Annotated in this window: 50 protein-coding genes and 1 pseudogene (2 of these 51 only partly in view); 20 read left to right on the top strand and 31 right to left on the bottom strand. The window is 71.0% G+C overall.

Annotated elements, in window-relative coordinates; genetic code table 11:
- From HJC40_RS27340 to HJC40_RS46265, 6 genes and pseudogenes are all read right to left on the bottom strand, one after another.
- Positions 1-212, bottom strand: the start of a protein-coding gene (locus HJC40_RS27340; protein WP_250005124.1) for an esterase-like activity of phytase family protein. It extends 856 nt beyond the left edge of the window; the window shows 212 of its 1,068 coding nt (coding positions 1-212); its start codon is at positions 210-212; the stop codon falls past the left edge of the window.
- Positions 213-399: 187 nt separating this feature from the next.
- Positions 400-1,065: a response regulator transcription factor gene (locus HJC40_RS27335; protein WP_374272846.1), complete on the bottom strand. Its 666-nt coding sequence runs from the start codon at positions 1,063-1,065 to the stop codon at positions 400-402.
- Between the two features lie 94 nt (positions 1,066-1,159).
- Positions 1,160-1,612 carry a hypothetical protein gene (locus HJC40_RS27330; RefSeq protein ID WP_250005123.1) on the bottom strand — a complete coding sequence of 151 codons (453 nt, stop codon included), beginning with the start codon at positions 1,610-1,612 and terminating at the stop codon, positions 1,160-1,162.
- A 99-nt stretch (positions 1,613-1,711) separates the two neighbouring features.
- Entirely contained in the window at positions 1,712-2,749 is a 1,038-nt protein-coding gene (locus tag HJC40_RS27325; RefSeq protein ID WP_250005121.1) for an NAD(P)/FAD-dependent oxidoreductase, read from the bottom strand.
- 121 nt (positions 2,750-2,870) lie between these two features.
- Positions 2,871-3,362, bottom strand: a complete 492-nt coding sequence (locus HJC40_RS27320; RefSeq protein ID WP_250005120.1) for an AraC family transcriptional regulator — start codon at positions 3,360-3,362, stop codon at positions 2,871-2,873.
- A gap of 161 nt (positions 3,363-3,523) precedes the next feature.
- A pseudogene (locus HJC40_RS46265) lies at positions 3,524-3,730 on the bottom strand (hypothetical protein); the annotation flags it as partial.
- Between the two features lie 28 nt (positions 3,731-3,758).
- Between HJC40_RS46265 and HJC40_RS27315 the strand changes: the two are divergent.
- Complete coding sequence (locus tag HJC40_RS27315) at positions 3,759-4,151, top strand: cupin domain-containing protein (protein ID WP_250005118.1); 393 nt, start codon at positions 3,759-3,761, stop codon at positions 4,149-4,151.
- A 109-nt stretch (positions 4,152-4,260) separates the two neighbouring features.
- Here HJC40_RS27315 and HJC40_RS46260 read toward each other — a convergent pair whose 3' ends face one another.
- The 4 genes from HJC40_RS46260 to HJC40_RS27295 form a co-directional block, all read right to left on the bottom strand.
- On the bottom strand, positions 4,261-5,526 hold the full coding sequence (locus HJC40_RS46260; RefSeq protein ID WP_250005116.1) for a GDSL-type esterase/lipase family protein: 1,266 nt from the start codon (positions 5,524-5,526) through the stop codon (positions 4,261-4,263).
- Positions 5,527-5,626: 100 nt separating this feature from the next.
- Complete coding sequence (locus HJC40_RS27305; protein ID WP_250005114.1) at positions 5,627-6,493, bottom strand: dioxygenase; 867 nt, start codon at positions 6,491-6,493, stop codon at positions 5,627-5,629.
- A 65-nt stretch (positions 6,494-6,558) separates the two neighbouring features.
- Positions 6,559-7,776: a M20 family metallopeptidase gene (locus tag HJC40_RS27300; protein WP_250005112.1), complete on the bottom strand. Its 1,218-nt coding sequence runs from the start codon at positions 7,774-7,776 to the stop codon at positions 6,559-6,561.
- Between the two features lie 123 nt (positions 7,777-7,899).
- Complete coding sequence (locus HJC40_RS27295) at positions 7,900-8,790, bottom strand: pirin family protein (protein ID WP_250005109.1); 891 nt, start codon at positions 8,788-8,790, stop codon at positions 7,900-7,902.
- 85 nt (positions 8,791-8,875) lie between these two features.
- On the opposite strand from HJC40_RS27295, the gene HJC40_RS27290 reads away from it, so the two are divergent.
- On the top strand, positions 8,876-9,220 hold the full coding sequence (locus tag HJC40_RS27290; RefSeq protein WP_250005106.1) for a helix-turn-helix domain-containing protein: 345 nt from the start codon (positions 8,876-8,878) through the stop codon (positions 9,218-9,220).
- Between the two features lie 80 nt (positions 9,221-9,300).
- On the opposite strand, the gene HJC40_RS27285 is transcribed toward HJC40_RS27290, so the two are convergent.
- Positions 9,301-9,660, bottom strand: coding sequence for an acetoacetate decarboxylase family protein (locus tag HJC40_RS27285; RefSeq protein WP_250005103.1), 360 nt, complete (start codon positions 9,658-9,660; stop codon positions 9,301-9,303).
- The gene (locus HJC40_RS27280) at positions 9,644-10,495 is read right to left on the bottom strand and encodes a carboxylesterase (RefSeq protein ID WP_250005100.1); all 852 of its coding nucleotides are present in this window, start codon (positions 10,493-10,495) and stop codon (positions 9,644-9,646) included. The genes HJC40_RS27285 and HJC40_RS27280 overlap by 17 nt, the downstream gene beginning before the upstream one ends.
- Before the next feature lie 125 nt (positions 10,496-10,620).
- Here HJC40_RS27280 and HJC40_RS27275 point away from each other — a divergent pair, with 125 nt between their 5' ends.
- The 3 genes from HJC40_RS27275 to HJC40_RS27265 all read left to right on the top strand — a co-directional run bounded on the left by HJC40_RS27275 (position 10,621) and on the right by HJC40_RS27265 (position 13,845).
- Positions 10,621-12,141, top strand: coding sequence for a M1 family metallopeptidase (locus tag HJC40_RS27275; protein WP_250005097.1), 1,521 nt, complete (start codon positions 10,621-10,623; stop codon positions 12,139-12,141).
- A gap of 229 nt (positions 12,142-12,370) precedes the next feature.
- Positions 12,371-13,309: a hypothetical protein gene (locus HJC40_RS27270; RefSeq protein ID WP_250005094.1), complete on the top strand. Its 939-nt coding sequence runs from the start codon at positions 12,371-12,373 to the stop codon at positions 13,307-13,309.
- A gap of 35 nt (positions 13,310-13,344) precedes the next feature.
- A complete protein-coding gene (locus tag HJC40_RS27265; RefSeq protein ID WP_250005091.1) occupies positions 13,345-13,845 on the top strand; it encodes a hypothetical protein in 501 nt (166 codons plus the stop codon).
- Here the strand turns inward: HJC40_RS27265 and HJC40_RS27260 are convergent, their stop codons facing one another.
- Positions 13,846-16,683: a BTAD domain-containing putative transcriptional regulator gene (locus HJC40_RS27260; protein ID WP_250005088.1), complete on the bottom strand. Its 2,838-nt coding sequence runs from the start codon at positions 16,681-16,683 to the stop codon at positions 13,846-13,848.
- A 142-nt stretch (positions 16,684-16,825) separates the two neighbouring features.
- Here HJC40_RS27260 and HJC40_RS27255 point away from each other — a divergent pair, with 142 nt between their 5' ends.
- Both HJC40_RS27255 and HJC40_RS27250 read left to right on the top strand, forming a co-directional pair.
- On the top strand, positions 16,826-17,998 hold the full coding sequence (locus tag HJC40_RS27255; protein ID WP_284043786.1) for an AAA family ATPase: 1,173 nt from the start codon (positions 16,826-16,828) through the stop codon (positions 17,996-17,998).
- 74 nt (positions 17,999-18,072) lie between these two features.
- The gene (locus tag HJC40_RS27250) at positions 18,073-18,585 is read left to right on the top strand and encodes a sigma-70 family RNA polymerase sigma factor (protein WP_250005082.1); all 513 of its coding nucleotides are present in this window, start codon (positions 18,073-18,075) and stop codon (positions 18,583-18,585) included.
- A 24-nt stretch (positions 18,586-18,609) separates the two neighbouring features.
- Here the strand turns inward: HJC40_RS27250 and HJC40_RS27245 are convergent, their stop codons facing one another.
- The gene (locus HJC40_RS27245) at positions 18,610-19,482 is read right to left on the bottom strand and encodes an NAD(P)H-binding protein (RefSeq protein ID WP_250005079.1); all 873 of its coding nucleotides are present in this window, start codon (positions 19,480-19,482) and stop codon (positions 18,610-18,612) included.
- Between the two features lie 56 nt (positions 19,483-19,538).
- Between HJC40_RS27245 and HJC40_RS27240 the strand changes: the two genes are divergently transcribed.
- Entirely contained in the window at positions 19,539-19,997 is a 459-nt protein-coding gene (locus HJC40_RS27240) for a MarR family winged helix-turn-helix transcriptional regulator (RefSeq protein ID WP_250005076.1), read from the top strand.
- Between the two features lie 378 nt (positions 19,998-20,375).
- Positions 20,376-20,885, top strand: a complete 510-nt coding sequence (locus tag HJC40_RS27235) for a cupin domain-containing protein (protein ID WP_250005073.1) — start codon at positions 20,376-20,378, stop codon at positions 20,883-20,885.
- A 56-nt stretch (positions 20,886-20,941) separates the two neighbouring features.
- Here HJC40_RS27235 and HJC40_RS27230 read toward each other — a convergent pair whose 3' ends face one another.
- The 3 genes from HJC40_RS27230 to HJC40_RS27220 form a co-directional block, all read right to left on the bottom strand.
- Positions 20,942-21,589 (bottom strand): trimeric intracellular cation channel family protein, encoded by a 648-nt coding sequence (locus tag HJC40_RS27230; protein ID WP_250005070.1) that lies wholly within the window; start codon positions 21,587-21,589, stop codon positions 20,942-20,944.
- 74 nt (positions 21,590-21,663) lie between these two features.
- Positions 21,664-22,371, bottom strand: a complete 708-nt coding sequence (locus tag HJC40_RS27225; RefSeq protein ID WP_250005067.1) for an alpha/beta fold hydrolase — start codon at positions 22,369-22,371, stop codon at positions 21,664-21,666.
- Positions 22,372-22,745: 374 nt separating this feature from the next.
- Positions 22,746-22,943, bottom strand: a complete 198-nt coding sequence (locus HJC40_RS27220; protein WP_250005064.1) for a hypothetical protein — start codon at positions 22,941-22,943, stop codon at positions 22,746-22,748.
- Between the two features lie 642 nt (positions 22,944-23,585).
- On the opposite strand from HJC40_RS27220, the gene HJC40_RS27215 reads away from it, so the two are divergent.
- Entirely contained in the window at positions 23,586-24,119 is a 534-nt protein-coding gene (locus HJC40_RS27215; RefSeq protein WP_250005061.1) for a cytochrome P450, read from the top strand.
- Positions 24,120-24,211: 92 nt separating this feature from the next.
- On the opposite strand, the gene HJC40_RS27210 is transcribed toward HJC40_RS27215, so the two are convergent.
- From HJC40_RS27210 to HJC40_RS27200, 3 genes are all read right to left on the bottom strand, one after another.
- Positions 24,212-26,479, bottom strand: a complete 2,268-nt coding sequence (locus HJC40_RS27210) for a discoidin domain-containing protein (protein ID WP_250005059.1) — start codon at positions 26,477-26,479, stop codon at positions 24,212-24,214.
- A gap of 632 nt (positions 26,480-27,111) precedes the next feature.
- Positions 27,112-27,735 (bottom strand): GNAT family N-acetyltransferase, encoded by a 624-nt coding sequence (locus HJC40_RS27205; RefSeq protein ID WP_250005057.1) that lies wholly within the window; start codon positions 27,733-27,735, stop codon positions 27,112-27,114.
- A gap of 79 nt (positions 27,736-27,814) precedes the next feature.
- Complete coding sequence (locus HJC40_RS27200) at positions 27,815-29,665, bottom strand: acyl-CoA synthetase (RefSeq protein ID WP_250005055.1); 1,851 nt, start codon at positions 29,663-29,665, stop codon at positions 27,815-27,817.
- A gap of 173 nt (positions 29,666-29,838) precedes the next feature.
- Between HJC40_RS27200 and HJC40_RS27195 the strand changes: the two genes are divergently transcribed.
- From HJC40_RS27195 to HJC40_RS27175, 5 genes are all read left to right on the top strand, one after another.
- Positions 29,839-32,664, top strand: a complete 2,826-nt coding sequence (locus HJC40_RS27195) for a BTAD domain-containing putative transcriptional regulator (protein WP_250005053.1) — start codon at positions 29,839-29,841, stop codon at positions 32,662-32,664.
- Between the two features lie 217 nt (positions 32,665-32,881).
- Positions 32,882-33,256 (top strand): nuclear transport factor 2 family protein, encoded by a 375-nt coding sequence (locus HJC40_RS27190; protein ID WP_250005051.1) that lies wholly within the window; start codon positions 32,882-32,884, stop codon positions 33,254-33,256.
- Complete coding sequence (locus HJC40_RS27185; RefSeq protein WP_250005049.1) at positions 33,253-33,708, top strand: nuclear transport factor 2 family protein; 456 nt, start codon at positions 33,253-33,255, stop codon at positions 33,706-33,708. Before HJC40_RS27190 ends, HJC40_RS27185 begins: the two co-directional genes overlap by 4 nt.
- A gap of 149 nt (positions 33,709-33,857) precedes the next feature.
- On the top strand, positions 33,858-36,575 hold the full coding sequence (locus HJC40_RS27180; protein WP_250005047.1) for an AAA family ATPase: 2,718 nt from the start codon (positions 33,858-33,860) through the stop codon (positions 36,573-36,575).
- The gene (locus HJC40_RS27175) at positions 36,572-39,397 is read left to right on the top strand and encodes a LuxR family transcriptional regulator (RefSeq protein WP_250005045.1); all 2,826 of its coding nucleotides are present in this window, start codon (positions 36,572-36,574) and stop codon (positions 39,395-39,397) included. The genes HJC40_RS27180 and HJC40_RS27175 overlap by 4 nt, the downstream gene beginning before the upstream one ends.
- 114 nt (positions 39,398-39,511) lie before the next feature.
- Here the strand turns inward: HJC40_RS27175 and HJC40_RS27170 are convergent, their stop codons facing one another.
- Positions 39,512-40,222 carry an alpha/beta fold hydrolase gene (locus HJC40_RS27170; RefSeq protein WP_250005042.1) on the bottom strand — a complete coding sequence of 237 codons (711 nt, stop codon included), beginning with the start codon at positions 40,220-40,222 and terminating at the stop codon, positions 39,512-39,514.
- Positions 40,223-40,704: 482 nt separating this feature from the next.
- Positions 40,705-41,646 carry an NADP-dependent oxidoreductase gene (locus tag HJC40_RS27165; protein ID WP_250005039.1) on the bottom strand — a complete coding sequence of 314 codons (942 nt, stop codon included), beginning with the start codon at positions 41,644-41,646 and terminating at the stop codon, positions 40,705-40,707.
- A 97-nt stretch (positions 41,647-41,743) separates the two neighbouring features.
- On the opposite strand from HJC40_RS27165, the gene HJC40_RS27160 reads away from it, so the two are divergent.
- Positions 41,744-42,109, top strand: a complete 366-nt coding sequence (locus tag HJC40_RS27160) for a helix-turn-helix domain-containing protein (RefSeq protein WP_250005036.1) — start codon at positions 41,744-41,746, stop codon at positions 42,107-42,109.
- A 516-nt stretch (positions 42,110-42,625) separates the two neighbouring features.
- Here HJC40_RS27160 and HJC40_RS27155 read toward each other — a convergent pair.
- Positions 42,626-43,624 (bottom strand): hypothetical protein, encoded by a 999-nt coding sequence (locus tag HJC40_RS27155; protein ID WP_250005033.1) that lies wholly within the window; start codon positions 43,622-43,624, stop codon positions 42,626-42,628.
- A 90-nt stretch (positions 43,625-43,714) separates the two neighbouring features.
- Positions 43,715-46,549 (bottom strand): BTAD domain-containing putative transcriptional regulator, encoded by a 2,835-nt coding sequence (locus HJC40_RS27150; protein ID WP_250005030.1) that lies wholly within the window; start codon positions 46,547-46,549, stop codon positions 43,715-43,717.
- Positions 46,550-46,752: 203 nt separating this feature from the next.
- Here HJC40_RS27150 and HJC40_RS27145 point away from each other — a divergent pair, with 203 nt between their 5' ends.
- Positions 46,753-47,634, top strand: coding sequence for an NmrA family NAD(P)-binding protein (locus HJC40_RS27145; protein ID WP_250005027.1), 882 nt, complete (start codon positions 46,753-46,755; stop codon positions 47,632-47,634).
- Positions 47,635-47,642: 8 nt separating this feature from the next.
- Positions 47,643-48,824, top strand: coding sequence for a low temperature requirement protein A (locus tag HJC40_RS27140; RefSeq protein ID WP_250005024.1), 1,182 nt, complete (start codon positions 47,643-47,645; stop codon positions 48,822-48,824).
- A gap of 103 nt (positions 48,825-48,927) precedes the next feature.
- Here the strand turns inward: HJC40_RS27140 and HJC40_RS27135 are convergent, their stop codons facing one another.
- The 3 genes from HJC40_RS27135 to HJC40_RS27125 form a co-directional block, all read right to left on the bottom strand.
- Positions 48,928-49,401, bottom strand: a complete 474-nt coding sequence (locus tag HJC40_RS27135) for a GFA family protein (RefSeq protein ID WP_250005021.1) — start codon at positions 49,399-49,401, stop codon at positions 48,928-48,930.
- A 31-nt stretch (positions 49,402-49,432) separates the two neighbouring features.
- A complete protein-coding gene (locus tag HJC40_RS27130; RefSeq protein WP_250005019.1) occupies positions 49,433-50,455 on the bottom strand; it encodes a DUF4331 family protein in 1,023 nt (340 codons plus the stop codon).
- A gap of 149 nt (positions 50,456-50,604) precedes the next feature.
- Complete coding sequence (locus HJC40_RS27125) at positions 50,605-51,975, bottom strand: aromatic acid exporter family protein (RefSeq protein ID WP_250005016.1); 1,371 nt, start codon at positions 51,973-51,975, stop codon at positions 50,605-50,607.
- A 159-nt stretch (positions 51,976-52,134) separates the two neighbouring features.
- Between HJC40_RS27125 and HJC40_RS27120 the strand changes: the two genes are divergently transcribed.
- Complete coding sequence (locus tag HJC40_RS27120; RefSeq protein ID WP_250005013.1) at positions 52,135-53,037, top strand: pentapeptide repeat-containing protein; 903 nt, start codon at positions 52,135-52,137, stop codon at positions 53,035-53,037.
- 198 nt (positions 53,038-53,235) lie between these two features.
- Here HJC40_RS27120 and HJC40_RS27115 read toward each other — a convergent pair whose 3' ends face one another.
- From HJC40_RS27115 to HJC40_RS27100, 4 genes are all read right to left on the bottom strand, one after another.
- Positions 53,236-53,823, bottom strand: coding sequence for a hypothetical protein (locus HJC40_RS27115; RefSeq protein WP_250005010.1), 588 nt, complete (start codon positions 53,821-53,823; stop codon positions 53,236-53,238).
- A 313-nt stretch (positions 53,824-54,136) separates the two neighbouring features.
- Positions 54,137-54,955: an SAM-dependent methyltransferase gene (locus HJC40_RS27110; protein ID WP_250005007.1), complete on the bottom strand. Its 819-nt coding sequence runs from the start codon at positions 54,953-54,955 to the stop codon at positions 54,137-54,139.
- A 202-nt stretch (positions 54,956-55,157) separates the two neighbouring features.
- Positions 55,158-56,240 carry an LCP family protein gene (locus HJC40_RS27105; RefSeq protein WP_250005005.1) on the bottom strand — a complete coding sequence of 361 codons (1,083 nt, stop codon included), beginning with the start codon at positions 56,238-56,240 and terminating at the stop codon, positions 55,158-55,160.
- Between the two features lie 3 nt (positions 56,241-56,243).
- The gene (locus tag HJC40_RS27100; RefSeq protein WP_250005003.1) at positions 56,244-57,032 is read right to left on the bottom strand and encodes a polysaccharide deacetylase family protein; all 789 of its coding nucleotides are present in this window, start codon (positions 57,030-57,032) and stop codon (positions 56,244-56,246) included.
- 332 nt (positions 57,033-57,364) lie between these two features.
- Here HJC40_RS27100 and HJC40_RS27095 point away from each other — a divergent pair, with 332 nt between their 5' ends.
- A protein-coding gene (locus tag HJC40_RS27095; RefSeq protein ID WP_250005002.1) for a ricin-type beta-trefoil lectin domain protein crosses the window boundary here: on the top strand, positions 57,365-57,671 show its 5' portion. It continues 953 nt past the right edge of the window; the window shows 307 of its 1,260 coding nt (coding positions 1-307); it begins with the start codon at positions 57,365-57,367; its stop codon lies beyond the right edge, outside the window.

Here is a 57,671-nt window from a genome sequence, read left to right as displayed (position 1 = left end):
GTCACGGACGACCGGCTGACCTTGTCGTACGTGATGGCGGACAGCCCGCCGACGGCGACGCCGTCCTTGCTCGTCGACTTGTCCAGACTGTCGCTGTACGAGACCGCTTCGGCCCGCGGGGCGCAGTTGCCCCCGTTCGGCACCGAGGAGGCCCCGGCCGCGGGAACGACGAGCAGCGGCGCCAGAACACCGGCCGCTACCGCGGGCGCCATCAGGCGACCGCGGAGAGGGAAGGCCATTTTCATGAACCGCTCCTGTGGTGATGGTCCTGTCGGACTCGTGAATGGGCGGACGGCAGCCGAGCGAAGATGGTCACCGTCCGACTGTCCCGACGGGACTGCGATCGCGTCGTTCACCGCGAGCCGCACAACGGACGTGACCAATGTCATCCGACCGGGCTCAGATGACACCGGCACGCACCACGTAGGCCACCAGGTGCGACCGGTTGCGCAGCTTGTACCGGGCCATCACGCCGTAGATGATCGTCTTGACGGTCCGCACGGAGTACCGCATCTCCTCGGCGATCTCGGTGGTGTCCAGCCCCTCCGCCATCAAGCGCAGCACGGCGACCTCGCGGGAGCTCAGGCCGGAAGGCGTCAGCCCGTTCGGCTGCAACACGTCCCGCTGGATTCGGCGGACCTGTTCGAGCAGCTCCCCCAGCAGGCGGGCGGGCATCACGCCGCCCCCGCCGGCCGCGGTCAGGACACTGTGCACGACCCGCTCCCGGTTCACCGTCGCCCGCGGCAGAATGGCGACCACCCGGTTCTCCACCAGCATGAGCAACTGCGACTCGTCGATCTCCGAGATGACCAGGACGATCGGGCGGCCGACGGTCGCTTCGAGGCGGCGCAGCGTGGACACCACCTCGACGCTCAGCCGATCGGCCTCGACGACCAGCACGTCCGGCCGGTCGGGGCGGTCCGCACCGAGCACCGTGATCTCCGGGTGCCCGGTGAGGTAGCTCGCCAGCCCCTCGGCCGCGAGCGGGTCGCCCGCCAGTACCCGGACACACACCATCGCCACGAACAGCACTTCCTCGGGCTCGTCCACATTGGTCTTTCGCATTGACGACGTAGCCGCGGGCCCAGGGTTCAGATGCTTCGTGCCCGAGGCCCGAGCCGGTGGGCGCGGGTCCGGCGGCAACGCGGCACGACCCGGCTCACCCGGCGAAGCCGCGGAAGGCGCCCTCGGAGTCCTGGGCGGCCGCCTCGGCGAACTCCGCGAAGCCGAGAGCCCCGAGCGCCAGGCTCTCGTCCAGCACCGGAACCCAGGCCGGCACGATGCGGAACGCCCGCTCCCGGCTCCCCCGGGCCCGGGCGCCGGCTCCTCGCTCACCGGCGACCGTGACAGCGAGCAGCTTGTGCTCGGGATCGGTCAACGCCGCGCGGTCGGCGAGGAACACCACGTCCAGGCCGTCGCCGGCGGCCAGTACCTCGTCGACCGCCGCGCCGGCCCACAGGGTGTTCTCGACGAGCAGTGGGGGCCGGTCCGAGTCGTTCCCGGCGTGGAGCACCTCGCGGAGGGCCCGCCAGGCCGCCTCGTCGGAGTAGTCGGTACGCAGGACGACGGCTCCGAAGTTCTTTCGCTCGTCCGGTCCGGGCAGAATTCTCACACCGTCAAGGACGATCGCCGGCGCGAGTTGTTCAGGCGGCGAGACCCCTTCATCAGCGCCGAGGCGATCCGGACGCCTCGCTCAGCCTGGGGACGAGCGCTACCGGCCGAGACGGGCGACCACGGACGCGGCATCGTTCGACATCGCCCCCAGGAAGCCGGAACCGAGGGTGTTCTGCTGAGGCAGGCCGACATAGCCGAGTCCCGGCAGGGTGGCCGAGACACCCCGGAAGTGTTCCGGCCATCCGTGCGGGCCGAGCGCCCGGGCGTCCATCCACCCGTAGCCGGGCCGGAATCCGGTGCACCAGACGACGGCAGCTACCGCGAGGACCCGGCCGTCGACCAGTTGCGGCAGCCCGTCGCGGACACCGGCCACCCGGGGCACGCGACGGACCCCCACCCGGCGCAGCAACGCCTCGGTCTGCCAGATCAGGGGGCCTCCTCGCCGCGCGAGCCGGGCACGGACCAACCGGCCCAGCCGGCCGGCCGGCATCCTGCGGTCGTAGACCGTCCGGCGCACCACCGCGCTGCGCACCAGGCTGACGGGGATGTGCCCGGTGCTCTCGCCGGCCAGCCAGACCTCGTGCGTCGCGGACAGCTCGAGGGCGATGTCGGCGCCGGCCGGGCCGGCTCCGACCACCAGGACTCGCCCGGCCGGCAGATCGGAGGGTCTCCGGTAATCCCCTGAGTGCAGGTGCCGGACGGCGGGGGCGAGTGCGGCGGCGAAGGCCGGTGTGGCGGGCGTCCGGCACGCCCCGGTGGCGACGATCAGACGGTCCGTCTCGATGGCGAAGCCGTCGCCGGACAGCCGGTGCCGGCCCTGGTCGACCCGGTGGGTGCGGACGACCGAGCCGGGGCGGACCGGCAGATCGAAACGTTCCGCATAGCGGGCGAGGTAATCGGCCATCTCGTCCTTGCCGGGATGGGCGCCGGGTGGCACGTGCATCGGCAGGCCGGGAAGTTCGCAGAAGCGCGCCGGGGTGAACAGCCGCAGGCTGTCGTAGCGGCTGCGCCACACGTCACCGGGCCGGGCGCCGGCGTCGAGGACCACGAACCGCCGGCCGTTCCGGCGCAGATGCCACGACGCGGCGAGCCCGGCGGCCCCCGCACCCACCACGACCGCGGGAAAGTCAGACATGCCCCATACGACGGGACACCCGGCGCCGAATTCAGTCCTGTGACACGCACCGCCACCCGCCGCCTTCTTTGTCTTGCCGGCGGACCGTGCGGACCACGGACAGGGATCTGACCGGGGGACGTCAGGACCGGTCCGGGTCCTCGGCCACCGTGAATCGGGTGAAGCTCGCGGCGTAGCGGGCCGGTGGCACTGACACGTGCCGGGTGAAATGGCGGGTCAGGTGCGCTTGGTCGTGAAAGCCGGTGTCGACGGCGACGCGGGCCGGGGGCATTCCTTGCAACAGCAGTTTGCGCGCCAGATCGACGCGAGCGCCTATCACGTACGCGTGCGGGGAGATGCGGTAGCGGCGGGTGAAGCTGCGAACGAGGTGGGCGATACTGCGGTCGAGAAGCTGGGCGGCGTCCTTGAGGGTGACATCGCCGGTGAGGTGGCCGTCGAGGTATTCGCGCAGCTGGTCGGCGATGGTGGGTTCCGGATCGGGCACAGCCGGCGGGCGTCGTCGCAGGCGGTGCTGGAACCGCTCGGCGATCGCTGCCAGCCGTGCTTCCACGTCGAGCGGATCCGGTGCGACGAGCCGGGCATGTAGTGCGCTGATCGCCGCTCGCAGGGCCACGTCCTCGAAGGTCGATTCGTCGACCGCGCGGCCCACAAGGTTCTGGGGCAGGAACCGGCTGTCGAGATAGAGGTTGCGCTTGCGAAGCGACCGGAGCGCCAGGACGGGTAGCCGTTGTGTGCCACCCCGGGCGGCAGGATGCTGACGCTCTGCCCGACGGCGCCGTGGTGGCGGGTGTCCAGGTCGTACTGGATGGCGCCGTCGTCGACGATCAGCACTGTCCAGGTGTCATGGCAGTGTGTCGGATACCGGTAATCGACGATGCGCGCGTGGAAGACCTCGCAGATGCCGGGGACGGCCGGTTGCCAGGCCACGACCCGGCAGCGCTCCGGGATGGGCTCGTCCACATCAACAACGTACAAGACCATGACACCCAGCCGGGGCAGCCTGGATCGCATGGACCAGCCCGTGAACCTCAGCCAGGCGCTCGCCTCCTTCGACGCGATCTACAGCCCCCGGATCGTGACCAGGGTCAACGACTACGACGTGCGCGTCGCGCACACCCGGGGCGAGCATGTCTGGCACGTCCACCACGACACCGACGAGTTCTTCCTCGCCCTCGACGGCCGGTTCGACATCGCGCTACGCGGGGCCGACGGCACCGAGCGAACGGTCACGCTGCATACCGGCGACGTGTTCGTCGTTCCCCAAGGCACTGAGCACAAGCCGTCCTCGCCCGGTGGCGCCATCCTGATGTTCGAACCCACCGGAACGTCCACCACCGGCGATCAGCACGACGACGCGGTACCGGATCACGTAGACAGCACCACCGGTCACCCCCTGCGGTGAGGCCGGGCTGAACAGTCGTGGGTGACGACCGTCTTTCCGGGAGGGCCCGTCCTCCGCGGGCCGGCCACCGGCACACCGGAGACGACGTGACGCACCGACCTTGCACTGCTTAGGCGAACGGCTTGAGGTCGATCGCGGTGGCCAGCGCCTCCATGCCGGCGTTGTTGGGGTGCAGGTGGTCGCCCTGGTCGAAGCGGCTGTTCCAGCGGGACGGATCGGCGGGGTCGCGGGTGGCGGCGTCGAAGTCCACGACGGCGTCGCAGCCGCTGCCCTTGGACCGCACGAAGGTGTTGAACACCTTCCGGCCGGACTCGCCCACCTTGCTCCAGCTTTCCGAGCCCGCGTACGGGGCCAGGGTCGTGCACAGGACCTTGACATCCGCGTCGTGGCTGCGCTGGATCAGCTGCCGCAGGCCGGTGACCAGCCGGCCGCCGGTGGACGCGTCGGCGCCACCGAGGTCGTTGATCCCGAGATCGGCGACGATCACCCACTTGACGCCGGCCTGGCCGAGAACGTCACGCTGGAGCCGGTTGAGGCCGCTTTGCCCGACGCCGTTCTGCAGCAGCGAGTTGCCGCTGATGCCGGCATTGAGCACGCCGACCGCCCGGCCCCCGTCGTTCAGCCGCCGCGCGAGCAGGTCGGACCAGCTTCGATAGTCGTTCCACGTCGAGTCGTAGCCATCGGTGATCGAGGCCCCGAGGGCGACGACCGCACCCTCGGACGCCGGGTTCTGGACGTCCACGCCGGCCAGGAAGGAGTAGTTGTAGAACGAGCGCCCACCGGACATCGAGTCCTTTGTGGTCTGGTCGCCCGGCGCCGCGTAGTTGTCGCGGTTGGCCGATTCGTGCTGGGTGACCGATCCGACCCGCTGCGGGACGTAGGCGCTGATGGCCAGGTCGCCACCGGCCGGCAGCCGGAACGCCACCGGGTCGCTCACGGCCGTGCCCCCGGCCTTGATGGTCACCGAGTCCTTGCCGCCGAAGGTCACCCGCCCGTTGGTGCTCGGGTCGACCTTGCCCTCGCCCACGTGCTTGGCCAGGTGAACGGCACTGACGGTCAGCGGTTCCTTACCGAATTGGTTGGAGAGCTTGACACGTACGGCGTCTCCGCCGATGCTCGCGCGGATCACCTGCCGGACCGTCTCACGCTGGAAGCCCTTTCCGCGGCCGTCCTGCATGGCCGTGGCCCAGGTGCCCGTCCAGGCGTCCTTCGAAGGGTCCGGCGAGGCGCCGGCGCCGATCGGACCGAACGAGACCGCTTTGGCGGTCTCGTTCCCTTCGCTCCCCGAGTCCCGCCGTACCCACACGATCGCCGCCACGACAAGGACCACGACGGCGGCCGAGACAACGGTTGCGGACTTAACCCACTTATTCACGGCAACCACTGTACGGTCGTGATCCACCGCCGCGGCATCCCGTCGACCGCCCGATCTCCGCCGCCGTCGGACCTCCGGAAAAGTTCGTCCGGGACACCGGTCAGGACTGCGCCGGCTGGAGGACGAAGTCGTAGTGCGCGACCAGGAACGGCCGATCCATCGTTCCGCCGTCGGGGCTCGGGCCCGGCTGGTGCTCGACGAACGGGGTGATCAGCGCGTCCTTGACCCCGAAGACCACGTCCGAGTCCAGGTACTCCGTACCGGCCGGGAACAGGTGCGTGATCAGCTTCTCGTAGCCGGGCTCGTCCAGCAGGAAGTGGATGTGGGCCGGCCGATAGGCGCTGATGGCGGTCCGGCCGATCAAGTCCCCGACCGGACCGTCCATCGGAATCGTGTACCCGAGCGGCACGATCGTGCGGACGCAGTAGCTGCCGTCCGGCCGGACGCGGTACTTCGCCCGCAGCCGGGCCTCGTCGACCTCGGGCAGCTGAGCCTCGTACACCCCGTCGACGTCGGCCTGCCACACGTCCAGGACCGCGTCCGGCACCGCCTTGCCGTCCAGGCCGGTGACCCGGCCGACGAGGAACAGCGGCACACCCGGCAGCCCCTCGGACATGTCGGCGCCGAACCCGGCCGGCGGTGACCCGTCGATGTGGAAGGGGCCCAGCACCGTCGCCGGGGTGGCCCGCTCGTCGAAGCGGTGGTTCAGCTGCACCACGAGCGAGCTGAGGCCCAGCACGTCGGAGGCCAGGATGAACTCCTGCCGCTTGTCGTCGCTGAGCCGGCCGGTACGGGTCAGCCACTGCACGCCCGCCATCCACTCGTCCGGGGTCAGGCCGGTCTCGCGGGCGAACGCGTGCAGATGCCGCACCAACGCGGTCATCAACGCGGCCGTACGGGGTGACTGCGCCGTTCCCCACCGGCGCACCGCCTCCTCGGTGATGCTCACGTCAGGTTCGATCGTCACGATGCTCTCTCCTTCGTTGCGCCCGGCGGAGCGGCCGTGCTGCCGGGCGGGGTTGTCGCCGGTCATCAGGACGCGGCGAACCGGTCGACGGCACGCCGGGCGAGTTCGGCGAGGACGAACGAGGCGTCGGCCAGCACCGAGTCGTCGAACACTGCGTGCGGGCTGTGGTTGCTCGGCGCGGTCGCGGGGTCACCGGCCGCGCTCGCGCCCAGGAAGAGAAAGCAGCCCGGCACCTCGTTGAGCACGCGGGAGAAGTCCTCGGCCGCGGCGACCGGCGCGGACAACGGGTCGAACCGATCCGTTCCGAGCGTGTCCTGGACGACGGCGGCGGCGAACGCGTACTCGTTCGCATCATTGACCGTCACCGGGTATCCGTCGGCGAACACGGCCTCGGCGGTCATCCCGTGGGCCTGCGCGAGGCCCTTGGCCAACCGGGCGATCTCGGTCCTGATCCGCGTCCGGCTGGTCTCCGAGAACGTGCGGATGGTGCCGGCCAGCTCGACCTGCTCCGGGATGATGTTGGCGACGTGGCCCGCCTGGACCGACGTGACCGTGACAACGACCGGGTCGAACGGGTCGAAGGTGCGCGTGATCATCGACTGGAGGGCCGTGATGAGGTGCGCCGCGACCGGGACCGGGTCGTTGGCCACGTGCGGTCGCGACGCGTGGCCGCCGCGGCCGGTCACCGTCACGGTCACCGAATCGGTGGCGCCCATGATGGTGCCCGGGCGGCTGCGGAACACCCCGCGCGGGGTCTCGTAGGACCGCACGTGCAGGCCGTACGCCGCCCTCACCCGCTCGCCGGCCGCCTCGAGCACGCCCTCCTTGATCATGAGGTCGGCGCCGTCCCAGCCTTCCTCGCCGGGCTGGAACATGAAGACGACGTCGCCGGCCAGCCGGTCACGGTGCTCGGTCAGCGTGCGGGCGGCGCCGACGAGAGCCGCGGTGTGCAGGTCGTGCCCGCAGGCGTGCATGACGCCGGGCGTCCGGCTCGCGTAGTCCAGGCCGGTCGCCTCGGTCAGCAGCAGCGCGTCCATGTCGGCCCGGAGCAGAACCGCCGGACCCGGCCGTCCGCCCCGCAGCACGGCGGTCACCGACGTCAGCGCCTCCCCGCGGGACACTTCCAGGTCCAGGCCCCCGAGCGCGTCGAGGACCGCCGCCTGCGTCCGCGGCAGCTGGAGACCGGTCTCGGGATGCGCGTGCAGGTCCCGTCGCAGCCGCACGAGATCCGCCTGCAGCCCCTCGGCGGTGCGCAGGACGCCGGCGTCGTCGGCATCGGACATGTGGATCACCCCATTCGCTCACGCCGCCCGGACAGGCGGTCACACCAGGCAGGACGTGTTTCGCGGGGGCAAGTTCAGGAGGCCGATGTCACCCGGCCGGCCGGGGCGGGCGTCGCCCGGCGGTCAGGCGCCGGCGGGCAGGCGCGTGTGCCGCGGGATGCTGCCGAACTTGCCCGAGTGGAAGTCGCGGTACGCCTGCTCGATCTCCTCGCGCGTGTTCATCACGAAGGGGCCGCTGGCGTACACGGACTCGCCGATCGGCCGCCCGGCAAACACCAGCACCCTGGTCTGCTCGTCACCGTCGCCGGTGGCCAGCGACAGCGTGGTCGGCTCCTCCGGCCGCGACACGGGGTCGGACCAGGCGACCTGGCCGGCCCGCACCTGTCGTCCGCCGATCGTCAGCCGGCCCGAGATCACGTACGCGAAGGCGCGCTCGTCCCCGGCGAGCAGCTGCCGATAGCCGGTCCTCGGGTCCAGCGTGATCATCACTCCGAGGATCGGCCAATGGTTGAGCGCCGGGCCCCGTACCGTGCCGGTCTCCCCCGAGATCACCTGGACCAGCACGCCCGGCTCGGTGTGCACGGCGTGCAGGCCGGCCCGCAGATCCTGGTATCGGGTGGGCGCCAGCTTCCTGTCGGCCGGCATGTTGACCCACAGCTGCAGGATGTGGGCGTGTTCCGAGCGGGCGGCGACCTCGCGGTGGATGATGCCCCGTCCCGCGGTCATCCACTGCACGTCGCCCGGCCCGATGACCCCGGCGTGACCCAGGCTGTCACCGTGCTCCAGCGCCCCGTCCAGGATGACGGTCACGGTCTCCAGCCCGCGGTGCGGATGCCAGTCGAAACCCGGCTCGGTGACGAACTCCTCGCCCATCACCAGGAACGGGTCGGTCCAGGCGTTGGCGCCCGGTGCGATGATCATTGAGCTGTCGGCCGACATGGGAGTCGGACCGAGATGAACCTTGTCGGCGACCCGGTCCACCTTGCGGGTCACCGGTGCGGCTGGTGTGGTCATGATGCCTTCCTTTCCTCGGTGAGGAGAAGCGTCCGTCCGCCGATCAGAGTTGGCAAACGCCGGGCAAGGTACTTACTTTGGAGAAGTGAACAAGCCGCCGACCGCTCCGGTGAACGAGGAAGCCTGCCTGCGCATCCTGCGAGCCATCGACATCATCGGGGTCCGCTGGACCGGCCCGATCCTGCTCGCCGCCGCCCGCGGCGCCCGCCGCTTCAAGGAGTACCGGGCCATGGTCGACGGCATCTCCGACCCGCAACTCACGCTGCGGCTCAAGCAGTTGCAGGCGCGCGGGCTCATCGACCGCACCGTTGTCCCGAGCACACCGGTGCAGATCACCTACAGCCTCACCGCCGACGCCGAGGAGCTGATCGCCGCGCTCCAGCCGCTGTCACGCTGGAGCGAGCGCCATCTCCCACCCGGCGACGCCTGATCCGGGCGGGAGCGAGGGCGGGGCGCCTGGCTGCGCCGAGCGGGGCGGGCCGCGAACCGCGGCCCGCCCCGGCGCGCCGGTCAGGCGAGGATGGTCAAGTCTTGCACCGTGTACGACAGCGATCCCCGGAAGCCGACACCGATGCGCTGGATGGCCAGGTCGGCGATCTCCTCACGGGGCGAGGGCAGGAACCGCAGATCACCCGATCCGATCCAGGCGTTGTCGACCTTGAGGCTGGTGAGCACCGACTGGGTCAGCTCGTGCACGGGGTCCGGGTCGAGACCGGTCGGCAGGCTGGCGGCCGCGGCGGCCGGGGTGGTCCAGAACTCGACACCGAGGTCGTGCCCACTGGTGGAGACGGACGCCCCCGGCCGGGGTTCATCGGGCCGGAACCGGGCTTGACCGCGGCCTGGCAGTGCCGGGTCAGAGCCACGCCTCACCCTCGTAGAGCCGGATGTACTGCTCCCGGATCTCCCCGGCGTCCGGACGGCCGGCCAGGGCCATCGTGTTGTGGCCGAAACCCAGTGACCCGGGCAGCACGTGGGTGAGCAGCGGAATGCCGGCGGCTTCGGCAATGCGCCCCGGCACGACCGTCGCCGCCGTCAGGTCGACGACATCGTCGAGCGAACTGATCGCCACGGCGATCGAGCGCAGGCCGGATCGCCGGGCCGGATCGGGCCGGCCCGGCCCGATCGCCAGGTACCGGCTGACCGTGGCCAGCGAGTACCCGCGCGAGGTGACGCGGTCGGGAAGCAGGCCGCGCCCGTACAGGAACAGAAGAGGACGGACCGCGAAGGCCGGCACCCGACCCGGGGCCGGGCCGAAGAACGGCGAGAGCAGCAGCAGACGGCGCACGGCGTCGCCCCGCTGCTGCGCCAGCCAGGTGGCCAGGATCGCGCCCGCCGAGACGCCGACGACACCGGCCTCGCTGCCCAGCCCGTACGCGATACCCAGCGCCTCGGACGCGTAGGCGGTGAGCTGGTCCGTCGTGATCCGGCGGGTGGCGGACGGATCGGTCGTGCCGTGACCGGGCGCCCGCGGTATCCAGACGTTGTAGCCGCGTCGGTGGAAGTCACGGCCCAGGTCGCTCAGTTGTTCCGGTCCGTGCGTGTATCCGTGCAGCAGCAGCACCGAACGAGCGGTGGAAGAGCCGTGGGTAAGCAGGCGGCTGCGCGATCGCGGCCGTATCCCCGGGTCGGCGGTCTCGGCGTCGATGACGGCCCGCGCCGCCCGCACGGCCGTCGTGAAAACCCTGGTGTCGTCGAGAGATCTCATCGAACGTGACGACGGTCCCGGTCGGCGCCCGTTCAGGTCGGCTACCTCACAGGCCGGGGCCGGCGTCGGCGACCGGGTGCCCGGCACGGCCTGAACCCGGGAGGATCCGGCGCGTTTGCAGGGACATGAGAGACACTTCCGCCCCGCGCCGCCTGCTGGCCGTCGGGCTGGTCCTGACCGCCGGGGTCGCCACCGGGCCGGCCGCCGCACTGGCCCGCCCGTCCACCCCCACGCCCGGTTCCGCCGGCTTGGGCGACCGGCTCTTCCCCACCCTCGGCAACGGCGGGTACGACGTCCAGCACTACGACCTCAAGCTGGCCTACCCCGAGAAGGACCCGTCGCAGACCGTCAGCGGTGACGTCAGCATCACCGCCGTCGCCACCCAGGCGCTGTCCCGCTTCAACCTGGACTTCGCCGGTCACGGCCCGGCCCGTGTCGAGGTCGACGGCAAGCCCGCCCGGTTCTCCCGCGACGGCGAGGAGCTTGTCGTCACGCCCCGGGCCGCTCTCCAGGCCGGTCGCGGTTTCACCGTCACGGTCAAGGGTTTCAGCGCCACCCCGGAGCAGCCGGATCCGGAGGCGCTGTACGGGTTCACCGTCACGCCGGACGGCACCGCGCTCATCTCGCAGCCGGCCGCCGCGCACCGGCTCTTCCCGAGCAACGACCACCCCAGCGACAAGGCCGGCTTCGCGGTCACCACGGATGTCCCGTCCGGGTGGGCCGGCGTCGCGAGCGGCGTCCGGACGGCCACCCGCAGCGGTCACGGGCGAGTCGTCTCGACCTACCGGCAGCGCCAGCCGATGGCCACCGAACTGCTTCAGGTCGTGGCCGGGGACTTCGTCGTCCAGGACCGTGCCCCGGTCGGCCGGGTCCGGGTCCGCGACGTCGTGCCACGCCGCCTGGCCGCTCAGCAGCTGCCGAAGTTCGAGGCCGAGCGGGAGCAGATCCGCTGGATGGAACAGCTGGCCGGGCCCTACCCCTTCGACGTGTACGGCTCGCTCATGATCGACGTGGCCGGGAACACCGCGCTGGAGACCCAGACACTGTCCATCTACGACTCGGCCGTCACCTCGCTTCCCCCGGCCGTCCTCGAGCCGACCATGGCGCACGAGTTGTCCCACCAGTGGTTCGGTAACAGCGTCGCGCCGATGGAGTGGAGCGACATCTGGCTCAACGAGGGTCACGCGACCTGGTACGAGCTGCTGTGGGCCGAGCGGGAGGGCACGCTGGAGGAGAACACCGGCTTCCCCACCCGGGAGGCTTTCTTCCAGCGGATCTACGCGCTCAGCGACTCCTGGCGAGCCGAGTCCGGTCCGGTGGCCCGGCCCCGCTCGGCCGAGGAACTGGCCGACCTGTTCAACATCAACGTCTACTACGGTGGCGCGCTGGCCCTCTACGCCCTTCAGCAGAAGGTCGGCCCGGCCGCCTTCCAGCGGCTGCAGCGCGAGTGGGCCACCGTTCATCGCGGCAAGTCGGCGTCCACCGACGACTTCATCGCTCTGGCGTCGCGTTCGACCGGGCGCGATCTGCGGCCGTTCCTGACGGCCTGGCTGTACGGGACGGTGACGCCGCCCATGCCGGGACATCCCGGCTGGACCCCGGCCGGGGATCCGGCTGCGCTCAAGGGTCTGCGCCTGAACAAGTGACCCGGTGACCCGGTGACAGGGTGGCGGTCCCCAGGGTGACGATCGATCTCCGGCGCGCCGCGGACCGAGCAGTTGCTCCCGGGGCCGCCGACGCGCTCCGGACGAATGTGATCTGCATCCGGCGCCCTCGGATGAACAGTTGCCCACAAGGTCCTGACCTGCAGCGATGGGCGTCGCGGAGCCGTCGCCAGGGTACGGCCGGCCGGGCTGCCCCGGATACGCTGCCGCGATGCCCGATCGACCACACACTGCCCTGTCCGGGCCGAAAGGTATGTCGGCGAGTGTTCGGACGATGCTGTGCCGGCCCGCGCTCTGGGTCCCCGAGCACACGGTCACCGTCGAGGAGACGCTGGAACAGATGCGCCGCCGGTACGACGGTCACGACAAGCTGGGTGCTGTCCTGCGGGCGATCGAAAACAGCGGTGTCCGCCGGCGGCACCTCGTGCACCCGATCGGGGATCCGCTGCCCCCTCCGGGAACGGCGGCTCGTACCCGGCTCCACCTGCGAGAGATCCGGCGGGCGCTGCCCGGAGTCGTGGACGAGGCTCTCCGGTCCGCCGAGCTGCCGGTCGCCGGGGTCGATGCCATCGTGTTCGTCTCCGGTGCCGGCTTCTCCATGCCCCCGATCACCAGCTGGATGATCGACAAGTGCGGGTTCCGGGGCGATGTACGCCAGGTTCCGGTCACCGGGTCCGGCTACGCCGCCGGCGCCGCGGCGATCAGGCGGGCGCACGACATCCGCATCGCCCGGCCCGGCTCCACCGTGCTGGTGGTCGCGTGCGAGGTCGGTCGGCCGCCGGAGGTCGCCACCCTGCTGTCCGGTGCCTTGCCGGGCGACGCGATCGCGGCCGTCGTCGTGCGGGGGCCGGGCGCAAGGGGCGTGGTGCTGCGCCGCGACGCCTTGCCCGTCCGGCTCGGCCCGGAGGAACAGATCCCGTACGGTCGCGGCCGGGACGATCTGTCGCGCTTGCTCGGCGTACCGCCGGGCGTTCTGCGACACAGCCGGGAAGTCCGGGCCGACTACGGCGACATCGCGTCGGCGGCGGTACCGGCTGTGCTGCAACGCTTTTTCGACGACGACCGCCCGGCCGGGACCGACGCAAGCATCGGCAGCCACACGCCCGCTGGTGCCGCGCTGCGGAGAACGGCATCTTTCCCCCGGCTCTGATTGATCCCGGAGGGCTACCGTCCGTCAGTGGTTACGTGACTGACAAATTCGAGACACGTCCCTGGCGAGCCGACGACCTCCCGATTCTGCGGATGTCCGAGTCGCTCTTCGCGCCGCAGACGTACCCGCAGCGCTTCCTGACCCGCGGCCGCCGCCTGCGTCCTCTCCATCAGAGGGTCGCGGACCAGCCGGCCGTGCCGGGGCACCGGTGGACGGGGCAGGTCGGGCTGGCCGGAGACCGGATCATCGCGCTGGCCGAGTGCTCCTGGGACCCGGCCGACCCGGCCTCGCCCATCTTGACGGTCAATGTCGCCGACGCCTGGCAGGCCAGCGGATTCGGTCGCCGGACGCTTCGCGATCTGGTCAGCCGGTGCCTGTGCATGGGACTGACCACGTTCACCGTGGACTACGCGGCGTCGAACGTCGCCCTGCACGCGATGCTCAACTCGATAAGCACCGAGATGGGCCCGCGGTACACGGTCAGCGGAGTCACGCGCGCCGGCCTCGGCCACCTGACCGTTCGGGCGTCGGGCTGACTACGCGGCCGCGCCGCCGGCTCGCTGACCCAGCTTGGCCAGGCGACGCCGGATCTGAGCCTCCTGCTGCGGGTCCGACTCGTTGGTGAGAGCCAGAGCCTCCAGCCAGACCGCCCGGGCCGTGAGCCGGTCGTTCATCGCGTAGGCGGTGTCGCCCAGGCCCAGCCGCGCGCGGACCAGGTGCACACGATGGCCGGCAGCCTGAGCGAGCTCCCGGGACGCGGCCCAGTCGGCCAGGGACTCGGGGTAGAGCCGCTCGCGCAGGTACAGGGCGGCACGGCGCAAGTGGCATTCGCTGCGCCGGACGTCGTCGGCGAGCTGCTCGCTCATGGTCAGGGCCCGGCCGATGGTCTCGAAGCTCAGCACGTGGTCGCCGAGTTCGTACTGCGCGTCGGCGAGACGGCACAGCACGTCCGCCTGAGCGACCCGGTCCCCGAGCGACTCCGCCATGCGCAGCGCCTGGTGGTGGTGGTCGACGGAGCGGACGTAATCGCCGGTCGCGAAACTCACCTCGCCGAGGTTGCGCAGCGTCAGCGCCTCCCGCGACGCGTTGCCCAGCTCCGTAAAGATTCCGAGCGCACGTTCGAGCAGACCCAGCGCGAGAGGACTGTTGCCCAGGTAGAACTGGGCGCCGGCCAGACTGCGCAGCATCTCCGCGGCGCCGGCCCGGTCGCCGCCGTCCTCGGCCGCGGTCAGGCACTCGCCCACCACGGTCGCCCACTCGTGCCACCAGCCCTCCCGCTGGTAGAAACCCTGCACTGTCAGTTCCAGCTGCCAGGCGTCGTACACCCGGCCCCGGTCGATCGCCTGACGGATGACCGCTTTGAGCTCGGCCCGTTCGGCGGTGAACCAGGCGGCGGCCTCTTTGTCGTCCCGCGGCTCGGCGACGACTCCTTCGTACGCGACGGGTTCGGCATCGATCGGGGCGTTGATGAAGAGGTTGGCGGCATAGGCAACCCGCCGGTAGTAGCGGAGCAGCCGGTCGGCGGCCGCCTCGCGCTCCGCGACGGACTCGCCGTCGAGCATCAGCTCTCGTGCGTACGCGGCGATCAGGTCATGGGCGCCGTACCGGCCGGGCCGGCGTTCCGTGATCAGCCTGCTCCGCGCCAGCTCACCGAAGACCGTCCGGGCGTCGCCGGCGGACAGGCCGCCGAGGCTCGCCGCCGCCGGCAGGGTGACGTCCGGGCCCGGGTGCAGCGCCAGCAGACGGAAGAGCCGCGCGGCCGCCGGGCTGAGGGCCCGATACGACCAGGAGAAGATGGCGCGCAGGTCGCTGTCCGGATCGTCGGAACCGAATCCGTCGAGGCTTCCCTGAGCGTCGTGCAGCTCACGCGCGACATCCGAGAGCCGGAACCCGGGACGGGCCAGGGCCCGGGCGGCCACCACGGCCAGGGCCAGCGGAAGGCCCGCGCACAGGTCGACGATCTCGTCCAGGGCCGCCCGGTCGGCCAGGGCACGGGCCGCCCCGACCCGCGAGACCAGGAGCTCCCGCGCCTCGTCGGCCGGCAGAACGTCGAGGGCGAGCACGTGGGCGCCGTGGGTCGCGGCCAGACCGGCGAGGCTGTAGCGGCTCGTCACCAGGACGAGGCTCCCCGGGGCCCCGGGGAGCAACGGCCGGGCCTGGTCGGCGTCGCGGACGTTGTCCAGGACGATCAGCACCCGGCGCTCGGCCAGGACGCTGCGGTAGAGCCCCGAGCGGGCCAGGTCGTTCTTCGGGATGTCCGGGCCGCGGACCCCGAGCGCGTGCAGGAAGGCCTGCAGCACCTCGGCCGGGTCCAGAGCGGCGTCCGGGTCCAGTCCCCGCAGGTCGGCGTAGAGCTGCCCGTCGGGATACTCGTCGGCCACCCGGTATGCCAGGTGGGTCGCCAGGCTGGTCTTCCCGACGCCGGGAATCCCCTCGATGGCCACGATCCGCAAGGCGCTGCCCGCGGCCCGGCCGTGAAGGAGCCCGAGGGCCCGGCGCAGACTGTCGCCCCGGCCGGTGAAGTGCGGCAGATCAGGAAGCAACTGGGCCGGCCGGACGAAGAACGACGGCGGATCGTCCGCCGGTGCGGCCTCGTCGGAAGCGCCGTGCCGCAGGACGGTCTGGTATGCCGCCTGCAGCTCCCGGCCCGGATCGATCCCGAGGTCGTCGGCCAGCCGGTCGCGCAGCTCCTGGTACAGGGCGATCGCCTCGGCCTGTTGCCCGGCCGCGGACAACGCCAGCAGGAACTTGGCCTGAACGGCCTCGTCCAGCCGCCGCTGCCGGGCGACCCGCCGCAGCATCGGCAGCACAGCACGGGCGTCGCCGGCACGCAGGGCCAGGTCGGTGGCCTCGCGGACCAGATCGGCGTACTCGTTGTCCACGGCCTCGAAGTCGACGACCGGGCGGCTGAGCAGCTCCGGCGCGCCGGCACAGGGTCCGCTCGACAGCTCCAGCGCCTCGACGCACGCGGCCAGCCCCTCCGAGGGGTCCTCGGCCGCCCGCGCCCGCCGCGCCAAGCTCCGGAAGTTCAGCAGATCCAGGTTGTCCGCGTCGACCGCCACGCGGTAGCCGGACGCGTCGCCGGTCAGCCACCGGCCGGACGCGCGCGGGCGCAGCCCGGGCTCGAGCAGGCGCCGGAGGCCGCCCAGGTGAAGGTGCACGATGTTCACGGCGCTGCGCGGCGGCCGCTCGTCCCACAACAGCGCGACGAACTCCGCGAGGCCGACCGGCTGACCGGCCCGCGCCAGGAGCAACGCCAGAATCAGGCGCTGCTGACGCGAGCCGAGGTCGACTTCCCGCTCACCCCGCCAGGCCCGCACCGGCCCGAGGACGGCGAAGCGGACCAGCGGAGCGTCGCTCGACGACCCGGTCACGGTAGCGCTCCCATCGGCGTCGCGATCGGTCAGTGATCAAAGCTTCCCCAGCTTAGGGGAGCCGCGGTCCGGCGGGTGACTTCCCCGCGGGCGTCGGCCGGCGGCCACTGAACCCGCACAGCGCGGGCACGTAGTGCACGGTATGACGTCACCCCCGGAACAGCTGTTCGGACGTGAGGTGGAGCTGGCCCGCATCGGTCGTTTCATGGAATCTGTACGAGACGGCGGGGATGTCCGGATGGTCCGAGGTGAACCCGGGGTCGGCAAGTCGGCGCTGCTGGCCGCCGCGGCCGACCTGGCCGGGGCGGCCGGCCTGCGGGTGTTACGCGGGTCCGGGTCGGAGTTCGAGGCCGATGTGAGTTACTCACTGCTCAACCAGACGCTGCTTCCCCTGTACACCGAGATACAGCGGCTGCCCCCGGCCCTGCGCGACGCGCTCACCGTCGCGCTCGGCTTCGGCCCGGGCCCGGCGCCCGCGGCGTTGCTGGTCTGCAACGCCGCCCTGGCCCTGCTCACCACCGTGGCCCGGAAGACCCCGGTGGTGGTGATCGTGGACGACCTGCAGTGGGTCGACCGGCCGAGCGCCGTCGTGCTGGGCTTCATCGCGCGACGGGTCGCCGGGTCACCCGTCGGCGTCATCGCCGCCTCCCGGACCGGCACCGAAGGCCTTCTCGACCGGCGCGGTCTGGCCGAGGTCACCGTGGAACCCCTGGACACCGAGGCCGCCGCCCAGCTGGTGGACGTCCGCTTCCCGACCCTGCCGGCGCGGGCCCGGCAGCGCCTGCTCGACCTGGCCCAGGGCAACCCGCTGGCCTTGTCCGAGCTGCCGGCCGCCCTCGACGGCGAAGCCGGGCACCGCTTCGAGGAGTCCGACGTCGACCCCCTCAGCAACCGGCTGCAGACCATCTTCGCCGCCCGCATGGCCGACCTGCCCGACCCCACTCGCCTGCTGTTGCTGCTGGCCACGTTCGAGGGCAGCGGCGACCTGCGCATCCTGCGCGGCATGACCGACCTCGTCCACCTGGCGCCGGCCGAACGAGCCCAGCTGGTCCGGGTCGACGACTCGACCGGTCGTCTGAGGTTCCGCCATCCCCTCATCCAGTCGGCCATCGTCGCGACGTCCGCCTACGAGGAGCGCCGGCAGGCTCATCTGGCCATCGCCGCGGCCCTGCCGGGCGACCCGGAACGTCGCACCTGGCACCTGGTCGCCGCCACCGCGGGGCCGGACGAGTCGGTCGCGGCGGAGCTCGAGCACGCCTCGCACCGCCTTTCAATCCGTTCCCCGGAGCAGAAAGGGCCGCCAGAAAGCCGTTAACAGCGAATAGAGTAGGAATTAACTGGCGATCTTCTACGCTTCCCCGACGTGCTGGACAACGAATGGGGAAAACGATGTCGACGGCCACTGCGACCGAGGCCCATATGCGGGATCTCCATCGCCACAACGGCGACGCGCTGCTCTCCTTTCTGCGCCGGCTCATCCCGCCGGGCTCGCCCTGCACCGCCGAGGACCTGGTGCAGGAGACGATGCTGAAGGCCTGGCGCCACCTCGACCAGCTGCCCGCCGGCGCGGAACCGCAGCGGCGCTGGCTGTTCACGGTCGCCCGGCGCCTCGCGATCGACGCGTACCGCAAACGGCGGACACGACCCGTGGAGGTCGGGCTGGCCGAGACGGACCTGGCCCCCTCGGCGAACGCCGCGGCGGAAACCGCGATCGCTTCGCTCACCCTGAAGAAAGCCGTCGGTGAACTCGGACCGGCCCACCGATCCGTTCTGCTGGAATTGTACGTGAAAGGCCATTCGGTCGGCGAGGTCGCCGCTCGGCTGGGCCTCCCCGTCGGCACGGTCAAATCGCGGGCGCATTACGGCGTACGTCATTTGCGCGATGCCCTTCTGGACAATTGACCGGTCAACGCGCCTCGGGCGGGGCTATCGGCGGGTGAAGCGGTCGCGGTGGGCGTGGATCCAGGAGGCCAGGGTGGTGGCCGGGCGCCCGGTGATGCGCTGCACGTCGTCCGTACGGACGTCGACGTTGTCGCGGCTGTGCCGGACGACCCGGGCGAACTGCTGCCGCAGGCCCTCCGCGGTCCACGCGTCGGCGCCGCCCAGGCGGGCGGCGCCGGCGAACGCGCGACTCGGCACGGGCAGGTGGCGGACCCGCCGGCCGAGCACCGCGGAGAACGTCGCCGCCACCTGCTGGGAGGTCAGCAGTTCGGGGCCGGTGATGAACGGGTGGTTCCCGGCGTGCGCGCCGGCTTGCAGAACTGTCGCGGCGACCCGGGCGATGTCCTCGGTGTCCGTCCAAGCGATGGCGCCGCGGCCGGTCGTTTGCGGATACCAGCCCCGGGCGACGGGCCTGGCGAACTGCAGCAGGTTCGACATGAACGCGGACGGACGCAGGATCGTCCAGTCCAGGCCGGAGATCTTGACGAGCTGGTCGGTGTGCCAGTTCGCCCGGGCCCAGGGAACGGGCGAGTCCGGGCCGCCGTCGGCCGTCGACAGGTGCGTGATCGCGCGGACGCCGGCGTTCCTGGCCGCCTGAACAGCGTTGCGGCCGTGCACGGCCTGGCGGGGGCCCGGTGCGGTGATCAGCAGGAGCTGTTCGGTGCCCGCGAACGCCGCCGTCAGCGCGTCCACGTCGTCGAGGCCGGCCAGGACCGCCTCGGTGCCCTGCCGCTCGAACCGGGCGACCTGCTCGGGCCGTCGAGCCACCGCCCGGACGTCGGCCCCGGCCTCCCCCAGCAGCCGCAGGGTCCGGCCGCCGACATCCCCGGTCGCTCCCGTGATGGTGATGGTCGCCATTGTTCCCCCTAGAATCAGTTAACTGATTCTAGAGGTTACCCACCTACGATGTCCTCATGCCGAATCGACCCGTGCTCACCGCCGCCGACATCGACGCCGTCGTCGGCTGGACAGTCATCCGCGCGGCGCGCCGGGCGGCTCGGCTGCTGGCGCTGACGTTGAAGGACCACGAGTTGACGCCGGTGGAGTTCGGGGTGCTGGCTCAGCTCGCGGCCGCCCGCGGCGAGCTGACCCAGGCCGAGGTCGCCCGGGCCGTCGAGGTCAGGCCGCAGAGCGTGGCGCCGGTCATCGACGGTCTCAGCAGCCGCGGACTCCTGCGCCGGGAGGGCGCCCGGGGCCGGGGCCGGTCCGGGCGGCTGGTGTTGTCCGACGCCGGCGCCGCACTGCTGCGGGCGGCCTTCCCGGACGTACTGGCGACCAATCCCGCCTTCGCCCGGCCGGGAACGGAACAGGCCGGCCCGGTGAACGAGGCACTGCTGCACTTCCTCACGGAGAGCCCGTTCGAGCCCGTCTGAGACTGCCTGTCGTCGCTGATTCTTTCCGCTGCCCGACGAGGGCGACGGTCACCCCTTCAGGCCCTCACACCGGCGAACTCCAGGCCGAACTACTCGTACACCTAGGCATGCGAACGCTCTTCGTTCTGCTGGCGGTCCGGATCCTGCGGTTCGCCGGCCTGGTCCACTGGCACCTCTTCGTCAAGCAGCGCCACCGGCAGCGACTCGTTCAGTGCGAGCATCCGGGAACGGGAAGCGCGCCACCTCGTGGTGGGGCACCGGATCTGAACTCCCGCGCCGGCGACACGTCGTCGGCCTGAGCCCCTCCCGTCCACCGCCGATCGTCCGGATGTCCGCTGCCGCCCACCGGGGCGAAGCAGCCATAACTCAGGGAGCCCAGTGAGCATTTCTCTTTCCGGTGCCGGCCTCGAAGCGCGGGACGCCTCCGGCGGTGGTCTTCATGTCGCCGCGGGCCAGGGAGTGACCAGATGGTTCTCCGGTGACGTCTACACCGTTCGCCTCCAGGCGGCCCAGACCGGCGGGTCCGTCAGCATCGTGGAGGCCAGCGTTCCTCCCGGCGGCGGCCCCGTGCCGCACACCCACGCCGAGCAGGAAGAGACCTTCTATCTGCTCTCCGGCGAGCTCGAATTCCTGGACGGCGAGCGGACCTTCACCGCGGTGACCGGCGATGTCGTCCACATTCCTCGCCTGGCCCGGCACCGGTTCACCAACGTCGGCGTCCACACCACCCGGTTGCTCTTCATCTACACGCCGGCCGGCGCCGAAGGGCTGTTCGTGGAGGGCGGGGCCGAGCCCCGGCCGGGCGTGCAGGTCGACAACTGGGGCCCGGAACGCTTCGACGAGCGCATGCTCGGGCTGTTCCACAAGTACGGCGTGGAAGCTGTGTAGTCGTTCTCCGACAGTTCGAGCCCCGCAGCCTGCACGGCGGCGGGGCTCGAATGGTCTCACCGACGCCGCGAGGCCATCGCCCGCTGCTCAGGGAACGTCCACCCGAAGCGGACGGCGGCCAGACGCAGGACCGTCGTCACGACCACACAGACCAGGCCCGCGATCGGGATGGGTGTGCCGACGGCGGCGAGCAGGATCAGGGCGCCGGCGCCGGCTCCGGCAGCGACGGCATAGAGGGTGCCGACCTGCAGAAAGGAGATCGGCAGGTTCATGATGATGTCGCGCAGCATCCCGCCGCCGATGGCTCCGATGACGCCGACGACCAGCGCCCCGGTCTCGCCGACGCCCAGCGACAGCGCCTTGGAGGCGGCGATCGCGCCGAACAGCCCCATGACGACGGCGTCCAGCACGGTGATCAGCCAGTCCACCCGGGCGAGCACGGGCTGCACCAGCATGCCGAGGACCGCGCAGGCGCCGGCCACCAGCAGGTACCAGTTCACCCAGATCACGACCGGTCGCTGGTCGAGCACGATGTCGCGCAGCAGGCTGCCGCCGAGCGAGACGGCGAGTCCGATCACGATGACGCCGAGCACGTCGATCCGGCGATGCCTCTCCCCGGCCGCGAACAACGCGCCCTGGAGCCCACCGAGCCCGGCGGCGAGAAGCTCGATCCACAGGGCCACCTGAAACGGCGTGACGGACATGCGGTCACCCTCCGGAGAGCTCGGGGCCGGCTCACGCGGTGCGTGCGAGCCGGCCCGATGAGGTGGTCGAGGTGTCAGCGAGCGCTGCCGGCGTCGCGGGCGGCGGTCACGATGACGTCGGAGACGACGCCGGGCTGGGTCGCGAACAGCGCGTGGCTGGCCGAGACGTCGGTGACCTCGGCGCCGATGCGCTTGGCCATGTGCTGCAGCATGGCCTGGTCGAACGCCTTGTCCTCGGTCGCGATGACGGCCCAGCTGGGCTTGTCATGCCAGGCGGCGTTGGTCACCGGTGTCGCGAACACCGCCATGTTGATGGGCACCTGCGAGTCGCGCAGGAACGCGGCGTCGGCGTCGGTGGTGTCCGCCGCGAAGCCGGCCTTGAACTTGTCGTGGTTGATGAAGCCGTACCCGTCCTCGGCGACATCGATGACGAAGTCGGGTGTGGCGGCGAATCCCTCGTACTGCTGGGCGGTGGTCTCGCCGGCGTCGGGGGCCAGCGCCGACACGTAGACGAGACCGGCGACCTTGGGGTGGACGCCCGCCTCGGTGATGACCGTGCCACCCCAGGAGTGGCCGACCAGGATCGCCGGACCGTCCTGCAGGTCGAGGACCCGGGTGGTGGCCGCGACGTCATCCGCCAGCGAGGTGAGCGGGTTCTGCACGATCGAGACTCGGTAACCCCGGGCCGTCAGATTGTCGTACACCCCGCGCCAGCCCGAACCATCGGCGAACGCGCCGTGCACGAGTACGACGTTCTTGAGCTCTTGACCGGTAGTGCTCACGAGGCACGTCCTTTCATAGCCGTCCGGCGAGGCCGGTGGTCTTTTCGCGGCGTCCGCCGCTGTGTGCAATATATTGCGTATTGCATGTTGCGGCAAGATTGATGTGGGCGCTTTCACGCCTTGTCAGGCTCCGAGCCGAGTAAGGAAGTGGCGGACGATCGGTAAGGCCGGCACGGCGTCGGCGCCGCTCTCTCCGGCCGATGCACCGATCGTGGGCGAAGCCAGTGAAGAAACAGTGAAACCGAAGTTGAATCGGCCGCCCGCACGCGGACGTGACCAGGCAACGCGGTGATCGGGGCCCGGTCGACAGGACGAACGGCCAGGCCGACCCGAAGGCCGGCCCGGCCGGTTCCGCCGTGGCGAGCCGACCGTGATCAGCCGCGCTTGTCCTGGCGACGCAGGAAGGAGCGCAGAGTCGCGACGTACGCCCGCTCCTCCTCCTCCAGCATGGCGAAGTGGGCGCTGTGGGTATTCGATGGACAGCCAGGTCCCCACGAATGCCCGTAGAGATGGATCTCTCGCAGGCCGAGGGGGTGCCGGACGGCGCCGACCTCGGCGACGAAGCGCTCCACCGTCCACGGAGCCTTGTCGTCGGGCTTGTACGACGGGGGAAGGCCGTGGTCCGTTCATTCGCATACCAGCTGATTCCCGACAGAGCTGACGGGCGCGGCGGATCGGGGTTCAACCCCGCGGGGCCGGATCGCGACCTTGCCGTGTGATCCCCACTTCCCGGCTGAACTCCGCCGGTGCCGACTCGTCATACCGGCTGCCCCGCCCGCACCACATCCATCATCGAGAGGCAGCAGTCGCATGGCCGACGACACGGTAGCCGCCACCATCACCCCCGAGTTCAAGGCGGACGCGCCCCGGAGACTGGCCGCGCTGCGTGCCGGCGGACCGGTCCGGCGCGTCCGGCTGGGCAGCGGACTCGAGGTGTGGGCGGTGCTGTCCTACGACGAGGCCCGGGCCGCCGCTGCCCATGACTGTCATCTCCGAGCTGCTCGGGGTGCCGGTCGACGAGCGTTCCCAATTCCGCACCTGGTCGCAATCCCTGATCGGCATGCCCTCGGCCGAGCAGCGCAGCAACGCCGCTCTCTTCCTCGGTTATCTGGCCGAACTGGTCGAGCGCAAGAGAGCCGAGCCGGCCGGTGACCTTTTGTCCGACCTGATCGCGCAGCACAACGTGGAGGACGGTCAGGCTGTCGCAGACCGAGGTGATCGCGACGGCCGCGCTGCTCGTGGTGGCCGGTCACGACACCACCGTCAACCTGCTCGGCAACGCCGTGGTGGCGCTGCTGCGGCAGCCGGAGCAGGACGAGCTGCTGCGGGCCGGGCCGGAGCTGATCGCCGGGGCGGTCGAGGAGGTCCTGCGTCTCGACTCCTCCGTCGAGCAGGCCACCTTCCGGTTCGCCGCCGAGGATCTCGACCTGGGCGGGGTGCGGATCCGCCGCGGGGACGTGGTCGCGGTCTATCTGGGCGAGGCCAACCGCGACGCGCCCCAGGAGGACGACGGCGACCCCACGCTGCTCGACGTGACCCGGCCGAACCCCCGGCACCTCGCCTTCGGTCACGGCATTCACCACTGCGTCGGCGCCCCCTTGGCCCGGATGGAGGCGAGCATCGCCATCAGCTCCCTGCTGCGGCGGTTCCCCGAACTGCGCCCGGCGGTCCCGCTCACCGACGTGGCCTGGCTTCCGAACGGCATGATGCGGGGCCCGGTCACCCTGCCCGTGCGTCTCCGCCCCTGAGCGCGTTCGCCCGGAGCCGGGACGCGAGGCGGCGGCCACCGGTGCGAGTCGCACCGATGACCGCCGCTTTTCACGCCGGAGTTACGGGTGGATCAGGGGTAGGCCACGACCTGGCGCGGCGTGGTGTTGCCGGCCGGGTTGGGGACGGAGCCGCCGGTGTCGTTGACGACGTTGGCGATGGTGCCGACGTCCCCGAGGGAGACGGTCAGCACGCTGCGGAGCCGGACGCCGGCCCGGTTGGGCACCTCGAAGGCGCGGTCCACCCGGACGCTCGGGTTGACGTTGAAGTAGGCGTAGGAGCCGCCGCCCCACAGCTCGTGGTCGGTGACGTTGTCGGCGACCTTGTAGGCGGCGTAACCGTTGCCGCGAGGACCGATCCAGGCGGCCTGGTTGGGCACGTCGTACGGCTTCTCGTTCTGGAAGAAGATCGTCTTGCCGCGGTTGCCGTTCCAGATCACCTCGTACTTCTGGTAGTGCTCGACGAACAGGCCGGTCGCGAGGACGTCGTCGCCGTTCACGACGAGGCCGGTGTCGCCGGTGTTGACCGTCCAGCCGGTGGGCGCGCCGCCGTGGTCGGCCCGCCAGGCCCAGATGTGGTCGATGATCGTGTCGTCGCTGTGCACGGCCAGGGTGGTGGTGGCCTTGCCCTGGACGCTGCTGCCGATGCGGAAGAAGACGTCCTGCAGGCTGATCGGGTTGGCCGAGTGGTCGGTGTGGACACCGGCCCGTCCCACGCTCATCAGCGTCGGGCTGTTCGTCGTGCCCGCGTCGAAGGTCAGACCGCTGACCTTGACACCGTCGACGTCGGCCACGTTCAGGGCCTCGACCCCGTTGTTCGGGATCAGGGTCGGGAAGCCGATGCCGGTCACCACGGTGTTGGGGCGGGTGACCCGGAGGGTCTCGTTGAGCGAGTAGGTGCCCGGGGTGAAGAACAGGTTCAGGCCCTGGGCGAGCGCGGAGTTGATCCGGGCGGCGCTGTCACTGGGCTTGGCGACGTAGAACTCGCGCATCGGGATCGACGTGCCGGCGGTGTTCGGCCAGTTGGCGCCGGCCGAGTTACGCCGCAGAGCGGGCACGAAGACGCGGTAGAGACCGGCGCTGTCGACGTAGAGGTAGGGCTTCTCCCGGGTGACCGGGGTGGTCGCCAGAGTGGTGTGCGGCGGGTTCGGGAACGCGTTCGGCGGAGCGCCCTGAACACCGGAGAAGGTCATGTTCCAGACGCCGCCGTCCCAGCGGCCGATCCGGCTGTCCCGGGTGTACCACTGCTGCTGGGAGCCGGAGGACACGGTGCCGTCGACCACGGAGTCGGCCAGGTAGCCGCCGCTGGAGTAGCCCTGCCCGTTGTCCTGGTTCGACGGGGCCAGGGTCAGGTTGCCCTTGATGTGCACGCGGCGCATCGGCGCGGCCTGCGAGACGGCCCACCGGTTGGTGCCGCCCTCGGGCACGATCGACAGGTTCTCCATGCTGCGCCAGAAGTTCTGGGTCGCGTTGGTCTCGTCGCCGAAGTTCCATCCGGAGTCGACGTTGACCGCGCCGTTGATCGTCACGTCGTCGGGGTTGAGACCGAGACCGGCGACCGTGGTGTAGAAACCGACGTTCGCCCACACCCGGCCGTAGGTGCCGGGCTTGAACAGGAACACGTGGCGCTGGGTGCCGAACTGCGCGGTGGGGCTGCGCAGCTGCGCGTTGAAGGCCTGGTCCACAGCCGTCTGGATGGTCGCCGCCGGCGTGGACGGGTCGAAGATCCGCACGTTCGCACCCAGGTCAGGGGTGTCCGACGTCGGCAGGGTCGGGGTGCCGGGGGTCGTCGGAGGGGTGGTCGGAGGGGTCGTCGGGCCGGAGCCGTTCGCGAAGACCTGGAACTCCCAGAGCGAGTAGCCGTACGGCGTGGCCCGCGTGGTGCCGTTCATCCGCACGTACCGGCCGCTGCCGGACATGTTCAAGGTCTGGACGCCGGCCTTGCCGGTCGTGACCGGAGTGATGTTCGTCCAGGTGCTGCCGTCCGGAGAGGTCTGGATGGTGAACGCCGAGGCGAACGCCGCCTCCCAGTTCAGCACGACCTGGCTGATCGACTGGGTGCTGCCGAGGTCGACCCGCAGCCACTGCGGGTCGGCGAAGGTGCTGGACCAGCGGGTGCCCGCGTCACCGTCGACCGCGGCGGACGCGGCGAAGGCCGCGCTCTCGACGGACGAGGCGGTGGCCGGCTTGCCCTGCGAGACCGGGAGGTCCGCGGCGTTGGCGTTGGTGGCGACCGAGGCGACAGTGATGCCGAGGGCCGTGGCCAGGACGGCGCTGAGCACGACCGTCCCACGGCGTCTGCGCTTCTGCGGTGGTGGGGAGACCGATGTCGGGGGTGTCATGTTCCTACCTGTCGGAAGGGTGGCCGCGCGTCCGTGGGGACAGACGTGCGGCGGGGCGGGGATGACCGTGCGGCACAGAGCGGAGAGCGCTCTCTAGCAATCTTCACTTCACTGTTGCAGCGCGTCAATATCCCGGCAACAAACACTTGGCCTACGGGGCGGAATTTGCCCCATCGACCGTTCCCGACCGCACCTATCGACCGATCCGAATAAAAATTCTTCTAAAAAAATTGTTATCCTGCGTCTTAGGTCCGGTTGGTCCGACGCCGCAGTGACCTAGATCACTGCGGGTCGCCGCTCACCACAACGGACATCTCGATGCAGTGCGACCACACCGCCGGTCACGTGGGAGCGATGCCGGGCAATCGACTCCACAGCGGGGCATGCGGCGGCTCGCCGAGCACACACTGCCCGCGGCGGCGCACGCGGGCCTCTCACGCCGGACCACGGCACCCTACCGGCGTCAATCGAGATCAGTCGATTATTTTGATCATTTGATAGCGCGGCCGATCGCCACCCGGCGCATTGCGGAGCGCGGGGACGCGCCAATTGCGCACGCTTCCCGACCGGCCACCCTCAGGAATTCGCCCGACCGCCGCACTCGATCCCCGTCATCGATACGCTCGAATTGCCTAAGCCGCCCGAATGTGCAGTCCTGCCGGTGTGGCGGCAACGTCACCGGCCCGCACCCAGCCCCCGGGCGACGCCTCCAGCCGTCGCCGCGATGTCGGCAGCGGGCCGCCTGTCTGCCCGGCTTGCCGGGTCAGCTCGAGGTACCGATGGCCGCCGGTCACCCACGAACGGATCGACCACCCGCCCGCCCCGGACCGTTCCCGGTCGATCGCGCGGGCCAGCGCGTGACAACCCGCGTTGGTGGCGTCGGCCACCGCCTCGATGTGTGTCATCCCCACCGCTTCGATCTCGTCCAGCAGGCCGCTCACGACGAGACGGCCGACCCCGCGACGCTGCCATCGGTCCGCCACGAGAACAGCCAGCTCGGCCGGCCGCGGTGAATCGGGCCGCCACGCGCATTCGGCCATCCCGACCAGCTCGCCGCCGGCCAGCGCGACCTGACCGAACCACGCCCGGCCCCGGGACTGCGGACGCCGCAGCGCGGCGACGTAAGGCAACGGCAGCCGGCTGGTTCCCGTGAGGAACCGGCTGGTCATCGAGCGTGCGGAGAAGGACGGCTCGGCCTTCTGCAGCCTCGGCAGATCACCCGGCGCCCAGGGCCTCGTGTACACCTCTGTCTCCATGCCTTTGACGACGTCGTCGCCGCCCGGCGGTTCACGGGAGTCCTGGAGCCAGGGTGTGTTCTCGGCGACGATGGATCGGTCAGGCTCGCGCGGTCGCGTCCCGCTCCGGCGGGACGGCGTCCGCGAACCGCCACCGGAACGTGTACCGGTCGAGCAGGGCGTGCGCCGCGGCGCGCTCGCCGGTCAGGCTGATCTCGGCCACCGGCGTCCCGTCCTCGACCGCGACGGTCACCGCAACCCCCGGCAACTCGTCCGCGACGACCCGGCGGATCGCGTCGGCCCGCAGCGCCGGCTTGTAGTCCTTGCCGATCGCGGTGAGCGGCAGCGCGTCCATGATGTGCACGGCCTTGGGCGCGGCGGCCGGCTCGACCACGTTCTTGGCCGCCCACTCCACCAGGTCCTCGCCCGTGAGGTCGGCGCCGGGGCGCACCGTCACGTACGCGACCGGCACCTCACCGGCGTGCCGGTCGGGCCGGCCCACCGCCGACGCGCCGACGACCTCCGGGTGGCTCAGGACGGCGTCTTCGACGGTCGCGGGGTCGATGTTGTGCCCGCCGCGAATGATCACGTCCTTCAACCGGCCGGTCAGATACACGTAGCCGTCGGCGTCGACCGATCCGAGGTCACCCGTGTCCAGCCAGCCGTCGGTCACCTTGCCAAGCGTGTCGAGCGTGCGGATCCCCTCCGGCCGCACAGTGACATAACCCGGAAAGACGCTGGGACCGCTGATCGTGAGGACGCCGGTCCGGCCCGGGGGCAACGGCGTGCCGTCGGCCGGGTCGACCGCGCGGATGTGCTGATAGGGCATGCGCAACCCGACCGAACCGGGCCGGGGATGCCCGGGCACGATGCGGGCCGACGCGCAAGTGGCCTCGGTCAGCCCGTACCCCTCGCAGATCGGCACCGAGGTGTTCTTCTCGAAGGCGTCGCGTACGGCGGGCGGCAGGATGGCGGCGCCGCTGACGGCGAACCGCAGCGACGACAGGTCGGCGTCGACCGGCACCTGAGCCAACTGCGCGTAGACGGTCGGCACGGCGGAGATCATGGTGATCCCGTACCGCTCCACCAGTTTCCAGAAGGCCGGATAGAGCTCCGGGTCACGCCAGCCGAGCGGCCCGCCCCAGATGACCCGGCCACCCACGAAGGCCGGCGCCAGGATGGACAGCAGCACCGCGTTGACATGGAACATGGGCAGGCCACCGAACAAGACGATGTCGGTGTCGCCGGCGGTCGCCGCGAGGGACCAGGCGGTGAAGACCTCGTTCCGGTGACTGTGGGCGGCCAGTTTGGGCGTGCCGGTCGTACCGCCGGTGTGGAAGTAGGCGGCCACGTCGTCGGGACCGGGGCGGGGCGGCACGAGGCGGTCGGCCGGCTCGGGCGCGGCGATGTCCTCGAGATAGGCGACCCGGACGCCGCCCTCCAGCTCGGCCGGCGCCCCGCGGGGACCGTCGGGACGCAGGGCCAGCACGGCAACGAGCCCGAGCTGCTCGCCGAGACGCACGGCGAGCCCCCACAGCTGAGGGTGCATCTCGGGCCCGGCGGCGATCAGCACCCGGGCTCCGGACAGCCGCAGCATGGCGACGAGGGCCTCGGGCGCCAGTGACGGGTTGAGCGGCTGGGCTGTGCCCACCGCCTGGGCCGCCAGGAGGCCGGCGATCATCTCGCCGTTGTTGGGGCTGAGCAGCGCCACCGTGTCGTGCCGGGTGACGCCCAGCCGGTGCAGCGCGTTGGCCGACCGGTTGACCCTGTGCAGGAGCGCGTCGTAGCTGACGATCTCGGGGTCGGGGCCGGCCCGGTGGAGCAGCACGTGGGCGGGGTGGTGCCCGTACTGTCCCGCGGCCCGCTCGAGGAGGGCGTACGTGCTGGCCGGCAGCTCGTGTCCGGCCAGCGGCACCTTTTCCAGGGCGGCGGGATCAAGCAGAGGATTCATCGGAGCTCGCCTTCGACGTGGGTGTTCACCACTGCTGCTGACGTGAGCCGCCGCCGAGGGTTCAGTGCCCGGCGCTGTGACGAGGACGACCGCCCACCGGTCTTTCCGCTGGTGGACGTTATGTTTGCGACACTACGACGGGCGGGGTAACCGGACGGGAGCTGAGGTCGGCCGTGAGCGATTCACTGCGCTTCGCGCTGCTCGGACCGCTCCGGGCCTGGCGCGGTGGGCACGAGCTGAGCCTGGGGCCGAATCATTGCCGGCTGGTCCTGGCCCTCCTGCTGGCCCGGGCCGGGCGGCTGGTGGAGATCTCCGAGCTGATCGAGCTGCTCTGGGGGGCCGATGTCCCGCCGACCGCGGTGAACATGGTGCACCGCTACATCGGCATGCTGCGCCGGGTCCTCGAGCCCGATCGGCCGGCCCGCTCCGACGGCCGCCGGCTGGTGCGTGACCTCGGCGGCTATCGTCTGGCGCTCGCCGGCAGCCGGTTCGACCTGGTGGACTTCCGGCAGCACCTCGCCACGGCGAAGCGCCTCACCGGGCAGGGTGACGAGCGTGCGGCGCTCGACGAGTTCACGGCCGGTCTGGCTCTGTGGCAGGGCCGATGCGCGGCCGGTCTCGGCGCCCTGGCCGACGAGCACCCTGACTTCGTGGCCATCGAGCAGGAACGCGTCGCGGCCGTACGCGAGGCGGCAGAGGCCGCCCTGCGGTGCGGCATGCCGGAACGGGTCCTGCCGGCGCTCCGGGCGGCTGTCGCCGGTAACCCGCTGGACGAGGCGTTGCAGGCCCAGCTGCTTCTGGCCCTGGCCGCCGGCGGCAACCCGAGCGAGGCGCTCGCCTGGTACGACCGGGTGCGCGCCCGGCTGGCCGACGAGCTCGGGGTCGATCCCGGCGCCGAGCTGCAAGCCGCCTACCTGTCCATTCTTCAGCCTGAGAAAAGCCCCCCGGCGCCCGTCACGGCGGCGCCCGTCCCGCCGGCTCAGCTCCCCTCGGATCTGCCGGTCTTCGCGGGTCGGGCCGAGCTGATCGACGAGGGGCTCGCCCGGTTGGGCGGTGACCACAGCGCCGTACCGATCCTGGCCTTCGACGGCATGCCCGGGGTGGGCAAGACCACGGTGGCGATCCACCTCGCGCACCGGCTGGCCCCCGGCTTCGCCGACGGGCAGTTGTACGCCGATCTGCGCGGCTTCGACCCGGACGGCAGATTCGCCGACCCGACCGACGTCCTGCACACCTTCCTGGGCGCCCTCGGCGTCGTGCAGGATGCGATTCCCACGTCCCTCGACGGCCGGGCCGCCCTGTATCGCAGCATGACCGCCGGCCGGCGGCTCCTCGTCGTGCTGGACAACGCCCGCGACGTCGACCAGGTCCGTCCGCTGTTGCCCGGAACAGCACCCAACGCCGTTCTGGTCACCAGCCGGGGCCGGCTGGGCGGTCTGGCCACCGCACACGGCGCCGACCTGCGCAACGTCGACGTACTCAGCGAGCAGGAAGCCCGTGCGTGCCTCACCGAGCGCATCGGGACGGCCCGGGTGCTCGCCGAGCCCCAAGCGGTGCGGCAGATCATCGAGCGGTGCGGCCGCCTGCCGCTGGCGCTCGCCGTCGTCGCGGCCCGGGCCGCCGCGGATCCCGACCAATCGCTGAGCGAGATAGCGCAGGACCTGCGGACCGGGGCCGACCGGCTCGACGCGCTCAGCGACGACGGCCTCGATCGTGACGTGCGGGCGGTGTTCGGCTGGTCCTACCGGCAGCTCAGCGCCGGGGCGGCGAGGATGCTTCTGCTGCTGCCTCTGCACCCGGGGGCCGACCTCACCGTCGAGATGGCCGCCAGCCTGTCCGGCACACCGTTGGCCCTGACCCGCTCCCACTTCGCCGAGCTGGCCCGCACCGGGCTGCTGAGCCGCTACCGCCCCCGCCGATACCGGCTGCACGATCTGGTCCGGGTCTTCGCCGAGGAGCTGGGAGCCGACCGGCTGCCGGGCGACGAGCAGGAGGACGCCCGGCGCCGGCTGGCGAACCACTATCTGCACGCCACGTACGCCGCGGTCCGGCTGGTTCGTCCCGGGTTCGCCGACGTCGACGTGCCGGCCGCGCGCAGCGATGTCGTTCCCCTGGCTTTCGACGACCTGGATGCCGCGCAAGCCTGGTTCGCCGACGAATACCTCACCGTCCGGGCCGTGGTGGACCGGGCCGCTGCCCAGCCCGACCCTGGCGTCTGCTGGAAACTGGCTCTGCTGGCCAAGGACCTGTACGGACCGGCCAACCTCTGGCAGGAGTGGGCCACCACGGCCGCCCTGGCCGTCGAAGCCTCCACCCGGGCCGGCGATGTCGAAGGCATGGCTCAGAGCCACCGCAGTCTCGCGGGCGCCTGTCACTACCTCGGCGACTCCACCTCCACCGCCCGCCATCTGAAGGTGGCGGCCGACCTGTTCGATCAGCTGGGCGACGACATCGGCCGGGCCGAGGTCCTGATGAACCTCGGCTGGGTGGCCCGGAGCGAGGGCCGGAACGCCGACGGGATCACCCTGCTGCGGGAGGCCCTCGCCGTCTTCGTGGCGGCCGGACGGTCGCACCAGGAACTCAACATCCTCAGCATGCTGGCGAACCTGTATCTGGCCGAGGGCGACGACGGCCGGAGCTGGGAATGTGCGGTGACCGCGGCTCACATGGCCCGGGACCGCGGCGACCTCTACAAGGTGGAGCTGGCCCTCGCCACGGTCAGCCGCATCCTGTCCCGCCGGGATCACCCGATCCCGGCCCTGCGCATCGGTCAGCACTACGTCGACCTCTATCGGCGTCGGGACGAACCGCACAACGCGGGTATGAACCTGATCGAGTTGGGCGCCGTGCTCCACGACGCCGGCGAGCTGGACGACGCCGGTCACGTGTGGAGAAGCGCCCGCGCCATGTCGGATGACAGCGTCCTCGATCCGTTCGTGGCCTCGTGGCTGACTCCCGAGGCTCAGGTGGGCTACCGCCAGGCAGTCGAGCCGGCCTGAACCGATGTCTGTCGTGCTTTTCGATGAGATGACCACCACGTTAGGCAGCGTTACTTATTTCCGACTGAACGACGCCTGACCGGTCGGGCGCCCCGGGAGTCACGTGACGGATGCGTCCCGGTGGCGCCCCGGCCACGATGGTGCGACCGACCTCGAGCGAGGACCGTCCGGGCCCCTCGGATCACTCGTCGTCAATCTATGAGAACGGAGCTTGTTCATGGACCACAACGTGGCACTGGCCCACAAGAACCTCCTGGGGGTCTTCGGCGAACGCGACCGGGACGTGCGGGCCGCGGCCATCCGTGAGGTCTATGCCGAGGACGTGACGTTCGCGGACCCCGAGGAGGTCACCGTCGGCCGGGACGACCTCGATCGCAAGGTCCAACGGCTGCTGGACGAGGCCCCCGGCTTCGTCTTCACTCCGGTCGGGGAGGTCCGGTCGGTCCAGAATCTGACGCTGCTGTCCTGGCAGCTCGGGCCGGCCGGAGAACCACCGGTGGTCAGCGGAACGGACATCGCCATTGTCGAGGACGGCCGGATCAAGCACCTCTACACCATGCTGGACGCCCCGTCCGCACCGGCGACGGCATGAGCACGGCCGACGACCGGCTCGCCCTGCGGGAGCTTGTCGACGCGTACGCCCGCCATGCCGACCGGCGCGACCCGCACCGGCAGGCGGAGGTCTTCACCGAGGACGGCCGGGTCACCCTGTTCGACGGCGACCCGGCCCTGCGCGCGCCGATCCAGCTGGTCCAGGGTCGCGACAACCTGATCCAGGCGTTCGAGAGCCTCATGACCCGGTATGCGGTCACCACCTACCTCAACGGCCAGTCGACCGTGGCGGTGGACGGTGAATCGGCCACCGGGGAGACGTACTGCCTGGCGCATCATCTGTACGAACGGGACGGCGTCCGGACCCTGCTGATCATGGCCATCCGCTATCTCGACACCTTCGTACGGACCGGCCGCGGCTGGCTCATCGCCGATCGCCGGCTGGTCATCGACTGGACCGATGAACGCCCCTCGGCGCCGCAGCGGCAGTGACCGCCTCCGGCCGCCCGGCCCGGGCCGTCAGCGGATGATAAGTGGAACTTCAGAACGGCCGGTGAGACTGGGCAGGCCCGGTTCGGGCCCGCTCATACGGCGTGGCGACCGAACCGGTTCGTCATCAGTCTCGGCCGGAGGGAGCTTGCATGTCGGGCGATCCCAAGAACTCGCACACGACAGCGACGCCTGTCGTCGGACGTCTCGAGCAGCGGTCGCTGATCGCCGCCGCTCTGTCCCAGGTCAGCGGAACCGGGACGGTCACCATCGTCGGCGGCCCCGGGACGGGGAAGACGACGTTGCTGGACGCGGCCCACGACGCGGCACGGGCGGCCGGGTTCGGCGTCCTGCGGTGCACCGGATCGCGGCACGACCGGGCCCACCAGCTCTGGCACCTGCACGAGGCCGTGTATCCCCTGCTGGACAACCTGTCCGGGCTTTCGCACCGGCAACGGACGGCCCTGTCGACGGCCTTCAGCGAGCTCGACGGACCGGACCCGGACCTGCCGGCCGTGGGCCTCGCCGTCCTGGGACTGCTGGAACGGGCCGCCGCCCGCCGGCCGGTGGTGCTCCTCGTCGACGACTGGCAGTGGCTGGATGCCTCGTCCGCCGAGGTGTTGTCATTCGTCGCCGGCGAGATCACCCGCACGTCTGTCGTCCTGCTGGCGACCAGCCGCACCGTTGACGGCTCGGCCGGCGCGCCGGCGCCGGAAACACTCACCTGCCTGACGCCGATGAGCGAATGCGAAGCCGAGGAGTTGTTGAGGCTTTCGGCCCGCGACCTGTCCTCGGCCGAGCGCTCCCGCATTCTCGAGTTCGCCGCGGGCAACCCGCTGGCCCTGGTCGAGTACGCCTCCGGTCCGGCCCGGAAGCTGAGCGGGTTCCCCCCGACCGACAGGCTGGCGAACTCCTTCCTCGACGAGGTGAGAACGCTGCCCGAGTCCACTCGTCTGCTGTTGTTGTGTGCCGCGGCCGCCGCGCCGGCGACGACCTCGGAGCTGGTGCGGGCCGGTTCGTCGATGGGCACCGGCCCGGCCGACGCCCGGGAGCTGACCCGGCGCGGTCTGCTCGACCTCAGCGGCGAGCGACTCGTGCTCCGGCAGCCGCTGCTCGCCGCCATCGTGTACGCCGACGCCCCGATGACCGACCGGATCGCCGTCCACCGGGCTCTGGCCCGCGTCAGTGGTGAGCCGCTGCAGGCCGCCCGGCACCTGGCCGCCGCGACACCGCATCAGGACGGGAAGGTCGCCGCCGCGCTGGAACAGGCCGCCCGCCGGGCGACCAGGCGGGGAGCTCTGACCGAGGCGATCACCGTGCTGAAGTGGTCGGCCGATCTGTCGCCCGGCATCGACGGGCGAGCGGAACGCCTGGGCGACGCGGCTGAGCTCGCCCGTCAGGCCGGCCAGACCTCCACCACCGACCGCCTCCTGCACGAGGCCTACGCGGCTGCCGGGGAATCGCCGGACGTGACCACCCTAGCGATCACCCGCGCCGGCGACCGCAGCAGCCGCGGCACGGGCGCCGGGGACGTCCCGTTGCTGCTGACCCTGTCGCGCCGGTTGGCCGACCTGACCGGGCGGTCCCGAACGGCCGAGCGAGTGCGGCTGCTGACCGCGGCCGCGGTGTTGTCGACGACCTGCACCCAGCCGGCGCGGGTGCTCGAGGAAGCCACGGCCGAGCTCGCGGCGCTGGACCCGGCGCGGTGGGACCCCGTCCGCGCGGCCGCGCTGGCCATCCTCGACCCGCTCGGCCACGGCGCGGCCCTTCGCGACCGGCTGGGCGAACTGGGCGGCACGAGCGATGACCCGGCACTGCTGAGTGTCCTGGGACGAGCAGCCCAGGCCGTCCACGACCGGGACGGGGCCGTCGCCGTCCACGAAAGGTCGGCGCGGCTGCTCCGGGACGGTGGCCGCTCGGCGGACCATGCTCAGGAACTGCTCTGCCTGTCAATGCTGCGGGTGCTGTCCGGAGATCTGCGGCAGGCGTCCGCCGAGGCGTGCGAAGCCCGCCGGATGGCTTCCGCGCTCGGGCTCGGAGCGGTCGAGGCCGAGGCTCACGCTGTCCTGGCTGTCGCCCAGGCCTGGATCGGTGAGGGAACCGAGCGCGGCGACGCGACGAGCCCTCGGCACGAGCCGGCGTCGTGGTCCTCCACGAGGGCCCGTCGTGGCTGGGCGTCCGGGCTCACCGCCCTGGTCCAGGGCCGCTACCGGGCGGCGTGGATCGACCTCCAGGCCGTCGGGTCCCACCCCGTGACGGCCGCGTGGGCGGTGGCGGACTGCGCCGAGGCGGCCGTCATGTCGGGCCGGGCCGGCCTGGTGACCGACCAGGTGACGGCCGTGGAGGCGCACGCCCGGACGCTGCGCTCGGACCACCTGCTGGCCCTGACCCACCGAGCGCGGGCTCTGCTCGACTCGTCGGCGAACGCCCAGGGGTCGTACGAAGCCTCGATCGTCGCCGCGGAGCGGGCGGGCTCGGTGCTCGAGTTCGGCCGGAGCCATCTGGCCTACGGACGGTGGTTGCGACGCCGGCGCCGAATCGTCCGGTCGAGGGAGCACCTGTCGACCGCGATGGCCGTCTTCGGCACGGCCGGGGCACAACCCTGGGCGACACTGGCGCACCGGGAGCTGGCGGCCGCCGGGGCCGGATCCACCCGCCCGGCAACCACGGAATGCCGGTACCGCGAGAGCCTGACCCCTCAGGAGCGACAGGTGGCCGAGCTCGCCGCCGACGGTCTGTCCAACCGCGAGATCGCCGCCCAGTTGCTCCTGTCGCACCGGACGATCGGCAGCCACCTCTACCGGGCCTTCGCCAAGTTGTCCATCACCGACCGCCGCCAGGTCGGCCAGGCCCTGATCGACGCCCGGTGAGCCCCCGCATCCCCGCCGGTGATCGGCTGCCCGGCGCGCCGGCCGAGCGCGACCGGACAACACGCGGGAGAAGGGCCGCCGCGCAGGCGGCGCGATCCCGGCACATCATCGGTCGCGACGAGGAGCTGGACCGGCTGACTCGAAGCTTCGGGCGCCTTCCGTACGAGGGCACGGTCGCCATCGTCGACGGTGAGCCGGGCATCGGCAAGACCGCTCTGGTCGCCGCGGCGGCCCGGGCCGGCCGGGCCGCCGGCCTGCGACAGGTTCAGTGCGCCGGCATCCAGAACGGCGCGGCGCCCGGCTTCAGTGGGCTGCATCAGCTTCTTCAGCCTCTGCTGGGTGGGCTCACCGCCGTACCGGCCCGGCAGCGCGCCGCCCTGTCGACCGCCCTCGGCCTGTCTCCCGGCGACCGCCCGCACCGCCTCATGATCAGTCTGGGCGCGCTCGGCCTGGTCGAGGAGGCGGCTCATCGCCGGCCGTTGCTGCTGGTGGTGGAGGACGTCCACTGGCTCGACCGGTCCAGTGTCGATGTGATCGCCTTCATCGCCCGCCGGATCCGGCACCTGCCGGTCGTGCTGATCACCACGCTGCGGGAGGAGGGCAATCCCGTGGAGCTGCGGTCGGTCGCGGCCGAGCGGGTGCGTCTGCGGCCGTTGCCGGACGACTCGATCGCCACGATCCTCGACCGTTCCACCGGCGCGCCGGACGTCTCGCGCCGGGCCGGCATCGTGCGCGCCGCGCGCGGGAACCCCCTGGTCGCCCTGGAGCTGGCGGCTGCTCTCGAGCGCAGCCGGCCGATCGGCGAGACCTGGGAGCCGACGGATCGGGCGAACACCGGCCGGTTGGAGACCGCCTTCCTGGACCGGGTGGCCGAGCTGCCCGAGCGCAGCCGGACCCTGTTGCTCCTCGCCGCGGCCGGTGCGGGGATGTCCCTGCCCGAGGTGATGACCGCGGCCCTGCGCCTGGGCCTCGACGCCGCCGACATGACACCTCTGCAGCGCACCGGACTGGTCGCGCTGACCGGCGACACCCTCGCCTTCCGGCACCCGATCCTGCCCTCAGCGGTGTACGGGTCGGCCCCCGCCGCCGACGTCATCCGGGCGCACCTCGTTCTGGCCGACGTGACCACCGACGCCGGCCGGGTCGCCTGGCATCGCGCCGCGGCGAGCACCGACCACGACGAATCCGTGGCGGCCTCCCTGGAGCAGGCCGCACGCCGGGCGCAGGAACGCGGAGCCCAGGCCGAGGCGTCGGCGGCCTTCTCCCGTTCGGCCCACCTGACTCCCCTGACACGCAACCGTGGCCGCAGGCTCGCGCTCGCCGCGCAGGCCGCCAACATGGCCGGCCAGCTCGACAGCGCGGGTCTGCTGTTGCGCGAGGCCAGGGAGCTGGCCGACGACCCCGACTCCATCGTCCGGATAGCCGTGACCCACCTGGCCATCAGCATGGTCGCTTCGCTCAGGGGAATGGCCACCGCCGACCTCCGCTCGATGAGTCGCCGGCTGGGCGGGCGCGGCGGGCGCGGCTATCCCGACCAGCGGATCAGCATTCTGTGGTGTGCCGCCATCAACTGCCGCGGCAAGAACCTCCCGCAGCAGGAGTGGCGCAGCGTCGAAGCCGATCTCGACGCCATCGAATCGTCGTCACCGATGAAGACGCTGGCGCTGGCCACGATCGTCCCGCCGGCACGGGCGGCGCTGCTCAGGCCCGCCGTCCGGGAACTGGTCGGCCGGGTGCCGGAGACCGCCTACGGGATGATCGCCGGAGCGATCGCCGCCGAGGCCGTCCATGATCATGAGACCGCGCTCGCCGCCTGGCACGCCGGGGTGGAGATCTCACAGCGGACGGGCGCGCCGGTCGACGAGGCGCAGTGCCTGCGAGGACGGGGCATCCAGCGTTTCCTGGCCGGCGACCTGTCCGGTGCGCTGGCCGACGCGGACCACGCTTTCCATCTGAGCGGTAACAGCAGCGCCCAGCACATCGCCGGCATGGCCGCGGCCGGGGCGGCGCTCAGTCACGTCTGGCTGGGCGACCACCGGGCGGCCCGGGAGATGCTCGGCCAGCTCGGCGAGACACCCGCCCAAGCCGGCGGTATGGCGGCGCTGGACGGGCATTGGGCGGCCGGTCTGCTGGCACTGGAAGAGAATCGCCCGATGGACGCGTGGGCGCATCTGTGGCAACTCCGATGGCATCCCATCCGCGCCCTGTGGTCCCTGGCCGATCTCACCGAGGTCGCCGTCCAGCTCGGCCGGGCGCCGGAGGTCGCCGACTGCCTGCGCGACGCGTCGGACCAGGCGGCCGCGTTCGGCTCACCCCGGCTGACCATGATCGTCGAACGGGCGCTCGCGCTCGTGGCCGACGGCGACGACGCCGCGGCCCGCTTCGAGGCTTCCATCGTTGCCGGCGCCGAGGCCGGCGCCCTCCTGGAAACGGCGCGGACCCGGCTCCTGTACGGCCGATGGTTGCGCCGCCAACGTCGCGCCACCGAGTCGCACGACCACCTGGCCCTGGCGCTGCACGCGTTCCGGGAGGCGCGGGCGGTGCGGTGGGCCGCCCGGGCCGAGGGTGAGCTCCGGGCCTCGGGCATGCCGAACCAGCCGCAGGCGGCGCCGGGCCGGGGGCACCCCGACCTGACACCGCGAGAGCTGCGGATCGCCGAGCTGGCCGCGTCCGGCCTGACCAACAAGGAGATAGCCGACCAGATCTATCTGTCGCACCGCACCGTCGGAGCAGTGCTGTACCGGATCTTCCCAAAACTAGGCATCAGCAAGCGCGCGCACCTGCCGGCAGCGCTGCGGAATCTGAGCTCCTCCCCACGCTGATCCCCCAGCTCCACCACCGGATCACTTGCCGAGAGGTTCGTCGGGCTCGACCCGCTGCGACACACCCCCGCCACCCGGAGAAAGCAGCGCGCGGTAGCTGAGCGGAGGCACGGCTCAGGACAGTTCGGCGACCGCCTCGGTGATCAATGCAGCAACCTCTACCGGGTGGGTGTGCATCACCAGGTGCGGAGCCTCCAGCTCGACGACCTTCCGCATGCCCGCCCGCTCATACCCGAACCGCTCCACCTCAGGGTTGATGGTGCGATCGCGGGTAGAGACGATGCCCCACGCGGGCTTGGTCTTCCACGCCGCGGCGGACGCGGTCTCGGTCACGCAGAGAGTGCTGAACGGCCGCTGCGAGACGGCGAAGACTCGCGCGGTCTGCGCCGGGACGCCTTCGGCGAACACGTCGGGGAAGGCCTCTGGCTTGACGAGAAGCTCGGTCCCGTCGCTGCCGCCGGGAAGGGGGTAAGACTCGGTCACGATATTCGACTGCAGGCTGGTCTTGTCGAACCCGCTTTCGATCGACGCGATGCTCTCACCGACCTCGAGGGCGTAACCGGCGGCGTAGACCAGGCCGACGACATTCTCCGCGACGCCGGCGACGGTGATGACGCAACCGCCGTACGAGTGGCCGACGAGCAGTACCGGCCCTTCGATCTGTTCGACGGTGCTCCGCAGGTATTCGGCGTCGCCGGTCAGGCTGCGGTTGGGTCCGGCCACGGCGCGGACGGTGTGTCCCTGGTCGAGCAGCAGCTGGGTTACGGGGGACCAGCTGGCGGCATCTGCGAACGCTCCGTGCACGAGCAGAATGGTAGGGCTCATCGTTTTGGTGTCTCCGTTCTTGCGATGGTCGCCGGAGCGGGCGCTTCGGCGAATCCCGGCCGTTGGGCCGCCTCGATGACCTCGACGCTGCGGGCCGCGACAGCAATCTGCCTGGGTAACACCTACCGAGATCCGGAGGGCTCGTTACCGAGTTTCGCCACCCGCGGATCGCCGAAGTGTGGCTGTTATCAAGCGGCCGCGACATGTCCGGGCGGCAAAATCAGTCGATGGATTGCCGAGGTGCTGGTCCTTACTGGATTCACCACGACAACGGCATTCTTGATGGTGGTGGGGACGGGTTGCGGTCAAGCCGAGTTGGTCGATGGCTTCGAGAGCGCTCGCTCGTGTTGATCGCGGGTGCCACCGGAAACGCCGTCGCTCACACGACCTGATCACATAGTGAACAGCGGCCATCCGACAAGGCAATGACCTGGGTCACGACGTCCGACGGATACCACCTGCCACGGCACGACCGGCCTCTTTCAGCCTCGGTGGTGGAAATGAATGACCGCCTTCCCGTCGAGCTTTTCGCCTTCTTCGAGACGCGTGATGAGCGAAATGGCCTCGTCCAGAGACACCTCGGCTCCGATCTCCGGACGCAGCGTTCCGGCTGCCGCCAATTCAGCCACGGCCACGAGCGCTCTCTGATCCACTGATCCGGATGCCAGCTTCTGGCGCCGGAGGAATATGGCCCGCAGCAGCTTGGGTGCCCGGAAAGTGATGTCCACAGCGATTCCGCCCCGCTTGAGCATGCGATCGAGTTCGCGAGCAGTCATGCTGCCGTTGCAGTCGAGGACGACATCGAAACTCTGATCCAGTGCTGTCGGCAACGGCTTTTGATAATCGAGGACCGGGTCGGCGCCCATCGCCTTCATGCGTTCGAACGATCGGTTGCCGACCCGCGCTGTCACCCGCACGCCCAGCGATTGTGCGATCTGGACGGCCGCGCTGCCCACGCCGCCGGCTGCTCCGTTCACGAGCAGCGATTGTCCGGCCTTGAGCTTCGCCTGTTTGACCAACGCATGCCAGGCGGTCAGACCGACGGTAGGAAGGGTGGCTGCCTGCGCGAAAGACATCGCGTCCGGCATCCGCACGATGTCGCGGGCGCGAACGAGCGCCAAAGAAGCGAACGCTCCTGCGCGTTTCACTGTCGTGCATCCCAGCACCATGTCGCCGACATTCCAGCCGGTGACGCCGGCACCTATCTGTACTATCTTGCCGGAGAAGTCTTTGCCCATCGCACGAGGGAAAGAGGGCCCTGCCAGCAGCCTCATCCTCCCGCGCCGAATCGTCCAGTCGACGGGGTTGATCGACGCGGCCTCCACCTGCACCAAGACGTCGCCGCGGCCGGGCGCAGGCCGATCGAACGAGGCGATGCGCATAAGCTCCGGGCCGCCGTATCGGGCGTACTCAATACGTTTCATGTGATTCCCCTAGGACGAACAAAGTGTGCGTTACACTAGATTCGTTCGCGCCCCAGGGTCGCGCAAGGAGGCACATTTATGAGCGACACGCACACGCATGTTCGCGCCGGAGGCAGCGGTGAGTGACTGTCAGGCGACGGCCGAAATCCTGGCGCGCGTCGGCGACAAGTGGAGCGCGCTCGTCATCGCGGCCCTGGCGTCAGGCGAACCCGTGCGATACAACGAACTCCACCGGCGCGTGGAGAGCATTTCCCAGCGCATGCTCACGCTTACGCTGAAGGGCCTCGAGCAGGACGGCCTGATCCGCCGCGAGCAATTTCCGACCATCCCACCACGTGTCGAATACAGTCTTACCAGCCTCGGCGAAAGTCTGCTGCCGCCACTGCGGGCGCTGCTCGACTGGGCGAGCCTGCACGGAAAAACCATGATGGCCGAACGACGTAAGGCTAAAACACCATCGTAAACTATTGATATCAATCGTCCGGCAATGCGTCGTCACCCGGACAACTGAAAGCGCATTGCCGGCGGTTCGCAGGGCCCCGATGGCGGCGTTGCGCAGAGCGGCCATCACTTGCGGTCCGGTGCCGGTGCGGATCTGTGATCGGTCCTCGTCATAGGCAGGGCCATTGCGTTCTCGAGTTGCTGCTGGTCACTGCGGTGATCAAGTCATAGATGCGGTGGTTTACGCGTCGGACAGCGCGGGCCCTGTTTGGTGTCGCCAATCGCCCGATGGAACCCGCTCGGGGTGTTACGCACGGTGTCCATCGACAACTCAAGAGTCCAGCATGCGCTATGGCTCAAGGTCGTTGTTGATAGAGCAGTCCTCACCCTTGCGGCGGTGGATTCTTGGCACTGATCTCGGCAGATCCGGACGCCGGCTCGGCCGACGGACGTCCCTCCGCCTCCACCTCTCGAGGAGCTGGGAGTTCCGACCACCCAGACTTATGACACACCGCCCAGTGAGGTCGCTCCCGGTCGATCACCGCGACGTCAGCGCCTCGACCGGAGGGGCCACCGGCGCGGGCGGCGCGGTGACTCTCTGGCGCAGCAGCACCAGGCCGAACCCGGCGAGGGCCCAGACAGCCAGGACGACCAGAGGCAGACCGGCATGTGATCCGTCGTAGTAGCCGAAGTCGTTGACGGCGCGGACGGCGGCTCCCGGCGGCAGCTTCGCGGAAAGCGCCTGAGCCCACGTCGGCAGCACGTCATAGCCGAGGGTCGCCCCGCTGGTCGCGTTGCCGATCGTGGTGAGGACCAGGACGGCCAGCCCGAAGCCGGCCGGCCCGAGCCAGACGCCCATGGCCTTGGTCGCGAACGCGCTCGCGGCCGACAGAAGGGTGAGCGAGAGAGCCAGCAGCGGGAACGGGGCCGTCAGCGATCCGTAGATCGGCCCCGCGATCGTCGCCGCGACCACCCCGATGACGACGGCGAAGCCGCCCATGGCGTACAGCCGGTGGCGCAGGCGCACCGCTGCGGCCGCGCCGGTGAGACCCTGGGCCAGGACGAACGAGGCGAGTGTGACCCCGAAGACCACATAGAACGTGGCCAGCCCGCGCGCGTCGTATCGGGTCAGCGGAACGATGTCGGTCTCCTCGACGGTCAGGCCGGCCTGTCCGGCCAGACCGGCGACCAGCTGCCGGACCGCGGCGCTCTCGCTGATGCCGCTCGCACCCGCGTACTCGAGGAGCAGGGACGTCGAGGACGTGGCGCCGACGACCGCGATGGCATCGCCGTTCCTGACCAGCTCGGCGCCCTCGTCGAGGCGGGCGACCTCGGTGACCTCGACGGCGTCGCCCAGCCCGGACCGCGCGGCGCCGGCCAGTTGCCCGCCGACCACCACCAGCGGCAGGTGGCGGGGCTCGGGATCCCGTTGCAGCCCGACGTAGACGGCGATGAACGCCGCACCGATGATCAGGCCGGTGACGAAGACTTGGATCCACACCTTGTGCAGGGTGGCGACAGGCGGTGCTGGAGACATGGCGACTTCCTCGGCCGGCTCGGTTTCAGGGTGCGTCTCCCGAGACTGAACGACCGCAATGATGTTTCACTGACTCGCCGCTGATGCCGGTCAGCCGGTCTGGGTCAGACGTTGTCCGGCACGGATGGCCGGCGGCGTCGTCGGCTCGCCGGCCAGGCGGTCCAGCACGGCGGTCCAGACCTGGCGGGCGCTGTCGGTCTCCCCGCTGGCCTGCAGCGTGTCGGCGAGTTCGTTGGTGTCCTCGGCGGCCGCCAGCAGGGATCCCCGCCGGCGCAGCAGGTCGATGCCGTACTGGTGCAGCCTGATCGCGGCGACGAACCGCCCGTTGCGCCGGCGGATCCGGGCCAGGGTCCCCACCGCCCGCGCCTCGTTCCACGCGTCCTTCAGCTCGGCGCACAGCCGGGCCGCCTGAGCCGCGAACCGGGCGCTGCGCTGCTCGTCGCCGAGGGCCAGCCAGGCTTCGGCCAGGGTGGCCAGAACGACCGCCTCCAGTTGCCGCTGCCCGTGCCGGCTGAAGTTCGCCAGCGCGGCGGTCAGGTCGTCGACGGCGGCGCTGTGCTCACCGCGTTGATGGGCGATGTAGCCGAGATTCATCCGGACCAGACCGAGACCCAGTTCGTCCCCGTACGACCCGAATTCCTCGTACGCGATCTTGAGGTGGTGGACGGCGGTGTCCGAGTTGCCGAGCAGGTGCTCGGCAACGGCCAAGCCGCGACGGCTCTGGGCCGCCCCTTCGACATCACCGGCCCGTTCGGCCGCCTCTAGCACGAGGGCCAGGACGGTCGCGGAATCCTGCCACCAGCCGTGGCGGTGGAACAGATCCTTGGTCAGCAGGGCCAGTTGCCAGGCATGCCGGATGTCGCCTCGTTGCGCGGCCTCGACGATGACCGTACGGAGGGCGTGCCGCTCGCCGGCGGTCCAGGCCATCACGGCCGCCTCGTCCGGCAGGGGCTCGGCCGCGACGCCGAGCATGCATCCGGGCACCGGCACCGGCTCGTAGCCGGGGCGCACCAGCCGGTTCGCGACCTGAGCCGTCCGGAAGTAGTAGCCGAGGATGCGGTGGGTCACCTCGCGGCCGGTCCGTTCGTCGCCGCCGGGCCCGAGGTCGAGCGCGTACCCACGGATCAGGTCGTGCAGCCGGTAGTGGTCCGGCCGGAACTGTTCGATCAGGCCGGTCCGGCTGATCTCGTGCAGGTGCCGGCGCGCGTGCGCGACGCTTTCGCCGGTGAGCGCGGCGGCGACGGTGGCGGTGACATGCCGGCCCGGGCTGAACGGCAGCAACCGGAACATCCGCGCGGCCGCCTCGCTGAGCAGCCGGTACGAGGACCCGAAGACCGCGCGCAGGTCCTGCTCCGGCTCGACGTCGCTGATCGCGGACAGCGTCCGCGGCGCCCGGCGCAGCTCGGTGGCGATCGCGGCCAGCGGTTCACCGGCCTGGACGGCGAAGCCGGCCGCGACGATGGCCAGCGCCAGGGGCAGCCGTCCGCACAGCTGGATGATCTCGTCGAGGGCGGCCGGTTCCGCCGCCGCCCGGCCGGCCCCGATCCGGCCGGTGAAGATGGCGCGGGCCTCGGCCACCGACGGCACCTCGAGCCGTACGAGCCGGGCGCCGTGACCGATGGCCAGCCCGGCGAGCCGCCTGCGGCTGGTGACCAGCACACCGTTCCCGGCGGTGCCGGGCAGCAGCGGGCGGACCTGGTCGGCGTCCCGCGCGTTGTCGAGCACCAGCAACATCCGCCGCCCGGCGAGAACGCTGCGCAACAGCGACGAACGTGCTTGGACCCCGGCCGGTACGGACGTGGGCGCGACGCCCGCGGCGGTGAGGAAACCGTGCAGCACCTCGGCCGGGTCGGCGCTGTCCGCGGGAGTGTCGAAGCCGCGCAGATCCACGTACAACTGCCCGTCGGGGAAGTCGGCCGCGGCCGCGTGGGCCACGTGGATCGCCAGCGTGGTCTTGCCCACGCCGGGCATCCCGTCGAAGGCCAGAACCGGCAGGCCACGATCGGTCTGGCGCAGCAGGCGGACGGCTTCCCGGACACAGGTGTCGCGGCCCGAGAACGACGAGAGGTCGGACGGCAGCTGAGCCGGCCGGATCGCCGGAGGCGCCTCGGGCGAGGGGGCGGCGACCTCGTCCGGCGGGGCGACCGGCGGGCGGAGAACGTGCGTGTACGCCCGCTTCAGCTCCGGTCCCGGGTCGACGCCCAACTCCTCGGCAAGCCGGCGGCGCAGCTCACCGAACAGCCCGATCGCCTCGGCCTGTTTGCCGTCGGCGGCCAGGACGCGCAGCAGGTCCGAGTGCAGACTTTCGTCCAGTGGGTAGCGGGCGGCCGCCTCGCGCAGCAGGGACAGCACGTCGGCGCTCCGGCCGCACCGCAACGCGAGGCGGGCCGCCGCCCGGGCGGCCAGCACGTACTCGTGCTCGACGGCCACGAAGGCCGGGTCGGCTTCGGCATCCGCGCCGAGCCCGGTGGCGCAGCGACCGTGCCACTGACCCACCCCGGCCAGGATCAAGTCGAGGGCGTCCGGTTCGGCGCCGGAGCGTTCGAGCTGCCCGGCCCGGTCGAGGTGCTCCCGGAACCGGGACAGGTCGATGTCGGCGTCCCCGGGCACGAACCGGTATCCGCCCACCTCGCGCAGCAGCCACCGGCCGTTGGAGCGGGGCCGCAACCCGGGCTCGAACAGCCGGCGCAACGAGCCGATGTACGCGTGGACCATGTTCTGCGCCGTCGGTGGCGGATCGTCGCCCCAGATGAGGCGGACGATCTCCGTGGACGCGACGACGTCACCGGCCCGCAGGACCAGCAGCGCGAGCAGCAGGCGCTGCTGCCGGGCGCCCAGGACCACCTCGGTGCCGTCGCGCCACGCCCGTACCGGCCCGAGCACCGCCAACCGCAGAGAACCGGACAAGTCGCGCGGCTCAGACATCCGACCCCCTCACGTACGACGGCACCCGGCTCAGGGCCGGGTGCCCGACCAACACTAGGCAGCAGTCTGTGATACGTCACCTGACCAGCCCGATCGGGACGCGGATCACCTCGGGCCCAGTCGGGCTTCGTGAGAGATAACTCCTGGTTCAGTGCCGGTCTCTAGCGTCCGGGTGCTGTCACACACCTACGAAGGATCCGACTATGACCACTGTTCTCGTCACCGGCGCTTCCGGCACCATCGGCAGCCGGCTCGTCCACGACCTCGCCGCCGCGGGCCACGATGTCCGGGCGGCTGTCCGCACCGCCGGCCGGGCCGCCGCCCTCGGTGATCTCGCTGCCCTCGCGGTCGTCGCCGACCTCGACGATCCGGCCGCGGTGGACCGGGCGGTGGCCGGCTGTGACCAGGTCGTGCTGATCGCCGCCAACAGCGAACGACAGGTGCGGCAGGAACTGACCGTCATCGACGCCGCCGAGCGGCACGGCGTGGCGCACCTGATCAAACTGTCGGTCGGAGGCCCGGCCCCCGACGCGCCGCTCGTCCTGGCGCGCGACCACTATCAGGCCGAGCAGCGGTTGCGGGCCGCCGGCGTGCCGGCCACCGTCGTGCGGCCCGGCTACGTCATGCAGAACCTGCTGCAGTTCGCTGCCTGGATCGAGCCGGACGGCACCTGGCGGCTGCCGTTCGGCGACGGCGCGATGGCGATGGTCGACGCGGTCGACGTCGCCGCGGCCCTGGCCGTCCTGGTCGAGTCGGGTCCGACCACCGACCAGGTGTGGACCGGAGCCGAGTCACTGACCATGTCCGACGCGGCCGGACTGCTGAGCGAGGCCACCGGGCGGACGATCACCTACACCGACGGCGACGCCGAAGCCTTCTACCAGCGCTATGTGGCCGACGGCCACGAGCCCCGCTACGCCCGCGACATCACCGTGCTCTACGACCAGGTCGTCCGCGCGGGCTGGGTGGCGGCTGTGGCACCCGATCTCGCGCGGGTGCTCGGACGCGCCCCGCGCACCTTCGCCCGGTTCGCCGCCGAGCACGCCGCGGAGTTCACCGCCGCGACGCCGTCGCGTTCGAGGTAGGAGACCTGATGCGTCCCCTGCGCGCGCGGATGACGGCTCGCCGGACGGACGAGCGCCACCGCGCGTCGACGCCCTTGGAGCTGCTGTTCGACCTGACGTTCGTGGTGGCCGCCGGCCAGATCGCCGGTCGGCTGGCGCACGGCATCGAGGACGGCCGCACGGTGCCGGCCATTGCCGTGTTCCTGACCGTGTTCTTCGCCATCTGGTGGTCCTGGATGAACTTCACCTGGTTCGCCTCGGGCTACGACACCGATGACGTCCCGTACCGCTTGTTCACGATGATGCAGATGGCCGGCGTGCTGATCCTGGCCGCCGGGGTGCCGGCCGCGTTCGACGACGGGGACTTCCGCGGCATCACCATCGGCTATCTGATCATGCGGGCCGGACTGGTGGCGCAGTGGATCCGGGCGGCGATCAGCGACCCCGGGCATCGGGGCGGGCCGGTCCGGACCGCCGTCGGCTACAGCGTCGCGCAGGCCGGCTGGCTCGTCCGGCTGGCGCTGCCGGCCTCGGTGGCGCTCCCCAGCGCCGTCGTGCTGGCGCTGGTGGACATGGCCGTGCCGCTCTGGGCCGAGCGGGCCGGCGCGGCGAGCTGGAACCCGCACCACATCGCCGAGCGGTACGGCCTGTTCACCATCATCCTGCTCGGCGAGAGCGTCATGGCCGCCACGACGGCGGTCGAGGAGGCGCTGCGCGTCCCGGGCCACCGGGGCCCCCTCGCGGTGGTCGCGCTGTCCGGTCTGACGCTGGTCTTCGCGCTCTGGTGGCTGTACTACCTGCAACGGGCCGCCACCGGGCTGGAGCAGCGGCGCCGCCTGGCCTACGTCTGGGGCTACGGGCACTACGGCATCTTCGCCGCGCTGGCCGCCCTGGGCGCGGGCCTGGAGGTCGCGGTCCGGCGGACCGGGCACCCGCTGGAGGCGGCCGACGTTGTCGTCAGCGCGGCGGTCGCCATCCCGGTCGGCGTCTTCCTGCTTCTGCTGTGGGCGGTGCACGCCCCGCTCGTGCCGCTCACCGGCATCTCCGGGGCGGTGGTCGTTCCGGCCGCCGCGGTGGTGTTGCTGTCTCCGCTCGCCACGGCTGTCCTGACGACCACCGGCGTGATCCTCGTCGTCGCGCTGGCGTGCTCGGCGGTGGTTGCCCTGACCGTGCTGCGACAGTCCCGGACCGACCCGGATCCGGTGCGGTAGAACCTTTGCGCGGTGTTCCCCCCGGCCCGGCGCGCCGGCCGCCGAGACTCAGCGGAGATGCGCCTCGGCGGCCGGCGTACACACGTGTCAGCGGGAGCGGAAGTCAGCCGCAGCCTTCGCCGGCGCCCACCTTCTCCCGCTCGCTCGGCGACAGTTCCACCCCGTCGGGACGACCGGGATACTGCGGCACGTCGAGCGCCTTCGTCCAGGAGATGCGGAACCGCGTGAAGATCTCCATGATCGGCGGCTTGACGGTTTCCGGGTCATCGAGGCTGCCCAGCATCACGAACACCTGGCCGGGGAACCCGGAGAGCCTGTCCTGGAACAGCCGGGCGCCGCAGTCAGGGCAGAAGTTGCGCTCCAGCGTGTTCCCGCTGGCGGCGATGTAAGGGTACGAACGCGGAGTGCCGCTGAGGAGCTTGAAGTCGTCGGCAGCAACGCTGAAATAGGTCGCCATGATGGCACCGGACGACTTCTGACAGTCCCTGCAGTAACAGTTGGCGACGAAGTCGGGGGCGTTGCTGAACTCGTACGAGATGGCCTTGCACACGCAGCGGCCGGTGAACTTCTCGGGCATGTCGGATCCTTCGATGTCGGGGGGTGAGGGCTCAGGCCGGGACGACGTACGGGAATTCCGCCGTACGCAGTCGTTCGTTGCTCGCAGGACTCAGGCCGGAGGGAATGGCGGAGGCCGTGACCAGGGACAGCATGACCTCGGGGGCGTTGTCGGCCAGCGTGCGGCCGTTGCGCACAGCGAAGCCGTACGTCGCCGGTGTGCCGATCGTGTAGGTGAGCACGTCGGGAAAGAGTTCCCGCACCAGGGTCTCGGCGTAGCCGGTGGGATCGGCTGACGACCGGCTGGCGGCAACGGTGGCGGCGATGTGCTCCGCGAGGTGGGCCCGGTCCGACTCGACGTCCAGGGAGACGTGCTGGGTGTCGAAAGGCTGATCGAAGCGCACGTCGGCGGGCCAGAAGATCGGCCACATCATGGGGTGGCCGGCCCGGTTGATCTGGCGCCAGCCGCCCGCGTCCGTGGCCAGCTTGGTAGCGGCCCAGACCCCGATCCGATTGCCGGGACGCAGCCGTCGGTGCCGGTGGGAAACCTCGAGCACGATCGAGTCGACGGTGGTGTCGACGAAACTGTTCGTGGCGTTCTCGGGGCGCCAGCCGGACAGGTCGACCGCGGACCCGTCGGCGACGGCGGCGTTGACCTTGGACAGGAGCGAGAGGTCGATGTAGAACCAGTCCTTGATGCGTCCGGCCCACAGGCGTACACCCGAGTCACCGGAGACCGCGCCGGTGCGGCCTGCCAGCAGCAACTCTCCGGCGGCGGAGTCGTCGCGGGCGTCGCCGCCGGTGAGCTCGTGCAACCGCAGAGGTTGCCGCCCGTCCGCGTCGGGCTCGCCGAAGGAGAACCGGTAGGTCAGCTCCTCGTTCCCGGCGCCGTCGAAGTGAACCTTGAATTCGTACCGGGCCTCGGGATGGAAGCTCGGCTCGGAGTGCAGGCCGTTGATCGTCGAGTTGACGTCCATCACGAAGACAGTGCTTTCCTCACCCGGAAAGACACACAGGTCGTCGAGAAGGAGCTGCCCGGTTTGCGCCGCCAAGGGGGTGTCGAGATGGTGAGACACAGTCGAACCTTCCGTACATCGCTGGACAGCTGACGAATGACAGCGCAAGCGTCACTCGCGGCCGATCGGAGAGGCATCGGTCAACTGACTTCAGCTGTGCGAGACCCGGCGCCACGAATCAGTTCGCCGGTTGCAGGATCGCCCGGACGTCAGCGGTCCGGCCGCCGGTCGGCCGCGCCGGGACCGGTTCTGGTGGTCACTGCCTTCTCCCAGAAGCTGCGGACGACGGGCACGACCTCCGAGACCGCCGGGATGCCCGGGCCGGCCTCGCGCACGCCCACGGTCAGCGCCGGCGCCGACCGCTCCAGCGACCCGGTCATCCGGTCGATGTCGGTGATGATCGAGCCGGTGAGGACGAGCACGCCGGTGTCGTCGATCCGGGTACGGACCTTCTGCAGCGTCTGCCGCCGCGCCTCGCGCAGATCGTCGAGAAGGTCTTCGAGGTCGTCCGCGTCCTGGGTGGTGTCGGCGTCCGGGTCGGTCTCCAGGGTGGCGTGCGCGGCGAACGCCTCCGACGCGGCCGTGAGCAGCGGCCCGATGTCGTCCGGCACGCCGGGACAGTGCGGTGTGGCGGCGGCGTCGAACATCGTGCGGGCCACCGAGTTGACCTGATGCACCCCGTGCTCGAGGACGCGGAAGGTGTGGTGCACGGGGGCCACCTCGGTCAGCGGTGTCGTCAGCGACCAGCGGGCCTGGCGGTCCAGGTCCTCGACCGCGTCTACCGCCTCGCCGAGGGTCTCACCGAGCTGCCGGGACCGCGCCAGCCACTGCGCGGCCTGCTCCCGGCCGTATCCGCGGGCCGCGCCGGTTCCGAGGTCGCCGAGCAGGCGGGCGATCTCGGTGGACAGGTGGGCGAGCGTGTGGTGCGCCCGTTCCAGCGGCGTCAGGCCGCCGACGAGCGGCGAGAGGATCGTGCCGACCACGATGCCCAGCGCGGTCGCCCCGACCCGCTCCCAGACGAAGGTCTCGGTCACGGCGCTGCCGGCAACCAGGACACCCAGGGAGGTCGCCGGCACGGTGACCGCGCCGTCCCCCAGGCGCAACAGCCGGCCCAAGACGAGTCCGCAGCCGGCGATCACGGCGATCGACACCGGGCTCGGGCCGAACACGCCCCACACGCCCACCGCGAACCCGATGCCGGCGAGGGTGCCCACCAGGCGCCGCGCCCCCTCGCGGACCGAGGCGTGCGCGCTCAGGTGCACCGACAGGATCGCGGAGATCGCCGCGGTCACCGCGCCGACCAGATGCAGGGTCTGGGCCGCGGACCACGCGATGCCGGCGGCGATCGCCGCCACCAGGATGGATCGTGCCGTGGCCGGGTCGACCCGGTCGTACGCCCGGCGGGCCAGGCGGCGCAGGCCGGCCGGCAGGTGCGGGCGCAGCCGGTCGAGCACGTCACGGCCGACGGCCTCGACGACCGGCTTGACCTTACGGCGCAACAACGCCGCGACCACCGCACAGAGCAGGAGGCTCGCGGCGACGATCGTGATCGGCGCGGACTCGACGAGCGACGGGGGCAACGCTGCGGTTTCCTCTTCACGAGCGGTTGATCCGGTCGCGAAGATTATCCGCCGAGGCGCCGGCGGAGGTGGCAGAAACGGGAAATACGGTCACCGGCACGAGATTGTCGTACCTCGGGCCCATACTCACCGCGAACTCGAGTGGGGGAGGTGCCAACGGTGCCGATAAAGCAGGCAACGGCGCTGATCGACCGTTGGCGTACCGGGAGCCTCCGCTCGGAGGTGCTTCGGCGGCTGGCCGATGGCAGCCCCCTGAGCGAGCTCGAGCTGTCCGTGGTGGACGGCCGGGTGGACTTGCGGGGCTTCCCGGCCGGCGGCCTGGACGCGCAGGCGGCCACGATCGCCGGCGTGGATTTCCGGTACGCCACCATGGCGCACGCCCACCTCGAGGATGTCCGCTTCAGCGGGTGCCGTTTCGATGGGGCCGACCTCGCCCGGGCGGTGTTCACGGACGGATCGATGACGCAGTGCACGATGGTGCGGGCGACGCTGACGGAAACGCTGCTGGCCGGCACGACCTGGCAGTCGGTCGACCTGACCGGCGGCCGGATGAAGCACTTCTCGGCCGAGCGCAGCCACTTCGCCGGGTGCACCTTCCCGGCCCTGCCCAAGGCCGAGTTCGCCGGTTGCACGATCGAGGATTCGCTGTTCACCGGCGCGCTGACCGAGACGCGCTTCCTGGGACGGGCCCACGACAACGCGGTCCTGCGGCGGGTGACGTTCTCCTCGGCCGACGTTACTTACCCCGAGTTCGACGGCGTCGACTTCGAGGACGTGACCTTCCCACCGGGTGACAGGCTGATCGTCGTACCGCGGCACTTCCCCGCCGTGGCCGAACGCGCGGGCAGGCTCTCCTCGCACCGCGGCGACCAGGTCGGCAAGGACCTGCGGCGGTTCCTTTCCAGCGAGTCCCTGCGGCCCGGCCTGCGGGCGACAGCCGGCTGGGCCACCGCTCGGCACATGCTCACCGACGACTACGCGAACGGCGAGGAACTGGCCGACTTCGCCACCGCCACGCTGCGGGCAGCCGAGGAGCAGCTCGAGACCGGCCCCGGTCGGTGACCATCGGTCGACGGGCACAAAGCCCGGGGCCGCCGGGCGAGACGATCGCCCGACGGCCCACGGCTTTCACAAGGCACCCATCAGCACCAGGATCGCGCGAGAGAGCTATCTCCCATGCGGTGTTTCAGTCAGACCCAGGGCTGCCGTGCCCGCCCGTGCGGCCGGTGGGGCCGCCCTGAGTCTCAACGAGCCGCTGGTTCAGCGACGACCGTCACGACCGTCACGACCGTCACGGCCGTCACGACCGCCACGGCCGTCACGGTCGCGGTCCCAGCCGCCACGGTTGTCGCGGTCCCAGTCCCGGCCGTGGTGGTGCCGGCGGTCCCGGTCCCGGATCCAGTCGTTACGGTGCGTGCCCGGCCGGAAGAACCGGAACTTACCGTGGTGACCCGGACGGAACTGACCGGCCCAGACGGGACGGAACTGGGTCGGGAAGCCACGGACGACCTGGAACGGCCGGCCGAAGCCGAACCGGCCCCAGTTGTCGTAGTCGGCGACCTCGAGGGCCCAGGCGCCCCGACGCGGGCCGACCCGAACGACGGTGCAGTCGTGGTCGTCCCACGCACCGGCCCGCTCGCCGTACTGGCCGGCGAGCTCGCAGGCGCCCAGCGAACGGTAGAAGCCGACGATCTGGCTCTCGCCCCGCCACACGTTCTGGCTGGCCGTGGTCTTGCTCTCCGGGGAGACCGGGGCGGCCGGAGCCGCCTGGGCCGGACCCATGCCGAAGGTCAGGGCGGTGAGCGCGCCGACCCCTCCCAGGGTCAGGGCGCGGGTGAGCTTATTCATTGCAAATCCTCCCGTACGGGGTTGTAACGCGTCTTACAGGGAGGAAAACCGGATTAAACCCACACCGGATGTCGTCCGGACGGCTACCCTCGGCCGCCGGTCGGACCTTCCGCAGGGGCACCGTTCGGCCGAGTACGCCGGCGGCAGCCGTGGCCCAGCCCCGCACCGGGAGCCCCATCGCCGCAGCTCAGCGGCTTGTAGAGAACAGAGGACGGCGTTCCGCGACCCGACGGCGGGCCCGGAGATGTGAAGAATCTTTGTGCCCGGCCCGCACCGAACGACCCGAGGCGGCCTCACGTACGAAGGCGGCGGATCACGGCTTGCGGGCTACGCCGCCCCAGATGCTGATCCGGCTGGGGTCGGTGGTGTCGGCCTGCGCGTCGGGCCGCCACCGGCTGATCAGTTCGATGCCGGGATCGACCAGGTCCAGGCCGTCGAACAACGCGGCGAAGGCAGCCCGGTCGCGCGGCCAGATGTCGCTGATGCCCGCGTCCAGCAGCTGCTGATAGCGGGCCTGCTCCTCGGGCGGCATGAAGTCGACGGTGAAGTGCGTCGCGGCCACATAGCTGCCGGCGGGCAGCGCGTCGACCAACGTCCGCACGATGTCCTGAGCCTGGCCGCGGCCGGGCGGGACGAAGTGCAGGACGGCGATCAGCATCAGCGCCACCGGCTCGGAGAAGTCCAGCGCCTGCCGCTTGCGCGCGGCGTCCAGGATGGCTCCCGGATCGCGCAGGTCGGCCTCGATGTAGTCGGTGGCCCCCTCGGGACTGCTGGTCAGCAGCGCCCGGGCATGGGACATGACCAGCGGGTCGTTGTCGACGTAGAGCACCCGGGTCTGCGGAGCTGATCGCTGGGCGACCTCATGGGTGTTGTCGGCGGTCGGCAGGCCGGTGCCGATGTCCAGGAATTGCCGCACGCCGGCCTCGGCGGCCAGGAACTCGGTCATCCGGCGCAGCGCGGCGCGGTTGGCGCGGATCCCGGCACGCATCCCGGGGAACTTGGCCTCGATGGCGTCGGCCGATTCCCGATCGGCCGCGAAGTTGTCCTTGCCGCCCAGCCAGTAGTCGTAGCGGCGGGCCGGATGCGGCACGGACGAGTCGATGACCGACGGCGCGGGTTCTGTCCCGGTCACAGTCTCCCCTGTCGACGTCGGAGATCGGTTCTGGGCACTGTACCGGTTTTGTCGCTACAAAGTGGACCCTCGCGGCGCCACCGGACGTCGGTTCGTACCGATGTCCCCGCTCAGGGACAGTTCCGGGCCGGCCAGGCCGCAACCGCGGCCCTCGGGTGAACCTTCCACGCCCACGCCGTCGGTCGACCGCCGGGCGGAGCGCTCAGCGACCGTGCCGCACGTCGTTGGGTGGGTATCGGCGCAGGTAGTCGTCGAGCCGGCCGCCGCGCAGCGCGGCGAACAACTCGCGGCAGCGCGCCTGGTCGGGCACCATCACCGCGCCGATCCCGGGGATGTCCCGGTTCTCCGCGATGGGCAAGGTCACGAAGGCCAGGTCCTTCGCGCGCAGGTGGCGAAGCGTGAGCGCGAGGCGTTGCACCGGCATGCGCCGGTCGACGGTGAGCATGCCGGCCGCCGTACGGACCAGCCGGTCCAGGCCCCGCGGGTCGGTGAGCATGTTCCGGTCGGCGATCTTCTCGGCCAGCGCGCGCAGGTACTGCTGATGACGCCGGGACCGGTCGAGGTCGTCGTTGGGCAGGCCGCGGCGCTGGCGGACGTAGAACTCGGCAAGTTTGCCGTCGAGGTGGACCTTGCCGGCGGGGAAGGCGACACAGCGCCGGGTCCGGCCCCGCGGGTCGGTGCACGGCGCCGACGGGTAGGGGCTGCCCTCGGGCAGGAAGCGGTAGGAGTCGACGCTCCTCTTGTCGATGGTGACGTCGACGCCGCCGACCAGGTCGGTGAGCTTGCGGATGCCGGCGAAGTCCACGATGACCGGCCAGTCGACGGTGATGCCGGCGAACCGGTCGATCGTCTGGACCAGCCGGGGTGCGCCGCCCCAGGCGAAGGCCGCGTTGACCTTGTTCCGGGATCCGCGCTCGCCGTCGGCGGTGGCGATCGGGAGGTACGTGTCGCGCGGAATGGAGATCACGTAGGCGCGGCCGGTCGACGCGGGGATGTGCACGAGGATGACGACGTCGCTACGCCCGTCCCCCGGTTCGCCGGTCGTGCGGCTGTCCGACCCGATGAGCAGCAGGTTCATCGGCCCTTTGACCTTGGGCGGCTCGGTCGGGCCGCCACCGGACCGCGCCGGGGCGGGAGGCAGCAGGTCGGCCCGGTCGACCGCGTCCTCGTAGCGGTCCGACAGCAGCCGCATCCCGGCGACGGCGGCCGTCGACCCGATGACCAGGACGGCGAGGACCACGGCGAGGACCAACCGCAGGCGGCGCGGAGGACGACGTTCGGTCATCGCTCACACCCCCACGAACCGGTAGCCGGTGTCGAGCAGGACGGGAAGGACACTGCGGAGCGCCCGTACGGTCTGCGCGCGGTCCCCGCCGCCGTCGTGGGTCAGCACGATCGACCGGTTGCCGACCTGGTTCAGGATCGTCGAGCGGATCACCGCGGCACCGGGGTTCTCCCAGTCCCGCGGGTCGACGTCCCAGGCGATCGAGGTCTGCCCCAGCGCCGCGCACACCTCGAAGGTCGTGCGTGACCAACTCCCGTACGGGGCCCGGAAGAACTCGGGTGCCCGGCCCGCCGTCGTGGCGACGGTGTCCACGGCCCGGCCCACCTCGGTCCGCACGCGTCCGGCCGGCAACCGGCTGACGTCGGCGTGTGACCAGGTGTGGGTGCCGACCGCATGGCCGTCGGCAACGATGGACCGGACGAGGTCGGGATGAGCCGCAGCGTACTGTCCGATCACGAAGAAGGTGGCCTTGACCTGGTGTTTCCGCAGGAGCTTGAGCACCTGCGGGGTGTAGGCCGGATGCGGGCCGTCGTCGAAGGTGAGCGCCACGACCCGCGAGCCCGAGCCGGCCGTTGCCGCCGGTACGACGTACCGCGGCTCCTTCTGAACCGGGCGGGGCCGCCGCGTCGGCGAGGGCGACGGCGGTGTCGGCGACGGCGACGGCGACGGCCGGACCGTCACCGGAGCGAGCTCGGGCGGTTCCGGCCGCGGCTGCGCGCAGGCGCCGAGCAGAGACAGACCGCCGAGGGCGAGAAGCACCCGCCGGCCGCCGGTCCACGGTTGTTGCGTCATCGACATCATCACCCTCCGGCCCCGCGCGATCGCCGCAGAGAAAGCGACGGTTCGTTCGCGGACTACCGAAGCCTGAGGACGGGATGTCAGAAACTGATGAGCCGCCGGCCGCCGATCCCGCGGATAACGCTTTTCCGAAGCACGGGTAAGAAGTCTGCCGGTTCAGCCACATCTCCTTAACACAGCTTTAAGACACCGCGATCTGTCCGGCCGACCAGGCCGCCCCGTCGTTACGGTGGCGGGAGCAAGCGAGGCCGTGAGCTGGGCATCTGCTCGACCGGTCCGGACCGGCCCCGACTGCTGTTCATCACCCCCTCCCCCGAGGAACCCCGATGCGTAGATCAAGATTTCTCATCGCGGCGGCTGTCGTCGCGGTGGCCCTGGGCGCCGGCTTGACCGTCGCCTCCAGGAGCGACACGGCCGAAGCGGCCGTGGTGTGGAACGAGGACTTCAACGGCCCCGCCGGCACCGGCGTGGATACCTCGAAGTGGAACTTCGACACCGGTGGCAGCGGCTTCGGCAACCAGGAGCTGCAGTACTACACCAGCGGCACCAGCAACGTCGCCATGGACGGTCAGGGCAACCTGGTCATCACCGCCCGCAAGGGCAGCGGCGGGCACAACGACTGCTGGAACGGCA

Origin of the sequence: Actinoplanes sp. M2I2 (assembly GCF_023544445.1) — a bacterium.
Taxonomy (GTDB): Bacteria; Actinomycetota; Actinomycetes; order Mycobacteriales; family Micromonosporaceae; genus Actinoplanes.
The sequence above is the reverse complement of the archived record's forward strand: the minus strand, read 5'-3'. Positions and strand labels throughout refer to the sequence as shown.

Coding starts and splice junctions, on each gene's coding strand:
- HJC40_RS27300 (WP_250005112.1), bottom strand. CDS start 7,776: ATGTCCGATGCCGACGACGCCGGCGTCCTGCGCACCGCCGAGGGGCTG.
- HJC40_RS27100 (WP_250005003.1), bottom strand. CDS start 57,032: ATGACGCAACAACCGTGGACCGGCGGCCGGCGGGTGCTTCTCGCCCTC.
- HJC40_RS27245 (WP_250005079.1), bottom strand. CDS start 19,482: ATGGCGACCATCACCATCACGGGAGCGACCGGGGATGTCGGCGGCCGG.
- HJC40_RS27135 (WP_250005021.1), bottom strand. CDS start 49,401: ATGCCCGAGAAGTTCACCGGCCGCTGCGTGTGCAAGGCCATCTCGTAC.
- HJC40_RS27185 (WP_250005049.1), top strand. CDS start 33,253: ATGAGCACGGCCGACGACCGGCTCGCCCTGCGGGAGCTTGTCGACGCG.
- HJC40_RS27240 (WP_250005076.1), top strand. CDS start 19,539: ATGCCGAATCGACCCGTGCTCACCGCCGCCGACATCGACGCCGTCGTC.
- HJC40_RS27205 (WP_250005057.1), bottom strand. CDS start 27,735: ATGGAGACAGAGGTGTACACGAGGCCCTGGGCGCCGGGTGATCTGCCG.
- HJC40_RS27295 (WP_250005109.1), bottom strand. CDS start 8,790: ATGACCACACCAGCCGCACCGGTGACCCGCAAGGTGGACCGGGTCGCC.
- HJC40_RS27190 (WP_250005051.1), top strand. CDS start 32,882: ATGGACCACAACGTGGCACTGGCCCACAAGAACCTCCTGGGGGTCTTC.
- HJC40_RS27200 (WP_250005055.1), bottom strand. CDS start 29,665: ATGAATCCTCTGCTTGATCCCGCCGCCCTGGAAAAGGTGCCGCTGGCC.
- HJC40_RS27150 (WP_250005030.1), bottom strand. CDS start 46,549: ATGTCTGAGCCGCGCGACTTGTCCGGTTCTCTGCGGTTGGCGGTGCTC.
- HJC40_RS27180 (WP_250005047.1), top strand. CDS start 33,858: ATGTCGGGCGATCCCAAGAACTCGCACACGACAGCGACGCCTGTCGTC.
- HJC40_RS27115 (WP_250005010.1), bottom strand. CDS start 53,823: ATGAATAAGCTCACCCGCGCCCTGACCCTGGGAGGGGTCGGCGCGCTC.
- HJC40_RS27315 (WP_250005118.1), top strand. CDS start 3,759: ATGGACCAGCCCGTGAACCTCAGCCAGGCGCTCGCCTCCTTCGACGCG.
- HJC40_RS27105 (WP_250005005.1), bottom strand. CDS start 56,240: ATGACCGAACGTCGTCCTCCGCGCCGCCTGCGGTTGGTCCTCGCCGTG.
- HJC40_RS27155 (WP_250005033.1), bottom strand. CDS start 43,624: ATGTCTCCAGCACCGCCTGTCGCCACCCTGCACAAGGTGTGGATCCAA.
- HJC40_RS27210 (WP_250005059.1), bottom strand. CDS start 26,479: ATGACACCCCCGACATCGGTCTCCCCACCACCGCAGAAGCGCAGACGC.
- HJC40_RS27270 (WP_250005094.1), top strand. CDS start 12,371: ATGCCCGATCGACCACACACTGCCCTGTCCGGGCCGAAAGGTATGTCG.
- HJC40_RS27255 (WP_284043786.1), top strand. CDS start 16,826: ATGACGTCACCCCCGGAACAGCTGTTCGGACGTGAGGTGGAGCTGGCC.
- HJC40_RS27140 (WP_250005024.1), top strand. CDS start 47,643: ATGCGTCCCCTGCGCGCGCGGATGACGGCTCGCCGGACGGACGAGCGC.
- HJC40_RS27335 (WP_374272846.1), bottom strand. CDS start 1,065: ATGCGAAAGACCAATGTGGACGAGCCCGAGGAAGTGCTGTTCGTGGCG.
- HJC40_RS27275 (WP_250005097.1), top strand. CDS start 10,621: ATGAGAGACACTTCCGCCCCGCGCCGCCTGCTGGCCGTCGGGCTGGTC.
- HJC40_RS27250 (WP_250005082.1), top strand. CDS start 18,073: ATGTCGACGGCCACTGCGACCGAGGCCCATATGCGGGATCTCCATCGC.
- HJC40_RS27325 (WP_250005121.1), bottom strand. CDS start 2,749: ATGTCTGACTTTCCCGCGGTCGTGGTGGGTGCGGGGGCCGCCGGGCTC.
- HJC40_RS27165 (WP_250005039.1), bottom strand. CDS start 41,646: ATGAAACGTATTGAGTACGCCCGATACGGCGGCCCGGAGCTTATGCGC.
- HJC40_RS27280 (WP_250005100.1), bottom strand. CDS start 10,495: ATGAGATCTCTCGACGACACCAGGGTTTTCACGACGGCCGTGCGGGCG.
- HJC40_RS27170 (WP_250005042.1), bottom strand. CDS start 40,222: ATGAGCCCTACCATTCTGCTCGTGCACGGAGCGTTCGCAGATGCCGCC.
- HJC40_RS27230 (WP_250005070.1), bottom strand. CDS start 21,589: ATGTCCGTCACGCCGTTTCAGGTGGCCCTGTGGATCGAGCTTCTCGCC.
- HJC40_RS27145 (WP_250005027.1), top strand. CDS start 46,753: ATGACCACTGTTCTCGTCACCGGCGCTTCCGGCACCATCGGCAGCCGG.
- HJC40_RS27160 (WP_250005036.1), top strand. CDS start 41,744: ATGTTCGCGCCGGAGGCAGCGGTGAGTGACTGTCAGGCGACGGCCGAA.